The organism is Nitratireductor sp. (genome assembly GCF_017794765.1).
Taxonomy (GTDB): domain Bacteria; phylum Pseudomonadota; class Alphaproteobacteria; order Rhizobiales; family Rhizobiaceae; genus Nitratireductor.
Genome location: NZ_CP051236.1, coordinates 2,501 through 59,117 on the forward strand (window position 1 = coordinate 2,501; position 56,617 = coordinate 59,117).

Annotated in this window: 55 protein-coding genes and 1 tRNA gene (2 of these 56 cut by a window edge); 21 read left to right on the forward strand and 35 right to left on the reverse strand. The window is 59.5% G+C overall.

Features of this window, described 5'->3' with window-relative positions:
- Positions 1–1,102: the 3' portion of a M23 family metallopeptidase gene (locus HF949_RS00005; RefSeq protein WP_292897385.1), read on the forward strand. Its footprint begins 836 nt before the window's first position; the window shows 1,102 of its 1,938 coding nt (coding positions 837–1,938); its start codon lies beyond the left edge, outside the window; its stop codon occupies positions 1,100–1,102.
- A 243-nt stretch (positions 1,103–1,345) separates the two neighbouring features.
- On the opposite strand, the gene HF949_RS00010 is transcribed toward HF949_RS00005, so the two are convergent.
- The 8 genes from HF949_RS00010 to HF949_RS00045 form a co-directional block, all read right to left on the reverse strand.
- Positions 1,346–2,833, reverse strand: coding sequence for a L,D-transpeptidase (locus HF949_RS00010; protein ID WP_292897387.1), 1,488 nt, complete (start codon positions 2,831–2,833; stop codon positions 1,346–1,348).
- Between the two features lie 130 nt (positions 2,834–2,963).
- The gene (locus HF949_RS00015; RefSeq protein WP_292897389.1) at positions 2,964–3,329 is read right to left on the reverse strand and encodes an MmcQ/YjbR family DNA-binding protein; all 366 of its coding nucleotides are present in this window, start codon (positions 3,327–3,329) and stop codon (positions 2,964–2,966) included.
- 21 nt (positions 3,330–3,350) lie between these two features.
- Positions 3,351–5,972, reverse strand: a complete 2,622-nt coding sequence (gene clpB / locus HF949_RS00020) for an ATP-dependent chaperone ClpB (protein ID WP_292897391.1) — start codon at positions 5,970–5,972, stop codon at positions 3,351–3,353.
- A 213-nt stretch (positions 5,973–6,185) separates the two neighbouring features.
- Positions 6,186–6,878 carry a DUF4167 domain-containing protein gene (locus HF949_RS00025; protein WP_292897393.1) on the reverse strand — a complete coding sequence of 231 codons (693 nt, stop codon included), beginning with the start codon at positions 6,876–6,878 and terminating at the stop codon, positions 6,186–6,188.
- Between the two features lie 329 nt (positions 6,879–7,207).
- On the reverse strand, positions 7,208–8,083 hold the full coding sequence (gene prmC / locus HF949_RS00030; protein WP_292897395.1) for a peptide chain release factor N(5)-glutamine methyltransferase: 876 nt from the start codon (positions 8,081–8,083) through the stop codon (positions 7,208–7,210).
- A complete protein-coding gene (gene prfA / locus HF949_RS00035) occupies positions 8,076–9,155 on the reverse strand; it encodes a peptide chain release factor 1 (protein WP_292897397.1) in 1,080 nt (359 codons plus the stop codon). Before prfA ends, prmC begins: the two co-directional genes overlap by 8 nt.
- Before the next feature lie 21 nt (positions 9,156–9,176).
- Positions 9,177–11,447: a phosphoenolpyruvate--protein phosphotransferase gene (ptsP, locus tag HF949_RS00040; protein ID WP_292897399.1), complete on the reverse strand. Its 2,271-nt coding sequence runs from the start codon at positions 11,445–11,447 to the stop codon at positions 9,177–9,179.
- A 74-nt stretch (positions 11,448–11,521) separates the two neighbouring features.
- Positions 11,522–12,796: an aspartate kinase gene (locus tag HF949_RS00045; RefSeq protein ID WP_292897401.1), complete on the reverse strand. Its 1,275-nt coding sequence runs from the start codon at positions 12,794–12,796 to the stop codon at positions 11,522–11,524.
- Positions 12,797–13,085: 289 nt separating this feature from the next.
- On the opposite strand from HF949_RS00045, the gene ubiG reads away from it, so the two are divergent.
- Positions 13,086–13,835: a bifunctional 2-polyprenyl-6-hydroxyphenol methylase/3-demethylubiquinol 3-O-methyltransferase UbiG gene (ubiG, locus tag HF949_RS00050; RefSeq protein WP_292897403.1), complete on the forward strand. Its 750-nt coding sequence runs from the start codon at positions 13,086–13,088 to the stop codon at positions 13,833–13,835.
- A gap of 6 nt (positions 13,836–13,841) precedes the next feature.
- Here the strand turns inward: ubiG and HF949_RS00055 are convergent, their stop codons facing one another.
- Genes HF949_RS00055 through HF949_RS00070 form a run of 4 tightly spaced genes read right to left on the reverse strand, consistent with a single transcriptional unit; the run spans position 13,842 to position 16,160 of the window.
- A complete protein-coding gene (locus HF949_RS00055; RefSeq protein ID WP_292897405.1) occupies positions 13,842–14,267 on the reverse strand; it encodes a DUF1178 family protein in 426 nt (141 codons plus the stop codon).
- Positions 14,264–15,127, reverse strand: a complete 864-nt coding sequence (locus tag HF949_RS00060; RefSeq protein ID WP_292897407.1) for a carbon-nitrogen hydrolase family protein — start codon at positions 15,125–15,127, stop codon at positions 14,264–14,266. Before HF949_RS00060 ends, HF949_RS00055 begins: the two co-directional genes overlap by 4 nt.
- Positions 15,124–15,390, reverse strand: a complete 267-nt coding sequence (gene grxC, locus HF949_RS00065) for a glutaredoxin 3 (RefSeq protein WP_292897409.1) — start codon at positions 15,388–15,390, stop codon at positions 15,124–15,126. Before grxC ends, HF949_RS00060 begins: the two co-directional genes overlap by 4 nt.
- 26 nt (positions 15,391–15,416) lie before the next feature.
- Positions 15,417–16,160 carry a ComF family protein gene (locus HF949_RS00070; protein ID WP_292899951.1) on the reverse strand — a complete coding sequence of 248 codons (744 nt, stop codon included), beginning with the start codon at positions 16,158–16,160 and terminating at the stop codon, positions 15,417–15,419.
- Positions 16,161–16,287: 127 nt separating this feature from the next.
- Here HF949_RS00070 and HF949_RS00075 point away from each other — a divergent pair, with 127 nt between their 5' ends.
- Positions 16,288–17,163 (forward strand): methyltransferase domain-containing protein, encoded by an 876-nt coding sequence (locus tag HF949_RS00075; RefSeq protein ID WP_292897411.1) that lies wholly within the window; start codon positions 16,288–16,290, stop codon positions 17,161–17,163.
- Positions 17,164–17,189: 26 nt separating this feature from the next.
- Here HF949_RS00075 and HF949_RS00080 read toward each other — a convergent pair whose 3' ends face one another.
- The 6 genes from HF949_RS00080 to HF949_RS00105 all read right to left on the reverse strand — a co-directional run bounded on the left by HF949_RS00080 (position 17,190) and on the right by HF949_RS00105 (position 21,432).
- Positions 17,190–17,354 carry a Flp family type IVb pilin gene (locus HF949_RS00080; protein WP_292897413.1) on the reverse strand — a complete coding sequence of 55 codons (165 nt, stop codon included), beginning with the start codon at positions 17,352–17,354 and terminating at the stop codon, positions 17,190–17,192.
- A gap of 77 nt (positions 17,355–17,431) precedes the next feature.
- The gene (locus tag HF949_RS00085; RefSeq protein WP_292897415.1) at positions 17,432–17,752 is read right to left on the reverse strand and encodes a hypothetical protein; all 321 of its coding nucleotides are present in this window, start codon (positions 17,750–17,752) and stop codon (positions 17,432–17,434) included.
- Between the two features lie 121 nt (positions 17,753–17,873).
- On the reverse strand, positions 17,874–18,287 hold the full coding sequence (mutT, locus tag HF949_RS00090; protein WP_292897417.1) for an 8-oxo-dGTP diphosphatase MutT: 414 nt from the start codon (positions 18,285–18,287) through the stop codon (positions 17,874–17,876).
- A gap of 32 nt (positions 18,288–18,319) precedes the next feature.
- Entirely contained in the window at positions 18,320–19,099 is a 780-nt protein-coding gene (locus HF949_RS00095; RefSeq protein WP_292897420.1) for a GNAT family N-acetyltransferase, read from the reverse strand.
- 3 nt (positions 19,100–19,102) lie between these two features.
- Positions 19,103–20,344, reverse strand: coding sequence for a bifunctional glutamate N-acetyltransferase/amino-acid acetyltransferase ArgJ (gene argJ / locus HF949_RS00100; protein WP_292897422.1), 1,242 nt, complete (start codon positions 20,342–20,344; stop codon positions 19,103–19,105).
- Between the two features lie 176 nt (positions 20,345–20,520).
- On the reverse strand, positions 20,521–21,432 hold the full coding sequence (locus HF949_RS00105; protein ID WP_292897424.1) for a peptidylprolyl isomerase: 912 nt from the start codon (positions 21,430–21,432) through the stop codon (positions 20,521–20,523).
- Between the two features lie 243 nt (positions 21,433–21,675).
- Here HF949_RS00105 and secA point away from each other — a divergent pair, with 243 nt between their 5' ends.
- From secA to HF949_RS00125, 4 genes are all read left to right on the forward strand, one after another.
- Positions 21,676–24,405 (forward strand): preprotein translocase subunit SecA, encoded by a 2,730-nt coding sequence (secA, locus tag HF949_RS00110; protein ID WP_292897426.1) that lies wholly within the window; start codon positions 21,676–21,678, stop codon positions 24,403–24,405.
- A 149-nt stretch (positions 24,406–24,554) separates the two neighbouring features.
- The gene (locus HF949_RS00115; RefSeq protein WP_292897428.1) at positions 24,555–25,967 is read left to right on the forward strand and encodes a lipopolysaccharide biosynthesis protein; all 1,413 of its coding nucleotides are present in this window, start codon (positions 24,555–24,557) and stop codon (positions 25,965–25,967) included.
- Entirely contained in the window at positions 25,964–27,229 is a 1,266-nt protein-coding gene (locus tag HF949_RS00120) for a GNAT family N-acetyltransferase (protein WP_292897430.1), read from the forward strand. The genes HF949_RS00115 and HF949_RS00120 overlap by 4 nt, the downstream gene beginning before the upstream one ends.
- Positions 27,230–27,316: 87 nt before the next feature.
- The gene (locus HF949_RS00125; RefSeq protein WP_292897432.1) at positions 27,317–29,602 is read left to right on the forward strand and encodes an acyl-CoA dehydrogenase; all 2,286 of its coding nucleotides are present in this window, start codon (positions 27,317–27,319) and stop codon (positions 29,600–29,602) included.
- A gap of 17 nt (positions 29,603–29,619) precedes the next feature.
- On the opposite strand, the gene HF949_RS00130 is transcribed toward HF949_RS00125, so the two are convergent.
- The 7 genes from HF949_RS00130 to HF949_RS00160 all read right to left on the reverse strand — a co-directional run bounded on the left by HF949_RS00130 (position 29,620) and on the right by HF949_RS00160 (position 35,041).
- Positions 29,620–30,501 carry a 3-hydroxybutyryl-CoA dehydrogenase gene (locus tag HF949_RS00130; RefSeq protein ID WP_292897434.1) on the reverse strand — a complete coding sequence of 294 codons (882 nt, stop codon included), beginning with the start codon at positions 30,499–30,501 and terminating at the stop codon, positions 29,620–29,622.
- Between the two features lie 202 nt (positions 30,502–30,703).
- Positions 30,704–31,633 (reverse strand): electron transfer flavoprotein subunit alpha/FixB family protein, encoded by a 930-nt coding sequence (locus HF949_RS00135; RefSeq protein WP_292897436.1) that lies wholly within the window; start codon positions 31,631–31,633, stop codon positions 30,704–30,706.
- Positions 31,634–31,651: 18 nt separating this feature from the next.
- Positions 31,652–32,401, reverse strand: coding sequence for an electron transfer flavoprotein subunit beta/FixA family protein (locus HF949_RS00140; RefSeq protein ID WP_292897438.1), 750 nt, complete (start codon positions 32,399–32,401; stop codon positions 31,652–31,654).
- A 188-nt stretch (positions 32,402–32,589) separates the two neighbouring features.
- A complete protein-coding gene (locus tag HF949_RS00145) occupies positions 32,590–33,357 on the reverse strand; it encodes a rhomboid family intramembrane serine protease (RefSeq protein ID WP_292897440.1) in 768 nt (255 codons plus the stop codon).
- 40 nt (positions 33,358–33,397) lie between these two features.
- Positions 33,398–33,979: a cob(I)yrinic acid a,c-diamide adenosyltransferase gene (locus tag HF949_RS00150; protein ID WP_292897442.1), complete on the reverse strand. Its 582-nt coding sequence runs from the start codon at positions 33,977–33,979 to the stop codon at positions 33,398–33,400.
- A gap of 8 nt (positions 33,980–33,987) precedes the next feature.
- Complete coding sequence (locus tag HF949_RS00155; protein ID WP_292897444.1) at positions 33,988–34,188, reverse strand: twin transmembrane helix small protein; 201 nt, start codon at positions 34,186–34,188, stop codon at positions 33,988–33,990.
- 19 nt (positions 34,189–34,207) lie between these two features.
- A complete protein-coding gene (locus tag HF949_RS00160; protein WP_292897446.1) occupies positions 34,208–35,041 on the reverse strand; it encodes an SDR family oxidoreductase in 834 nt (277 codons plus the stop codon).
- A 99-nt stretch (positions 35,042–35,140) separates the two neighbouring features.
- On the opposite strand from HF949_RS00160, the gene HF949_RS00165 reads away from it, so the two are divergent.
- The gene (locus tag HF949_RS00165) at positions 35,141–35,995 is read left to right on the forward strand and encodes a YihY/virulence factor BrkB family protein (protein WP_292897448.1); all 855 of its coding nucleotides are present in this window, start codon (positions 35,141–35,143) and stop codon (positions 35,993–35,995) included.
- Here HF949_RS00165 and HF949_RS00170 read toward each other — a convergent pair.
- A complete protein-coding gene (locus tag HF949_RS00170) occupies positions 35,959–36,864 on the reverse strand; it encodes a DMT family transporter (RefSeq protein ID WP_292897450.1) in 906 nt (301 codons plus the stop codon). The two genes, HF949_RS00165 and HF949_RS00170, sit on opposite strands and share 37 nt — an antisense overlap.
- Positions 36,865–36,995: 131 nt before the next feature.
- On the opposite strand from HF949_RS00170, the gene HF949_RS00175 reads away from it, so the two are divergent.
- Positions 36,996–37,286, forward strand: coding sequence for a hypothetical protein (locus HF949_RS00175; protein ID WP_292897452.1), 291 nt, complete (start codon positions 36,996–36,998; stop codon positions 37,284–37,286).
- Here the strand turns inward: HF949_RS00175 and gluQRS are convergent.
- Entirely contained in the window at positions 37,270–38,160 is an 891-nt protein-coding gene (gene gluQRS, locus HF949_RS00180) for a tRNA glutamyl-Q(34) synthetase GluQRS (protein WP_292897454.1), read from the reverse strand. The genes HF949_RS00175 and gluQRS overlap by 17 nt on opposite strands.
- Positions 38,161–38,248: 88 nt before the next feature.
- On the opposite strand from gluQRS, the gene HF949_RS00185 reads away from it, so the two are divergent.
- Together HF949_RS00185 and HF949_RS00190 are read left to right on the forward strand one after the other, a co-directional pair.
- Positions 38,249–38,893, forward strand: coding sequence for a DNA-3-methyladenine glycosylase family protein (locus tag HF949_RS00185; protein WP_292897456.1), 645 nt, complete (start codon positions 38,249–38,251; stop codon positions 38,891–38,893).
- A gap of 132 nt (positions 38,894–39,025) precedes the next feature.
- Complete coding sequence (locus HF949_RS00190) at positions 39,026–39,583, forward strand: HNH endonuclease (protein WP_292897458.1); 558 nt, start codon at positions 39,026–39,028, stop codon at positions 39,581–39,583.
- 44 nt (positions 39,584–39,627) lie between these two features.
- Here HF949_RS00190 and HF949_RS00195 read toward each other — a convergent pair whose 3' ends face one another.
- Positions 39,628–40,134 (reverse strand): disulfide bond formation protein B, encoded by a 507-nt coding sequence (locus tag HF949_RS00195; RefSeq protein WP_292897460.1) that lies wholly within the window; start codon positions 40,132–40,134, stop codon positions 39,628–39,630.
- 9 nt (positions 40,135–40,143) lie between these two features.
- Positions 40,144–40,725 carry a YqaA family protein gene (locus HF949_RS00200; protein WP_292897462.1) on the reverse strand — a complete coding sequence of 194 codons (582 nt, stop codon included), beginning with the start codon at positions 40,723–40,725 and terminating at the stop codon, positions 40,144–40,146.
- Positions 40,726–40,882: 157 nt separating this feature from the next.
- Here HF949_RS00200 and HF949_RS00205 point away from each other — a divergent pair.
- Both HF949_RS00205 and HF949_RS00210 read left to right on the forward strand, forming a co-directional pair.
- Positions 40,883–40,967, forward strand: a tRNA-Leu gene (locus HF949_RS00205).
- Positions 40,968–41,015: 48 nt separating this feature from the next.
- Positions 41,016–42,641, forward strand: coding sequence for an AMP-binding protein (locus tag HF949_RS00210; protein ID WP_292897464.1), 1,626 nt, complete (start codon positions 41,016–41,018; stop codon positions 42,639–42,641).
- A gap of 25 nt (positions 42,642–42,666) precedes the next feature.
- Here the strand turns inward: HF949_RS00210 and HF949_RS00215 are convergent, their stop codons facing one another.
- Entirely contained in the window at positions 42,667–45,063 is a 2,397-nt protein-coding gene (locus HF949_RS00215; RefSeq protein WP_292897466.1) for a putative bifunctional diguanylate cyclase/phosphodiesterase, read from the reverse strand.
- Positions 45,064–45,107: 44 nt separating this feature from the next.
- Positions 45,108–45,635, reverse strand: a complete 528-nt coding sequence (locus HF949_RS00220) for an oxidoreductase (protein ID WP_292897468.1) — start codon at positions 45,633–45,635, stop codon at positions 45,108–45,110.
- Positions 45,636–45,908: 273 nt separating this feature from the next.
- On the opposite strand from HF949_RS00220, the gene HF949_RS00225 reads away from it, so the two are divergent.
- Complete coding sequence (locus HF949_RS00225; RefSeq protein ID WP_292897470.1) at positions 45,909–46,265, forward strand: 6-pyruvoyl trahydropterin synthase family protein; 357 nt, start codon at positions 45,909–45,911, stop codon at positions 46,263–46,265.
- A 65-nt stretch (positions 46,266–46,330) separates the two neighbouring features.
- Here the strand turns inward: HF949_RS00225 and tlpA are convergent, their stop codons facing one another.
- A complete protein-coding gene (gene tlpA / locus HF949_RS00230) occupies positions 46,331–47,011 on the reverse strand; it encodes a thiol:disulfide interchange protein TlpA (RefSeq protein WP_292897472.1) in 681 nt (226 codons plus the stop codon).
- A gap of 32 nt (positions 47,012–47,043) precedes the next feature.
- Between tlpA and argH the strand changes: the two genes are divergently transcribed.
- The 4 genes from argH to HF949_RS00250 all read left to right on the forward strand — a co-directional run bounded on the left by argH (position 47,044) and on the right by HF949_RS00250 (position 52,750).
- Complete coding sequence (gene argH / locus HF949_RS00235) at positions 47,044–48,465, forward strand: argininosuccinate lyase (RefSeq protein ID WP_292897474.1); 1,422 nt, start codon at positions 47,044–47,046, stop codon at positions 48,463–48,465.
- Between the two features lie 36 nt (positions 48,466–48,501).
- Positions 48,502–48,705 carry an LPS translocon maturation chaperone LptM gene (gene lptM, locus HF949_RS00240; RefSeq protein ID WP_292897476.1) on the forward strand — a complete coding sequence of 68 codons (204 nt, stop codon included), beginning with the start codon at positions 48,502–48,504 and terminating at the stop codon, positions 48,703–48,705.
- Positions 48,706–48,779: 74 nt separating this feature from the next.
- Entirely contained in the window at positions 48,780–50,051 is a 1,272-nt protein-coding gene (gene lysA / locus HF949_RS00245) for a diaminopimelate decarboxylase (protein ID WP_292897478.1), read from the forward strand.
- 122 nt (positions 50,052–50,173) lie between these two features.
- Positions 50,174–52,750 (forward strand): TIGR02302 family protein, encoded by a 2,577-nt coding sequence (locus HF949_RS00250; protein WP_292897480.1) that lies wholly within the window; start codon positions 50,174–50,176, stop codon positions 52,748–52,750.
- A gap of 46 nt (positions 52,751–52,796) precedes the next feature.
- Here the strand turns inward: HF949_RS00250 and HF949_RS00255 are convergent, their stop codons facing one another.
- The 3 genes from HF949_RS00255 to HF949_RS00265 form a co-directional block, all read right to left on the reverse strand.
- Positions 52,797–53,162: a response regulator gene (locus HF949_RS00255; protein ID WP_292897482.1), complete on the reverse strand. Its 366-nt coding sequence runs from the start codon at positions 53,160–53,162 to the stop codon at positions 52,797–52,799.
- Positions 53,163–53,233: 71 nt separating this feature from the next.
- The gene (gene hpt / locus HF949_RS00260) at positions 53,234–53,788 is read right to left on the reverse strand and encodes a hypoxanthine phosphoribosyltransferase (RefSeq protein ID WP_292897484.1); all 555 of its coding nucleotides are present in this window, start codon (positions 53,786–53,788) and stop codon (positions 53,234–53,236) included.
- Between the two features lie 67 nt (positions 53,789–53,855).
- Entirely contained in the window at positions 53,856–54,488 is a 633-nt protein-coding gene (locus tag HF949_RS00265) for a hypothetical protein (protein WP_292897486.1), read from the reverse strand.
- A gap of 169 nt (positions 54,489–54,657) precedes the next feature.
- On the opposite strand from HF949_RS00265, the gene ftsE reads away from it, so the two are divergent.
- The 3 genes from ftsE to HF949_RS00280 form a co-directional block, all read left to right on the forward strand.
- Positions 54,658–55,317 (forward strand): cell division ATP-binding protein FtsE, encoded by a 660-nt coding sequence (gene ftsE, locus HF949_RS00270; RefSeq protein WP_223021660.1) that lies wholly within the window; start codon positions 54,658–54,660, stop codon positions 55,315–55,317.
- Positions 55,310–56,299 (forward strand): cell division protein FtsX, encoded by a 990-nt coding sequence (locus HF949_RS00275; RefSeq protein ID WP_292897492.1) that lies wholly within the window; start codon positions 55,310–55,312, stop codon positions 56,297–56,299. Before ftsE ends, HF949_RS00275 begins: the two co-directional genes overlap by 8 nt.
- 94 nt (positions 56,300–56,393) lie before the next feature.
- Positions 56,394–56,617, forward strand: the 5' portion of a protein-coding gene (locus tag HF949_RS00280) for a YdcF family protein (RefSeq protein WP_404934418.1). 493 nt of this gene lie beyond the right edge of the window; the window shows 224 of its 717 coding nt (coding positions 1–224); the start codon lies at positions 56,394–56,396; its stop codon lies off the right edge, out of view.

The following is a 56,617-nucleotide window of genomic DNA, read 5'->3' on the forward strand; positions in this document are numbered from 1 at the left end:
CCAGTCCGGATACAAGGGCGAGGATGTGGACGGGATGGTCGAGGCGATCACCAAGCTTCTCAATGCTCCCGACCTGAAGGCGGGCACATTGCTGCGTGTGGGCGTCGAAATGCGCGGGGAAAAAAGCCGGGTGGTGCGCACAAGCGTTTATGAGGGCCGCAAGCACATCGTCACCATAGCCCTGGACGACCGCGAGCAGTATGTGCCGGCGGAAGAACCGGAGATGAACCCGGTTCTGCTCGCAGCACTTGATCATCCGACCGCGCCGCGGCGCATGCCACGAGCCGATCTTCCCAGGGTCTATGACGGGATATACCGCGCAGCCTATGCCTATGGACTGACGCCGGAAATGACCAAGCGCCTGGTGAAGCTCCTGTCGGCGGATGTGGACTTCCAGTCGCGACTTGCGCCCACCGACAAGCTGGAGGTCTTCTTCTCTGCTCCCGACACGGACAAGAATGCAACAGATCAGTCCGAACTGCTTTATGTAAAGGCTAGCTTCGGTGGGACCACGCGAACCTTCTACCGCTTTCAGTTCGAAGACGGGACCGTCGATTACTTCGACAGGGATGGCCGCAGCGCAAAGCGGTTCATGCTTAGAAATCCCGTTCCGAACGGTCGTTTCACATCGGGGTTCGGAATGCGGCGGCATCCGGTGCTTGGCTATAGCAAGATGCATACGGGTGTTGACTGGGCGGCTCCACGCGGCACCCCGATCATCGCTGCCGGCGATGGCGTGGTGGAGAAGGCGGGATGGGCCGGCGGGTACGGTCGCCAGACCATTATCCGACACAATAATGGGTTTAAAACCTCCTACAATCACCAGAGCGGCATCGCCAAGGGCGTGACGGCGGGCGCGCGCGTTCGTCAGGGCCAGGTCATTGGTTATGTCGGCGCCACTGGCCTCGTGACAGGCAACCACCTTCACTACGAGATGATCGTCAACGGCACCAAGGTCGATCCGATGCGCGTGCGCCTGCCCGACAATCGCGGGCTCAAGGGCGAAGACCTGCTGGCTTTCGAACGTGAACGCAGTCGCATCGATGAGTTGTTAAAAGAAAACGACGACGCCCCGCTATCGGTGGCAGCGAGCGGCAGTTAGAGCATTTTGCAGTCAGGTGGAGCCACCTGACGTCCGCACAAATGCGGAAAAGCTCATAGGTAGTGCCAAGCAGCGTTTCCGTGAAACGGTGAACCGCTCTCGTCACAACGCCCGGCCTCATCGAACCTGACACGTCATGCGTACGAATGATATCGGCCGGGCAAAGCAGGCATCCTGGAACATGACCAGCAGCCGCCACGCTTGCGAAATCCTGTCGACGCAGCCTTTTAATCGGATCCGTCGCTATTCAACGAATGTGACGCTCACCCCTGGCTTGACGCGCTTTGCAAGCTCTTCGGCATCCCAGTTGGTCAATCGGATACACCCATGGGAAGCTGTCTTACCGATCTTTGATGGATCCGGCGTTCCGTGAATACCGTAAGTCGGCTTTGACAAGGCGATCCAGACGGACCCCACCGGACCATTGGGCCCTGGCGGGATGGTCAACACCCTGTCGTTGTTGCCCTGCTTGAAGTTGATCTTCGGATTGTACGTGTATTCCGGATTGAGCGCGATCCGGGCTACCGTGTGCGTTCCCGTTGGTGAAGGCGTATCGGATGAACCGATTGTCGCGGGATAGGCGGCGACGAGCTGGCCATCCTCATTGTAGGCGCGCAATTGCTTCGCGCTCTTGTCCGCCACAATGCGGGTGACGTTCGCCTTCATGGGCTTCCCGACATTGACCACTTTGATGATCGTGCCTGGCCGATTGAAATTTGCATCGGGATTGAGTGCGATCAGATACTTCTCATCCATATGAAAGCGCTCGGCGAGCATTTCCACCACGGATGTGTAGGACAGGGCATCAAGCTGGGCCTTGTGCGCATAGTCTGCGGGAACGGATGCAATATAAGGCCCCGCGGCGTCCTCAGCCGTGATGGAGTATTCTTTAAAGGCCGGTCCGCCCGTGCGTTCCAGTTCTGCCTCGATCCATTCCTTGTCGTAGGTTCTGAGCGTCTGCCCCGTTATCTCACGATAGGCCCGGATCGCCTTGTTCACATTGTCGCCAGTGCGGCCGTCGATCACACCGGGCGAGGCACCGACCCGGTCGAGCAGCACCTGGAAGCGGGTCACGTCCTCGCTGACCCCGCGCGGCATGACCACCGCGCTGTCTTTTGGCAGGGCCGGCGCACCGGAAGCCTCACCCGATCCGGGACTGAGGCTGGTACGCTCGTCGGGGATTGCAGCCATGTTATCACGAGGATCCGGCGCATCGAGCGGAGTCCGCTCGATGGGCTCACGGCCGTAATTCGGGTTTTCCCGGTAGGCATCGCGGTCGTCATATCGTGGTGCATTCGCATAGGGATCCGAATAGCGGTTATCGGGTGCGTTGCGCGCTCTGCCGCGATCCCGCCGATAACGATCGACCTCACGAGGATCCGAGAAATCATAAACCTGACCATCGAACTCGCGTGGTCGCGACGGTCGGCTCTCATACTGCCTCCTGCCTGGCGCGGGCGGGCGAATCTCCACCACCTCGCCGGTAAAGGCGTCCACAATGATTTCACGGCCATACTGATCTATATAGACGTCGAAATCATAATTTTGAGCGAGCTGGACCGGGGCTTCCAACGGCTTGCCATCAAGGATTGCCGGGCTGCTTGCAAGCCCGTTGGCCAAGTGGAACGCCTGACCATCGCGCCGCATCTCGACTTCCGGCATCACGGCCCAGGCTGAGGACGGCCCGATAGCCAGGTAAAAAGCGGTCAGCAAATTCAGTTTCACGTTCATCGCCCCTCGACTCATCCCACACGGATAGGCTGTTCGCCTCGCGAGCGATTCGCCCATTTGACGAATGATTTACCATAGGAGATGAACCGGACGTGAAGATGGCGACGGTTGTGGCAATTTCGCGGCGCCGTCAAACCGGGTCCAGCCCCAACTCCCGCCTGAGCCTCCGCGTCAGGCCCGACGCCACGATCCGATGGCTTTCGGCCAGATATTCAGCGAGCGCGTCGTCGCCCATCGTTTCACCAGATTGTCGCTGGATCCACTTCATGCCACGGGAAGCCAGATAGGGCGCCGGGCGCAGGCCCGGCTGTTCCCTGAGCGCATCAAATGCGATTTCAGAACATTTGAAGGAGACGGCAAGCGTTCCATCGCCAGCCTGGCTACCGATGGCAAACACTTTTCCGCCCACCTTCCACACATGTGCTCCACCCCACTGAACAACATGGGTGGCGTGAGGAAGGGCACCGCAAACCGCGTTGTATTTTTCGATCTGCATGCGCCCTCCCCGGCTTTCTGGTTAAGCAGCCTGACCGGCCTGCTCATCAAGAGAAGCCTTGCGAGGCCGGAAAATGAGCCGGTCAGACCCTGACGTGACCTTCACTGTGGACCCGTCAAAGATCTCTCCCTGCAGGATCTTTTCTGCCAGCGGGTCCTGAAGCTCCTTCTGGATCACGCGTTTCAGGGGGCGCGCACCATAGGCTGGATCGTAACCCTTGTTGGCCAGCCACTCGATTGCCTCGCTATCGAGATCGAGAGTGATCTTGCGATCCGCAAGCAGGCTTCCCAAACGCTGCAACTGGATTTCAACGATCTGTCCCATGTCCTGACGACGCAAACGATGGAAGAGAATTACCTCATCGATCCGATTCAGGAACTCCGGTCGGAACGAAGCCTTGACCACACCCATCACATCACTGCGAACCTTGTCGACATCGTCGCCCTCACCAAGATTCACGAGATACTCGGCGCCAAGGTTGGATGTCATCACAATGAGCGTGTTTCGGAAGTCCACCGTGCGGCCTTGGCCGTCCGTCAGGCGTCCATCATCGAGCACCTGCAAAAGCACATTGAACACGTCCTGATGGGCCTTTTCGATCTCGTCGAAAAGAATGACCTGATAAGGCCGGCGTCTGACGGCCTCCGTCAGAACACCGCCTTCCTCATAGCCGACATAGCCGGGGGGAGCGCCGATAAGGCGGGCCACGGAGTGCTTCTCCATGAACTCCGACATGTCGATACGCACCATGGCCTGCTCATCGTCGAAGAGGAAACTGGCAAGCGCCTTTGTCAGCTCCGTCTTGCCGACGCCCGTCGGACCGAGGAACATGAATGAGCCGATCGGCCGGTTGGGGTCCTGAAGGCCCGCTCGGGCACGGCGGACAGCCTTGGAAACAGCCTGTACGGCCTCTCCCTGCCCCACGACGCGCCTGGCCAGCTCATCTTCCATACGGAGAAGTTTTTCGCGCTGAGCTTCAAGCATCTTGTCGACCGGGATCCCGGTCCACCGCGAGACAATATGCGCGACGTGATCCGGCTTGACCGTCTCTTCGACCATGCCGCCGGAACCTTCTTCCTCGCCTTGAGCTTCAGCTTCGGCCAGTTTTTTCTCGAGCTCCGGGATCAGTCCGTAAGCCAGTTCACCGGCGCGCTGGAATTCACCCTTGCGCTGGGCAATAGCCAGTTCATTGCGCGCTTCATCGAGTTGCTTCTTGAGATCTGCAGCAAGGCCGAGCTTGTCCTTTTCGGCAGCCCACCTGCTGGTCAGGCGTGCCGATTCTTCCTCGAGGTCGGCGAGCTCGGTCTCGAGCTTCGCCAGGCGATCCTGCGATGCCTCGTCTTTCTCCGCTTTCAGCGCTTCACGTTCGATCTTGAGCTGCATGATGCGCCGGTCGATCTCATCGAGCTCCTCCGGTTTGGAATCCACCTGCATGCGCAGTCGCGATGCCGCCTCGTCCACGAGGTCGATGGCCTTGTCGGGCAGAAACCGGTCGGTGATATAGCGGTTGGAAAGCGTGGCGGCTGCAACCAGGGCCGAGTCGGAGACCCGCACCTTGTGGTGCTGCTCATACTTCTCCTTCAGGCCGCGCAGGATCGAAACCGTGTCCTCAACGGTCGGTTCTTTTACGAAAACCGGCTGGAAACGGCGTGCGAGCGCGGCGTCCTTTTCCACATGCCTGCGATACTCGTCGAGCGTCGTTGCACCGACGCAATGCAGTTCTCCCCGCGCCAGCGCAGGCTTGAGAAGGTTCGAGGCGTCCATAGCGCCGTCAGCCTTGCCGGCCCCGACGAGCGTGTGCATTTCGTCGATAAAGAGAATGATATTGCCGTCGGCAGCCGTGACCTCCGATAGAACGGCCTTCAGCCGTTCCTCGAATTCGCCGCGATACTTCGCGCCGGCAATGAGAGCGCCCATATCAAGCGCCATCAACTGTTTGTCCTTGAGGGATTCAGGCACGTCTCCGTTCACAATGCGCAGGGCGAGCCCTTCGGCGATAGCCGTCTTGCCAACCCCTGGCTCGCCAATCAGCACCGGGTTGTTCTTGGTGCGGCGGGAGAGAACCTGAATGGTGCGCCGAATCTCGTCATCGCGACCGATCACCGGGTCGAGCCGGCCAGCGCGGGCGTCCGCGGTCAGATCGCGCGCATACTTCTTGAGCGCATCATATGCCTGTTCGGCACTGGCAGAATCGGCAGTGCGTCCCTTGCGAATGTCGTTGATGGCCTGATTGAGCGCTGTCGGGGTAACCCCTGCCCTGGCCAGAATATCAGCGGTCTTCGCTGACTTTTCCACCGACAAGGCGGTCAGCAGACGCTCGACGGTGACAAAGCTGTCTCCGGCCTTCTTGGCCAACTCCTCGGCCGTCGAAAACACCTTCGCAAGCGGCTGAGCCATATAGAGCTGACCGTTGCCACCCTCAACCTGAGGCATGGCTTTCAGCGCCGCTTCGACGCCAAGGCGCACATCTTCAGCCCGCCCGCCTGCCCGCTCAATCAGGGAGGCTGCAAGGCCTTCTTCATCATCGACAAGCACCTTCAGCAGATGCTCCGGCGTGAATTGCTGATGGTTGCTGGTGAGCGCAAAGGTCTGTGCAGCCTGAATAAAACCGCGCACGCGCTCCGAATATTTTTCAAAGTTCATAAGTGTCTCCATTTCCCTGCCGACCTGCTTTGCAGCACCGGCAACGATTAATGCGACGGGCTCCCATAAACCGTGATGAGATCAGAATATCACGGTCCGGTGTGGCAAGCCCAACTGATTGGGATATGGGAACATATCCCTATCGGCACAAGATGGGGACCAAATGAAAACGGCGGGGAAGCCCCGCCGTCAATGACACAAAAGCCGCTTTGCTCAGCCCTGAGCAGCAATCTCTTCAGGCACAGCGGCGGAAGGCCCGGCCTCATTGCCATCACCGCCCTCTGCGTCGTCGTTCTTGCGCGCACGGGTACGACGCGGGCGCTTGGCCGGCTTTTCGGCTTCCTGCGCCTCTTCGCCGTCCTCTGCTTTGGCAGCGGCGGGTTTGCGGCTGCGGCGTGCAGGCTTCGGCTTTTCATCATCTGCACTGCCGTTCATGCCGCCGGCCGCATGACCATTGCCTGCGTTGCCCTGCTCGCCGTGCAAAGCTACTTCAGCCGGCGTGTCCTGAATTTCAGGCTGTGGGCCGGAGCCATCGTCGACGCGTTTCTGGCGCTGAGCCTTCTGGCCACCATTGTTGGCTTCTGCAGTATCCTGCTCATCGCCGTCACCATCCGCATCGTCACGATTTTCACGCGACTGCTGCTGCTGCTGAAGCTGCGCCTGGGCAGCGGCAATGATACGATTGTAATGTTCCGCATGCTGCAGATAATTCTCGGCCATCACACGATCACCGGAACTTTGCGCATCGCGCGCCAGAGTGGCGTATTTATCTGCTACCTGTTGTGCCGTTCCGCGGATTTTTACGTCCGGGCCATTGCTCTCATAGCTACGCGCTAAAGGATTTGGGCCCTTGCGGTTGTTGTTGCCGCGACCGCGCATGCGCCTGTTCTGCTGTTGTGGCCTCATTCGACTCTCTTGGTTTTTTGAGACTGCTTGTTCGAGACAGATTTTTGAAACGATACTCTTTCAGATGGCGGACGATGGCGGGAAGCCAGCAGTCTCACATCTCCCCTTGGCTCTGTGCCGCACCGCATTCAGCGGGCGCCAACGCCATTGCTGTTCCGCTTCAAATCAGTTGCCGGACAATCCCCGCAAAGAAGCAGAGGCGATAAACGCCCTTCACGACAGCTGGTCCTCGGGAACCGAATCGATAACGGTGCTGTCTGCTTCGTCCCATCCGGTAGGCGGAACCTAGCGGCATTCTTTTGCAATGCCAAGCTTTTTTTCAACCTTGTTCACGAGCTGTTTCCTGGACCAAAAACCAGCGCCCGGTCATGTCCGGCGAGGTCTCGGCCATGCGCCCTCAAACGGAAACCCTGTTCCGTGAAAAGACCGGTCACGCTCTCCTTCTGATCATGTCCGATTTCTACCGCAAGGATCCCGCCAACCGCCAGAAAAGCAGAACCCTCGGCAGCAAGCCGCCTGTATGCATCAAGACCGTCCTGCCCGGCAACCAGCGCCCGTCGCGGGTCGTGTTCCCGGACCTCTATGGCCAGGTCGCTCCAATCATCTTCACGAATATAGGGCGGATTTGAGACGATGATATCGAACCGACCGTGAACACTTTCGAACCAGTCGGACAGACACGCTTCAAACCGATGCCCGCAACCATTCATATCGGCATTGGCGCGCGCCGTTGCAAGCGCGTCGGCTGAAATATCCGCACCTGTCGCGCGCGCCTCGGGCAAAACGCTGAGCAGGGCAAGTGCGATTGCCCCCGTTCCGGTGCCCAGGTCGAGAACACGCCAGGGACGATCCTCGCCACCAAGACGGCGAACTTCGTCCAGCACCAGTTCAACCAGCGTTTCCGTATCCGGACGAGGCTCCAGGGTTTCTTCGGAGAGCTTCAAATTAAGGCCGTAAAACTCCCTGAAACCGAGGATCCGGTGCACGGGTTTGCCGGCGATGCGCTGATTGATGAGTTGTTGCGCGAAATCGCGCTCGTCGTCGCTGACGGGTCTGTCGGGTCGCGACACGGCATCGAGACGCGTGGTTTGAGTCACATGCTCGACCAGAAGGCGCGCATCGAGCGACGCCTCAGAGATACCGGCACTTGCCAGTTCATTCCGCGCCCATGTCAAAAGCGCGCCGAGCGTCTCCGCCTCAGCCATCCGTCCCGGTTTCCGCGAGCAGCTTTGCCTGGTGATCGGAGATCAGAGCATCGATCACCTCGTCGAGATCGCCTTCGATCACTCGGTCCAGCTTGTACAGGGTGAGGTTGATACGATGATCCGTAAGGCGCCCCTGCGGGAAATTATAGGTGCGAATGCGCTCGGAACGATCGCCGGTCCCAACCTGCAAGCGGCGCGCCTCGGAGCGCTCGTCCGCCGCTTTCATACGCTGCATGTCGAACAGGCGTGCGCGCAGGATCTGCATGGCGCGGGCCCTGTTCTGATGCTGAGATTTCTCTGCCTGCAACACGACGATGCCGGTCGGAATGTGCGTGATACGCACCGCCGAATCGGTGGTATTGACGTGCTGGCCGCCGGCTCCCGATGCGCGCATCGTGTCGATGCGAATGTCGTCCGGCTTGATGTCGACGTCGATCTCTTCGGCCTCCGGAAGCACGGCCACGGTCGCTGCGGAGGTGTGAATTCGCCCCTGTGCTTCCGTGGCCGGAACGCGTTGGACCCGGTGAACACCGGATTCGAATTTCAGGCGTGAGAACACTCCGCGACCCGAGACGGTGGCAATGATTTCCTTGTAACCGCCAGCCTCGCCCTCGCTGGCGGAAACCACCTCAACCCGCCATCCTTTTTCCGAGGCGTAACGTTCATACATGCGGAACAGGTCGCCAGCGAAAAGCGCCGCCTCATCGCCTCCGGTACCCGCCCGAATTTCCAGAATGGCGTTCTTGTCGTCGGCTTCATCCTTCGGCAGGAGAAGGATTTGCATCTCCTCTCGCAGCGTCTCTATGCGCTGGTCCACATCCTCAAAATCGGCTTCAGCGAGTTCGCGCATCTCCTTGTCGGTGGTTGGATCGGCAAGCATCGATTTGAGATCGTCGAGTTCCGATTCTGCCTGACGCAACTCCCGGATCTTGCCCGCCACCTCCTGCAGTTCCGAATATTCGGAAGCGAGCTTCACATAAACATCAGGCTCCGGACCGGCCGCCATCTGCGTTTCGATAAGTTCGAAACGTTTGAGAACCTGGTCCATGCGGTCGCGCGGCAAGTCGGTCATCGACGGGAAAGCCTGTCAGTTCTAGAGAGCAATTGAGTGCTTGTTGGCGAAATCGCGCAGCAGCGCGCGAATATCGGTTGACGCGCTGTGGTTGGCAAGCGCTTCGTCCATCATGACCGAAAGGTCCGACAACGGTAGTTCGCAAAGCATGGCCTTTACCGGCCCAATGGCGGCTGGAGCCATGGAGATGGACCGAAAACCGACCCCAAGCAGCGCCATCGCCGAAATTGGCCGTCCTGCCAGTTCGCCGCACAGTGTCACCGGCGTTCCCGATTGATCGCCAGCGCGCACAATCTGGCGCAAAATGCGCAGGAAAGGCACACTCAAAGGATCGAAGCGATCGGCAATGCGTGTATTGCCGCGATCTGTGGCCGTGACGAACTGAAATAGATCGTTCGAACCCACGGAAACGAAATCCACAGCCTGCATCAGCTCATCAAGCTGCCACAGGAGGGAAGGCACTTCGATCATGGCGCCGATCTTGAGCCGCGTCGGCAGGAGATAGCCGAACCGGGAGAGATGCCGCACCTCCCGGTCAATAATATCACGGGCCTGGCGCACTTCATTCACTTCCGTGACCATCGGCAGCATCATGCGCAGCTCGCGCCCGCCTGCTGCTTTGAGAAGCGCGCGTATCTGCGTGCGCAGCAATCCGGGACGATCCAGCGTCAATCGAATGGCGCGCCAGCCCAGCGCAGGGTTTTCCTCATGCTGCGCGCCCTTGAAATAAGGGAGCACCTTGTCGCCGCCAATGTCGATGGTGCGGAACGTAACCGGCTTGCCGTCTGCTGCTTCCAGCACTTCGCGATAAAGCCGCTCCTGCGCCTCGACTCTTGGAAAAGCCGCCGCAACCATGAATTGAAGTTCAGTGCGAAAAAGCCCGATACCGGCCGCGCCCGACTGCGCCAGCTGCGGCAGATCGACGGCGAGCCCCGCATTCATCATCAGGTCGACAGGAACTCCGTCCTTCGTTTCCGTGGGGCGGTCTCGGAGTTCCTGATAAAGCTTTTGGCGCCGAGCACGGAAACGCACCTTTTCGGCATAAGCACCCTCGACATCCGCCTGCGGACGCAAATGCACCTGCCCATCCTCGCCATCGACGATGATCGCATCGCCATTCTCCGACATGGAGACGGCACCCTTCACCTGGCCAACAGTGGGCAGTCCGATGGCACGGGCCACGATAACGATATGACTTGTCGGGGCCCCCTCCTCCAGAACGAGCCCGCGCAGCTTCTGACGGGGATAATCCAGCAGTTCGGCTGCCCCCATGGAACGGGCGACGATAATGGCGTCCTTCGGTACGATTTCCGCCAGCGCATCCGGGCCCCGCCCCATGAGCTGGCGCAAAAGGCGGTTGGCGAGGTCATCGAAATCGCTCATCCTCTCACGCAGATAGGGGTCGGTCATGTGCATCATGCGCGCGCGCATGTCGCTCTGCACCTTTTCGACCGCGGCTTCGGCAGTCAGACCATTGTTGATGGCCTCCTGTAGCCGCCGCACCCAACCGCGGTCATTGGCAAACATGCGGTAGGCCTCGAGAACAGCGCGGTGCTCTCCCTCGAATGCCACATCCCGGCGGGACAACATGTCATCGATGGAAAGCCTGAGCGAATCGAGTGCGGTCTCAAGCCTGTCAAGCTCGACATCACTATCTTCGTTGAACAGCGCGGTAACGACAATGCGCGGCTCGTGCAACACCACATGCCCCAGTCCGACCCCTTCATTGAAGGGCAGGCCTGTCATGCTCACGGGACGGCTCAGATCCAACTCGATACCGGGGCGCGTCAGTCTTGCCAGATCGCCGGTCGCGATCATTTCGGCAATGACCATTGCGACCGTTTCCAGTGCCTCGATCTCGTCCTCACGGTAATGCCTCATGGTGCGGTTCTGCACCACAAGAACGCCAAGCGTGCGGCCAGCCCTTAGCACAGGCACCCCGAGGAACGAGTGATAAACCTCTTCACCCGTTTCCGGCAGATAGGTAAAGGCCGGGTGCTTCTGCGCGTCGGAGAGATTGAGCGGGCGCGCGCTGGCGGCGATGGTGCCGACCAGGCCCTGGCCAAGACGAAGCTGCGCCAGATGAACCGCGCCGGGGTTCAGGCCCTCGGTCGCATAGAGCTCCAGCATCGAATCGGCACGCAGCACATAGAGCGAGCAGACCTCGGCAACCATGTTCTGGGCGATTTCACGAACGATATGGTCGAGTCGCTCCTGTGGATCGAGCGCCTCGGCCATCAATTCCCGCAATCGCCTTAACAGCACCCTTGGGCCGCCGGCAGAATCTCGCATCGAACCCCTCTCCCTTGGCCAATGCCAGCCACTTGCAGGAGCCAGGCAGAAGCCGGTTTTCGGGTTATTGTTTTCTACTGCTTATCGAGACCGTAGACAGAATGCAAAGTGCGGACGGCCAATTCTGCATAAGGACCGTCGATCAGGATCGAAATCTTGATCTCTGACGTGGTGATCGCACGAATGTTGATGCCCTTCTCTGCAAGGGCCTTGAACGCGATCGCGGCAACGCCAGCATGGCTGCGCATACCAATGCCGATGACAGAGACCTTGACCAGACCCGCTTCCGACTGAATAGCGTCGAAGCCGATCGTTTCGCGTACTTTGTCAAGGACGGCAACAGCCTTCTCCAGATCTCCAGAGGGTACGGTGAAGGTCATGTCGGTGCGCGATCCATCCTCGGAGATGTTCTGCACGATCATGTCGACATTGATGTTGGCCTCGGCCAGCGGACCAAAAATTCCGGCAGACACGCCTGGACGATCCGCGACGCGACGAAGCGATATCTGCGCCTCGTCCTTGGCGTAGGCGATGCCGGTGACGACTTGCTGTTCCACGATTTCATCCTCATCGCAAATGAGCGTACCGGGCGGATTTACAAAATCCCCCATACCCGGCGCATCCGGATCTTCGAAAGACGATCTGACGAAGGTTCTGACCTTGTGCACCATCGCCAGCTCCACTGACCGCACCTGCAGCACCTTGGCTCCAAGCGACGCCATTTCGAGCATTTCTTCAAACGAAATTTTCGGCAGGCGGCGTGCCTTTGGTTCGATGCGCGGATCGGTGGTGTAGACGCCATCGACATCAGTGTAGATGTCGCAGCGGTCGGCTTTTACCGCAGCAGCGACCGCGACGGCGCTGGTGTCGGAACCGCCGCGCCCAAGCGTGGCGATACGATTGTCAGGACCGATGCCCTGGAAACCGGCAACCACTGCAACCTGGCCCATGCCCATACGACGAACGATCTCGCTGCCGTCAATATCCTCGATGCGAGCCGCACCGTGAGCGTTGTCGGTGCGGATCGGAATCTGCCAGCCCTGCCAGGAGCGCGCATCGACCCCCATGGATTGGAGAGCGATTGCCAGCAAGCCGCTGGTGACCTGCTCGCCTGAGGCAACGATAGCGTCATACTCGCGCGCGTCGAAGAAAGGAGATTCGGCGCCTGTCGCCCTGGGCATGGCCTGCGCCCAGCCCACCAGCTCATTGGTCTTGCCGGACATTGCCGAAACGACAACGGCGACTTCGTGCCCGGCATCCGTTTCGCGTTTGACATGGCGTGCCACATTGTGGATGCGGTCGATATCGGCGACGGAGGTTCCGCCGAACTTCATCACGATGCGCGCCATGGGAACGGAGTGCCTTTGCTCGGAAATTCCAACCACCCGGGAGAGGTGGACACAACACGACACAGCGACGGAACCCCGCCCTGCGCCGCGCACTCCATACCCAAAAGATCGGTTATCTGCAAGCAATGTGACACGGCGTCGGGAAGCCTTGGAAAAGCGCGATCGCGAACGGCACTGTTCCTGTAAACAGCCCCACCAGAACACTTGAGACAATTCCCGCCTTGACAATCCGATGCCGCGCCCCGACTTCATGGTCCAGGCTAGAGCAACACCCAGCGAGGGGCTTTCAATGTCCGAAGCGCAGCATACTACGATTGACAAACGAGAGATCGAGCATTTTTCAGCGCTTGCGGCGGAATGGTGGAATCCTGCCGGCAAGATGGGTGTCCTGCACAAGTTCAATCCTGTCCGCCTTGCTTACATACGCGACCATGTAGCGGCCCATTTCGGCCGCGATCCCCATGCGGCAAAGCCCTTTGCGGGCCTGCGCATGCTCGACATCGGGTGCGGCGGCGGGCTCTTGTGCGAACCCATGGCACGCCTCGGCGCAGATGTGGTCGGTGCAGACGCCTCCGAGACCAACATCGAAGTCGCAAAGATCCATGCCGAGCAGAGCAAGCTCTCCATAGATTATCGCGCCACCACGGCAGAAGCCCTGGCCGACGCAGGTGAGAGCTTCGACATCATCCTCAACATGGAAGTGGTGGAGCATGTTGCCGACGTGGACCTGTTCCTGGGCAAATGCGGCGCCATGCTGAAACCCGGCGGCTTGATGTTCGTTGCCACTATCAATCGCACCCTGAAAGCCTGGGGACTGGCGATTATCGGCGCGGAATACGTGCTCGGGTGGCTGCCACGTGGCACGCACCAATACGACAAGCTCGTGCGCCCGAAGGAACTGGAGCGGAGCCTTGTCGGCGCCGGCGTCACGATCATCGACCGCACCGGGGTGGTTTACAATCCGCTCGGCGACCGCTGGCAGCGGTCGCGCGATATGGATGTCAATTACATGGTCGCCGCGACAAAGCCCATCGCTTGAACGGCATCAGTTTTGATCATCGGGCAAAAGCGGCAGCGGCATGAACTCGACGCCGTCTTCCAGTAAAGAAGCAGCTTCTTCAGACGTCGCTTCGCCATAAATGCCACGCGCCTCGGATTCGCCGAAATGAATTTTGCGCGCCTCTTCGGCGAACCGGTCACCCACATAGTCCGCGTTTTCGCGGACCTTCTTCGACAGTTCCTTGAGCTGGGCAAGCGCTTTCTTCTGCTGCTCGCCCATGGCGAGCGCGATCTGTTCGCGCCGCTTGCCAGTGGAAACCGCCGGGGCCATCAGGGCTTTCTGCACACTGGAGGTACCGCAATGCGGGCATGAAACGAGACCGCGCTCATTCTGCGCATCGAAGTCGGCATTGTTGCGGAACCATGCTTCGAATGCGTGGTCGTGCTCGCAGATCAGATTGAAACTGATCATGAAGCCTTCCTTTCATTCGAAGCGCTGTCTGAAACACGCGCCACCGAGAAGTCCCGTGCATTCCTCAAATTCGGAATATTCGAGCGCGCCGCCGTCACCTGGTCGAGGTCCAGTTCGGCAATCGCAACGCCCGGCCCGTCTCCATCCACCTCGGCCAGAATCCGTCCCCAGGGGTCGACGATCAAAGAATGGCCGTAGGTCTCGCGGCCGTCCTCGTGCAACCCGCCCTGAGCGGCGCTGATCATGAAGGCACCGTTCTCAATGGCACGGGATCGCACCAGAACATGCCAGTGCGCTTCGCCGGTCTGGCGAGTGAACGCCGCCGGCGCGGTCAGCACCTGGGCTTCGGCCCGTGCCAGCGCGCGAAAAAGCTGCGGAAAACGCAGATCGTAACAGATGGCAAAACCGAGCCGTCCAAAGGGCAGATCGGCAACAACGGCCCGTTCCCCAGGGGCATAAGTGGCAGATTCGCGCCAGCTCTCGCCATTGTCGAGATCCACATCGAACATGTGGAGCTTGTCATAGGTGGTGATCAACCGTCCTTCCGGACCAAACAAAAAGGCCCGGTTGGCCACACGACCGTTGTCCAGCGCCACGGCTGTGGAGCCGAGATGCACATAGATCGACAATTCCCGCGCTAGAAACTGCGCCCGGTCGATCACCAGCGCTCCACGCGGGCCAGCGATCCGCGACATCAGGTCTTCTCGGCTGCGCACGAGAACGCCCGTCATTTCAGGACTTTGTACATACTGAGCGCCCTGCCCTGCCGCCTCGCGCACCAGAGCCTCGAAAGCGTCGGCATTAGCCTCCGGCTCGGTGCCGGAACGCATTTGAAGAGCCGCAGCGATCAGCTTGTTCATGCGTGTCCCTCCGCCAGCATGACATCCAGTTTTCCATCGCGCTCAAGCGCATGGAGTTCATCGCAGCCACCCACATGGGTATCGCCGATAAAAATCTGCGGGAAGGTCGAGCGACCGTTCGCACGCTGAATCATCTCCTGCCGCAGTTCATCGGAGAAACTCGCATCGTGCTCCGTATAGGCAACCCCCTTGCTATCGAGCAATCGCTTGGCCGCACTACAGAAGCCACACATCATCCGGGTATAGATCGTCACATTAGCCATAGTCGGTTCCATACTCTTCACGGGGCTTATATAGGGCCTTGATCCTCGGCTCGGAAGTCCCCAGGCAGAACACGTGCAAAGGTCAGCACGTCGACCTGCCGGGCGCCTGCCCTTTTCAGAACGCGCGCGGCGGCTTCTACCGTGGCACCCGTCGTGTAGACATCATCAACCAGAATGATGCGCCGTGACTTGACGTGCGGCAAAGCCGTATCAGGAACATGAAAGGCCCCACGCACATTCGCCTCGCGCTCACGCGCGCCCAAACCGACCTGCTGCCGCGTCCGGCGTTTTCGAACAAGCGCATCGGGCGCGTAGCTGAGCCCTGCACCATGCGCAACCGCGCGTGCCAGTTCCGCCGATTGATTGAAGCGTCGGGATAGAAAACGGGCGCGATGCAAGGGCACGGGAACCACCAGATCACACTCTGGCGTGAGTTCAGCGCCGGCACGGAGCATCCAGCGCGCCATCCAGGGTGCGAGATCCGTTCGGTCCCGGAACTTCAGTGACTGCGCCATCCCCCGTGCGACCCCTTCATACACCACCGCCGATCGTGCTCGCGCAAAGGATGGCGGATTCGCAATCGCTTCAGCGGAAAGCATCGTGTCGCCGAGATCCAGAGAGAAAGGAGTCCCCATGACCGGGCACCACGGTCTCTCCAGGAACCGCAACCGTCCCCAGCAGGATGGACAAAGCGTCCCTGGTTCCGTGACCAGATTCGCACAGCCAAGACACACGGGCGGAAAAAGCGCACGCTGCAACCACCCCGTCATCAAACCCGAGAATCGCGAAATGCCCGCAGCCACCACGATCACCCCCAGCCAGCGCTCCTCCGAGGCTTTGCTCTTTGCGAGCATAGCGATTTTGTGCGATGGCGCATCCTCAAACAGAGGATGCCCCATGGAACTGCTCTTCGATAGCGAACTGTCCCTTCTCCGCAAGAAGCGCGCCTTGAAGTATGGCGATCCGGACGCGCACTTCCTGATGCACCGGGTCGCAGATGATCTGGGAGAGCGGCTGGCCACGGTGGAACGGCACTTTGATCATGCCGCCGCTGCATTCTGCCTGACAGATGATGCGGTGCGCACGATGCTTTCGGGCGGCAAGACAAAGGTCGTCACTCGCATCGAAACGGACCCAGCATTCCTTGATGGCGACGGGCGGATCGCGGATGCTGAAACATTTCCAGCGGAGCCGGCCAGTTTTGACCTCATCGTCTCGCTGCTCAATCTCCACGAGATCAACGACATCCCGGGAATGCTTGCTCAAATTCGCCGCGCGCTCAAACCGGACGGGCTGTTTCTGGGAGCCATGGCGGGCGCCGGCACACTTCAGGAGTTGCGTGAGGTTCTGCTTGCTGCGGAAACCGAGCTTTCTGCGGGCGCGGCCCCGCGCGTCAGCCCCTTCGCCGATGTTCGTGACGTGGGCGGCCTTCTTCAACGGGCGGGCTTTGCACTCCCAGTGGCCGACCTTGAAACCATTACGGTGCGCTATGCGACCATGTTCGACCTGATGCGCGATCTGCGTTCGATGGGCGCAACCAGCGTCCTCACTGCCCGATCCCGCAAGCCAGCAACCCGTGCACTCTTCATGCGCGCAGCCCAGCTTTATGCGGAACGTTTCTCCGATCCGGATGGCCGCATCCGGGCAAGCTTCAACATAGTGTGGATGTCCGGCTGGGCCCCTCACGAATCCCAACAGAAGCCCCTGGCTCCCGGCAGCGCCAGGATGTCATTGAAAGAGGCACTGGAAAGCAGTCGAAAGGAAGAGAAATAGTGCCAATTAACAGGGCGACAGCCATGTTAATTGGCTGGTTTCACCTGGTCGGCGACGTTTTGATAGGTGGCCGAGAGCTGCTTGCCCGTCTGGGTGGCACCGACGATGATTGCGAGCGAAATCAAGCCAGCGATCAACGCATATTCGATCGCGGTCGCACCTGACTTGTCTTTGAGAAAGTGACGTCCCATTTCCGGGCCTCCCCCTGAATAAAGGACGATCCTAATCTGAAAGGCTTAAGAAACCCTGAGACCCGGAAGGTGTCTCGTCAGCAGTCCCCGCTGTGCAAGCCATCCTGATGAATGACGCAGACGGAATTGCGGGACGGCTGCAGCACGCTTCTGCGGATCGTGTAATTTCGGCTGTCCCGTTTGGTGGAAGCAGTGGTGATGGGGTCTATGCCGAACGGCGCCCCGATCTGCGCCACGTGCGAACGGGTGCGCTTTTCGGCGATCGGAGTCAGGAAGAGCGCGAACGCTACACCTGCGGTCCCAAACAGCAATGCGACCCGAAGAGCTCCCATCCCCATATGACCAGCCCGCGCGGTCCAGTCCGCCCGTTCCACATCACTTGCCTCGCTGAATGCCATGACAACCCCTCACCGGAAGGTTAAACCCAGCCGCGAATGCGGCGCACGCCCACAATCAACTTGTCACTGTTGCGTAAACGAAGGCTTAACCCTGACCTTGCAGCCAGACAGACCAGGCCATTCAGAGCAGGTCGATCAGGAAGGGTATCAACGGCGCATCCGCCGGTGGCATCGGATAGTCGCGCATGTCGCGCGGCCGCACCCATTTCAGTTCCTGCCCCTCCTGGGCCCGTGGCGTGCCCCAGAAACGGCGGCAGACATAAAGAGGCATCAGCAGATGAAAATCTTCATAGGTGTGGCTGGCAAAGGTGAGCGGCGCCAGGCAGGCCACCTTGGTCTCAATCCCGAGTTCCTCCTGGAGCTCCCGAACGAGCGTGTTCTCCGGCGTCTCCCCCGCTTCAACCTTTCCACCCGGAAACTCCCACAGCCCCGCCAGAGCCTTTCCTTCCGGACGTTTGGCGAGAAGGACCCGTCCATCGGGGTCGACCAAAGCGCAGGCCGCCACGAGAAGGATACGTTTCGACTGGTCGGTCATGCAGCGCGCTTTCTCTCAGCCAACGGCAATCGTCAGGACCCCGGTTGGCGGTAATGATACGAATAGATGTCCCGGAAACCGAGCGCGCGATAGAGATGCAATGCCACGTCATTTGCGGCTTCCACCTGCAGCCAGGCGCGTTCAGCCCCATGCGATTGGGCCCATTTGAGTGCTGAAAGCAGGACACGGCGTCCGTAACCCTTCCCGCGCCAGGAAGGTCTGGTCGCGATCTCGAATAGACCGGCCAAATCGCTGTCATGCACGCAAATCGCGGTGGCCACGGGCTCTTCACCTTTCTCCAGAACGAAAAGCCCCGTTTCAGGCCGAATCGCACCGATGACCCGGGAAAGGCCGGCACGATGAAGCTCCTCATAACCGTGAACCTTGAGTGTGGCGTTGACGAAACGCCGCCGGTCCTTGAGCGGAATCTGATCCATTGCTTCTGACAGATCGGCCTCTCGCAGGTCGAGCGCCATCACCAGCGAATGCCCCAGGATCTTCCAGCCCTGTTGATCGAGATAGCTGGAAATCTCCGGTGCTGCGAGTGGAGATAGCCGAAAGGTCACCGGCCGCCCGTAGGCACCGAACTGTTCCCTTGCCCGTTCGATCCGTGTTTCGATATTCCGGTAATCCCCCGGATCGAGCGGGTTGATGGAGTTCAGACGCTTCGCCGGATGGCCTGCCGTCAACCGCAGAACCCAGGTCCCGTCATAGGCTACGGTCTCTGCGGGCCATGCACGCAAACCTGCCGCTTCAAAGCGGCGAATGATCGCGAAATCCTTTTTGACGTCCTGCCTCACCTGGCCTGGCACACCCTAGCTCCGATAGTCGCCATTGATGGCGACGTATTCCTTGGTCAGGTCGCAAGTCCATACTGTGGCCCTGCCCCGCCCGATGCCGAGATCCACGCGCAGCGCGATCTCATCCTTTTTCATATAGGCAGAGGTGGCCTCTTCGGAATAGTCAGGGTCGCGTTCGCCCTCATGAGCCACACGAATATCACCGAACCAGATCGACAAAAGGTCGCGCTCGGCCGGTTCCCCCGCCTTTCCGACCGCCATGACAACCCGTCCCCAATTCGCATCCTCACCAGCCACAGCCGTTTTCACCAGAGGAGAATTGGCGATGGACAGAGCGATCTTCTTTGCCGAACGAGACGATTTCGCCCCGCTAACCGTGATCTCAAGTTGCTTGCGCGCGCCCTCGCCGTCTCGCACCACCTGGAGGGCAAGGTTCTTCAGGATGCGGTTCAGTCCCCGACGAAACCCGGCAAGCCTCGGATCCTTTGCATCGGTGATCACCGGTGCACCACGCCTGGCCGCAGCCCCGGTTGCAAACATCATCAACGTATCGCTGGTGGAGGTGTCGCTGTCGACCGTAACGGCATTGAAGGTCTTGCCTGTGCCCTTTGAGAGAAGGGCCTGCAGCACCGGCGCTGCAATCGGAGCATCGGTGGCCACGAAAGAAAGCATGGTCGCCATATCCGGCGCGATCATACCAGCACCCTTGGCGATACCGTTGATGACCACATCCACCTCGCCCATCCGAACAGTAGCGGTGGCGACTTTTGGATAGGTGTCCGTGGTCATGATGGCCTTGGCCGCCGTCAGCCAGCCCTCGGGCTTCGCATCGGCCACCATCCCGTTCAGGAATCCGGTAATGCGCTCCGCAGGAAGCGGCTCTCCGATTACGCCGGTGGACGCCATGAACACTGTGTCTTTTCCCGCACCCACCGCGTTGGCAGCAGCCTCGCCGACGGAAGCCGTCGTGGCACGACCCTTTTTCCCGGTAAAAGCATTGGCGTTGCCCGAATTTACCACAAGGATGCGCGCGGCTCCGCCGGCCAGGTTCTCACGGCAGAACTCAACGGGAGCAGACGGGCATTTGGAGCGGGTGAAAACACCGGCAACCGTTGTACCCTCGTCGAAGAGCATCGTCAGGAGGTCCGTTCGCCCCTTGTATTTCACACCCGCTTCAGCGGTCGCGATACGCACGCCTTCCACGATCGGCATGGACGGATAGTTCTTCGGAGCAAGGGGGGAAACTGCAGCGGACATGGGCCAGACTTACCGAAATTAAGATTTATGGTGCATGCCGGTCTGCCCGAGTTTTTTTTCCGACGCAAGCCGAATCCGGAGCCCGGGTCAGTGCGGCAGAGCCCCCAGAACCGGAGAAACAAAAAAGCGGCAGACGTCAGGCGCCCACCGCTTTCAGATTGCACCACTGGCAGCCCTTATTCGGATTTCGCCGGCTCGGCGGCGTCGCCGTTCCCGGAAGCAGCACCCTCGCGCTGCTTCTCGATACCGTCGATGAATTCCTTGAGCGCCGGATCCTTGACATCGATCTCGGCGGAATCACGAACGGCCGAAACTGCCTCGACATATTTCTCACGCACCAGCAGGGACCGCACCCGATCCTTCACGGCATCGAATGCCGGCGGTTGCTTGGCCCGCTTGTCTTCGACCTTGATGACATGGAAGCCAAATTGCGTCTCGACCGGTTCCTTGGAATGTTCACCCGGATTGAGCGCAAAGGCGGCCTTCTCGAACTCGGGCACCATCTGGCCGGAGGTGAAATAGCCCAGATCCCCGCCATTCGCAGCGGCACCATCGGTAGACTTTTCCTTCGCGATCTCTTCGAAATTGCCGCCCTCTTCGAGCTGCTTGATGATTGCCTCGGCTTCTTCCTTGGTCTTCACGAGAATGTGACGGGCCCGCACCTCGTTGACCGCAGGCGCCTCGGCGATCTGCTTGTCATAGCTGGCGCGCACCTGTTCCTCGGTGACTGAGCCATCCACCATGTTTTCGATAAACGCCGCATGGAGCGCCTGCTGACGGAGAAACTCGAGACGCTTGGCGAAATCCTCACCCTCAGCGAGACCTTTTTCTTCAGCCTGTGAGGCAAGAAGCCTGATCTCGATCAATGCCGAAAGCAGTGCTGCACGACGTTGCGGTTCAGGCAGATTTCCGAACTGCGCGCCATACTCTTCACCAGCGACGGCCAAATCGCCCTCCGTGATCTCCATGCCGTTGACTGTGGCGACGACATCGGCTTCGGCAGCATGGACGGGCATGAAGCCCACAGCGGCCAGCGTCAGACCGGCCCCAACCTGAACGGCCAGGAAACGGCGAAACGATTTCAGCATGAAACTCTCCGTTCGTGATTCAGAATTTGCCCAAACCGCCTAGGAATATGGCGGAATTTTGCGCAAGAGCGCATGTTTAACACGGCGTTGACATCACTCTTGGCCCCTCTTATCTGTCCTGATGTCCTGCGTCCAGAACCGTTTTCCGGGCGCTGATCGTAATATAATTGCTCTCGCTCGGCACGATCGGGGTTGATCCCCGCTTCACCTGTGCCGTCTGTCAGGAAGTGAAAGGACCACTGGATGGTCAGTCTCGGCGGTCTCGCCCGCAAGGTTTTCGGCTCCTCCAACGATCGTCGTGTCAAGGGTTTCCGCCCACGCGTCGCCGCGATCAACGCGCTCGAAGACGAAATGAAGGCGCTGTCCGACGAGGCATTGCGCGGGAAAACGGAGGAGTTCCGCGAGGAACTTGCCGCAGGCAAATCGCTGGACGATATTCTTGTTCCCGCGTTTGCCGTGGCGCGAGAAGCCTCGCGCCGCGCGCTGGGGATGCGACCCTTCGACGTTCAGCTCATTGGTGGCATGGTGCTTCATGACGGCTGTATCGCCGAGATGAAAACGGGTGAAGGCAAGACACTCGTCGCCACACTTCCGGTCTATCTCAACGCCCTTTCGGGCAAAGGCGTGCACGTCGTCACGGTAAACGATTATCTGGCCAAACGTGACTCCGAATGGATGGCGCGGCTCTATGGTTTTCTTGGCCTGACGACGGGCGTCATCGTGCACGGCATGTCGGATGAGGAGCGCCGCGCAGCCTATGCCTGCGATGTTACCTACGGCACCAACAACGAGCTTGGCTTCGACTATCTGCGCGACAACATGAAGTATGAACGCGACCAGATGGTACAGCGCGGGCATTCCTTCGCAATCGTCGACGAGGTCGATTCAATCCTTATCGACGAGGCCCGAACCCCGCTCATCATTTCCGGCCCACTGGATGACCGCTCGGAACTCTACAACAGGATCGACACCTTCATTCCGCACCTGGTGGAAGAGGATTTTGAAGTCGACGAGAAGCAGCGCACCGCGACCTTCACGGAAGAAGGCACGGAAAAAATGGAGAACATGCTGCGCGAAGCTGGCTTGTTCAAAGGTGATTCACTCTACGACATTGAGAATGTCGCCATTGTTCATCATCTCAACAATGCCTTGAAAGCGCACAAGCTTTTCCAACGCGACAAGGACTATATCGTCCGCGATGGCGAAATCGTCATCATCGACGAATTTACCGGGCGCATGATGCCAGGACGCCGCTTCTCTGAAGGACTCCATCAATCTCTCGAAGCCAAAGAGAAAGTGGCGATCCAGCCGGAAAACCAGACGCTCGCTTCCATCACCTTCCAGAACTACTTCCGCATGTACGACAAGCTGGCCGGCATGACCGGCACTGCATCGACCGAAGCGGAAGAATTCGGCAACATCTATGGTCTCGAGGTAATCGAGATTCCCACCAACCTGCCGATCCAGCGCCTTGATGAAGATGACGAGGTTTACCGGACCGTCGAAGAAAAATTCAAGGCGATTGTCCGGGAAATCAAGGAAGCCAGCGCCAAAGGACAGCCGATCCTCGTCGGCACGACCTCGATTGAAAAATCCGAATTCCTTGCAGAACGTCTTCGTCAGGAAGGCATCAAGGATTTCGAGGTTCTGAACGCCCGCCACCATGAGCGCGAGGCCTTCATTGTTGCACAGGCAGGCAAGCCCGGCGCCATCACCATCGCCACGAACATGGCCGGTCGCGGCACCGACATTCAGCTCGGCGGCAATCCGGAAATGCGGATTGCAGAAGAGCTGGGCGACATGGAACCCGGCCCCGAACGCGACGCAAAAGAAAAGGCCATCCGTGAGGATGTGAAAAGGCTTAAAGAGCAGGCGCTGGCCGCAGGCGGCCTCTATGTTCTGGCGACCGAACGCCACGAAAGCCGGCGAATCGACAACCAGCTGCGCGGGCGTTCAGGACGCCAGGGCGATCCCGGCCGCTCGAAATTCTTCCTGTCGCTTCAGGACGATCTGATGCGCATCTTCGGCTCCGACCGGATGGACGGAATGCTGCAGAAGCTCGGCCTCAAGGAAGACGAGGCCATCGTCCACCCCTGGATCAACAAGGCGCTTGAAAAAGCGCAGAAGAAGGTCGAGGCGCGCAACTTCGACATCCGCAAGAATCTGCTCAAATTCGACGATGTGATGAACGACCAGCGCAAGGTTGTGTTCGAGCAGCGTCTTGAACTCATGGACGGCGAAAATCTCTCCGAGACAGTTGCCGAAATGCGCCAGGACACGATCGACGATCTGGTCGCACGGCACATACCCGAGAAGGCCTATGCCGAGCAGTGGGAAACGAAGGAACTGCGTGAAGCGGTGAAAGCTTCGCTCAATCTTGATCTCCCCATCGATGAGTGGGCGCAAGAGGAAGGCATTGCCGAAGACGATATCCGCGAGCGGATCAGCGAAGCGACAGAGGCTGCGGCCAGGGACCGAGCCGAGCGTTTCGGCCCCGACATCATGACCTATGTGGAGAAATCGATTCTTCTGCAGACGCTCGACAGCCTGTGGCGCGAGCATCTCGTCAATCTCGATCATCTGCGTTCAGTCATCGGCTTCCGCGGCTATGCTCAGCGCGATCCACTCAACGAGTATAAGTCCGAGGCGTTCGAGCTCTTCCAGGCTATGCTCAGCAATCTGCGTCAGGTAGTCACCTCGCAACTCATGCGTGTAGAGTTGGTTCGGGAAGCTGCCGAGGCACCGCCACCGGAAACACCGGATATGCAGGCTCACCACATCGACGGCTCGACCGGAGAGGACGAGTTTGCCGATGGCGAGACGATGGCGCTGGCGCGTAGCGAAAGCAGCGTCGTTCCTGCAGAGGAACGCGATCCGAACGATCCCACGACCTGGGGCAAGGTGGGACGCAACGAACCGTGCCCGTGCGGCTCCGGCAAGAAATACAAGCATTGCCACGGCGCCTTCGCCTGAGGCACTCACTCAGACATACAGATAAGCCGGGTTAGCCCGGCTTTTTTGTTGTCCCATCGCCACCGGGGCCACCCCTGCCCCCCGCCTTTCATTATTCTTAAGCAGTTTGCGTTAAAGCGGGCAGAAGGTCTCTTGAGAGGAGTGGGGTGGTGCGCTTTTCAGCCACGGGAACGGGTGATCGCTTGCTGCCGGCGCAGCTTGCAGAGCGCGTGCGCCCCTGGCTTTCAAAGGTCGATAGCCTGATCAGCGCCCGCGATGCACGTGGCGAAGCCGGCCGCAATGCTCTGATCGCCTTTGCCATCCGCATCATCAACGCCGTGATCGCCTTCTTCAGTCAGGTGCTCCTCGCACGCTGGATGGGGAGTTTTGAATACGGAATCTATGTGCTCGTCTGGGTGACAATGATCATCCTCGGCAACATTTCCTGCCTCGGATTCCACACGGCGATCATCCGCTTCATTCCTGAATACCGCACGAAGAGCGCGTTCGCGGAATTGCGTGGCGTCAACATTGCCGGCCGGCTTTTCGTGCTGGCTACATCCACGGTCTTCATGCTCGCGGGCCTCTTGGGGCTGTATTTTCTCACTCCGGTCATCGAGTCCTACTACATCGTGCCATTCTACCTCGGCCTGATCTGCCTGCCGATGCTGGCGCTCAGTGACCTGCTGCAGGGTGTTTCTCGAGCCAATGCATGGGTGATCTGGGCTCTGCTTCCGGCCTATTTCATCCGCCCGGTGCTCATCCTGCTCTTCATGGCCGTGGCCGTGCTGAGCGGCTATGCACCCGACGCGAAAACCGCGATCGTCACAGCCATCATAGCCACTTACGTGACGACGCTTCTACAGTTTGCGAGCATCACCACCCGCGTGGACCGGAACATGCCTTCCGGCAGGCCCCGCTTCGAAATGAAACACTGGGTCAGCGTATCGCTGCCCATCTTTCTTGTCGAAAGCTTCTACTTTCTGCTCACCAATGCGGACGTTCTGATGGTGGGACGCTATATGGCCCCCACGGACGTGGCCGTCTATTTTGCCACCGTCAAGACGCTGGCACTGGTGCACTTCGTCTATTTTGCGGTTAAGGCAAGCGTTGCTCAGCGCTACTCCGCCTACATGCATGGCGGAGACCGGTCCGGACTGGCGAGCTTTGCTGCGGAAACCGTGACCTGGACCTTCTGGCCGTCCCTCGCCATGGGCGTCATCGTACTGATTATCGGCAAGCCGATGCTGATGCTGTTCGGCAGTGGTTTCACCGCCGGATATCCTCTGCTGTTCCTGCTCGTCTCGTGTGTCGTCGCCCGGGCCGCCGTCGGCCCCGCGGAAAGCCTGCTTACAATGAGCGGGTTCCAGAAAATCTGCGCCGGGATTTATGCCATCACACTCGGCATCAACATCGGTCTCAACATGATCCTGATACCACTCTACGGGCTTTGGGGAGCAGCGATCGCGACAGGTATTGCCATTCTGTTCGAAGCAGCCTCGCTATCATTCACCGCATGGCAGAAGCTTGGCATCCGCATGCTGGTCTTTCTTCCCCGCTTTCGAAAGGAGGCCAATCCGTGAGCATCCCCCCTCTCCTTGAAGAGACGAGCGGCGGCGCGGGAGGGTCCGACAGCGATCAGGCCCGTGATGCCACGTTCGAACCCGATACCGAGCGCCTCGCTTCGGTGGCGACGGACGACCAGAAGCGCAAGCTCGCGGTTTATCCGGCTTCAGCCGGTTTCGAGCTGGTTGATGAGCTGGATTACCTGGCAGCCCGCTCCATCGAAACGAACATATTCTTCAACCCACGCTTTCTGGCACCGGCCATGCCCCGGCTGGAAGATCGGGAAGTTCGGCTGGCGGTGATCCGCGACGGAACGGAGGACCGAAGCCGCCTGCGCCTTCTTGTTCCTTTTACCGTTGAGCGCCCGCTGCTGCCCTTCAGCGTTCCGGTGCTGCGCACCTGGGCAAATCCGTTCGGCCCGCTCGGCACCCCTCTGGTCGACTATGACGACCCTGCCGGAGTGATCGAGGATTTCTTCGCCATGTTGGCCCGGCCACATCTCGATCTGCCCAAGGTTTTTGTCCTGCCGGATGTCGGCCTGGACGGTGCATTTGCTGCCATCCTGCGTACGGTGGTGGACGCGCGCAACCTGCCGTTCCAGATCACCAATCGGGTTGAGCGACCGACTCTCGAGAGCGCTCTGGATGGGGATACATATCTGCGAGATTCCCTGCGCTCACATCACTACCGTGAGTTCCGGCGCCTAAGAAGACGCCTGGGAGAACTGGGCAACCTCGAATATCGCATCGCCCGCCACCCCGATGAGGTAAGGCACGGCATCGAAGCCTTCCTCACCCTGGAAGCTTCCGGCTGGAAGGGCCGGGAGCGCACCGCCATGGCGATCGACCGTTACCGTGCGGCCTTTGCGCGGGAGGCGGTTCATCGGCTTTGCGAACGCGACATGTGCCGCATCCATATGCTCACACTCGACGATGTGGTCATCGCCTGTCTGATCGTCTTCATAGAAAACGGCACGGCCTACACGTGGAAAACGGCCTATGATGAAAGCTTCGCCACCTACTCGCCAGGCACACTTCTCATGATTGAGGTTACAAAAACGCACCTTGACGATCCCAACATCGTGATGACGGACTCCTGCGCGGTGCCCGATCACCCGGTCATGAGCCGCCTGTGGAGCGAGCGTCGTCCCCTGGGAACGATGGTCGTCGGGCTTACACCGGATGCAGACCGCCATGTGCGCAAGGCAGCCGCCCAGCTTGGTCTCGCACGCCGTGTACGCAATCGCCTGCGGATCGTGCGCAATCGTCTGCGCGGCTGAACAGACAGGCGGGAACCATCCTTCCGCGACGCCCGTTCGCCTCCCAGAGGTAAGCCTGTTATATTGCCGCAACACTGGAGGCCGGTCATGCGTTTCAAAACATTTCGCCGAGATCGCATTTCGAAGCCCATCTACAACTGGGCCCGCAAGATCATGCCACCGATTTCCGAGACGGAACGGGAAGCGATCGATGCAGGGACGGTCTGGTGGGACGGCGAACTTTTCACCGGGAACCCTGACTGGGAACAGTTCCTGGCCATGCCGCCGGCGCGCCTTTCCAAAGAAGAGCAGGCCTTTATGGACGGTCCCGTGCGCGAGCTGTGCGCCATGGTCGATGATTGGACGCTCAACTGGCGCGATCGCGACCTTTCCCCCGCCGTATGGAATTTCATGCGTAGGAACAAATTCTTCGGAATGATCATCCCGAAGGAGTTTGGTGGGCTCGGCTTCTCAAACACCGCCCATTCGGAGGTGGTGCGCACGCTCTCCTCTGCAAGCGTCGTCGCCGGCGTCACCGTAATGGTGCCCAACTCGCTTGGTCCGGGCGAATTGCTCATGCATTTCGGCACCGACGATCAGCGCAAATACTGGCTGCCGCGCTTGGCCGACGGGCGCGAAATACCGTGTTTCGGCCTTACCTCCCCGCACGCAGGCTCCGACGCCGCAGCGATGACGGACACGGGTGTGGTTGAATATGGGACCTGGAAGGGCAAGAAGGTCCTCGGCCTGCGCCTCAATTTTCACAAGCGCTACATCACGCTCGGGCCTGTGGCCACCGTAATGGGCCTCGCCTTCAAGATGCGGGATCCTGAAAACCATCTCGGCCGTGGCGAGGATCTGGGGATCACCGTCGCGCTTTTGCCAACAGACACCAAAGGCGTACGCCACGGCGACCGGCATATTCCGCAGTTCACCTTCTTCCAGAATGGCCCGCTCTATGGCGAGGATGTCTTCGTTCCACTTGACCACATTCTCGGTGGCGAGAAGCAGATCGGTCAGGGCTGGACCATGCTGATGACGGCGCTCGCTGCCGGGCGCAGCATCTCACTGCCCTCGCAATCGGCGGCATCGGCCGCCATGTGTGCCCGTGCGACCGGCGCCTACGCGCGGGTACGCACACAGTTCAACGTGCCTATTGGTTATTTCGAGGGCATTCAGGAGCCGCTGGCTGAATTGTGTGGCAACGCCTATCTTATCGATGCGGCACGGCGCACGACGCTTGCGGCGCTGGATCAAGGACACAAGCCTTCGGTCATTTCCGCCATCATGAAGTACCACGCCACAGAGCGCATGCGCCGCTCGGTGGAACATGCGATGGATATTCACGGCGGCAAGGCGATCATCGACGGACCCAGCAATTACATGGGCGCAGCCTATCGCGCCGTACCGGTGGGCATCACGGTCGAAGGGGCCAACATCCTGACCCGCAATCTGATGATTTTCGGTCAGGGGGCCATTCGCTCCCACCCCTATATGCTGGAAGAGTTGCTGGCACTTTCCAATGAGGATCGGGAAGAGGGTCTCGATCGCTTCGACGAGACATTCTGGAAACATGCAGGCCACGCTTTCAAGACCGCCGGCCGCGCCTTCCTGCGCGGCTGGACCGGTGGCCTTCTGGCCCCCGCTCCGAAAGGCGCGGCAATGGGCCATCACTGGAAAACGCTCTCGCGCCATTCCGCAGCCTTCGCGCTTCTGTCCGATTTCGCATTGCTCACGCTTGGCGGATCCCTCAAACGACGGGAAATGATCTCGGCACGGCTTGGCGACATTCTTGCAGAACTTTATCTGCTGGGCGCTGTGCTGAAACGCTATGAAAGCGAAGGGCGTTTCGCCGAAGACAAGCCAATCGTCGATTATCTCATGCAGGCTGGTGAGGCGCGCATCGGCATCGCCTTCCGGGGTGTTCTCGACAATTTGCCAGCGCGGCCGGCTGCATGGCTGATGCGTCTGATCGCCTTCCCGTTCGGCGTGCCCAACCCCGTGCCTTCTGACCAGCTCATCACGAAGCTGGCCGAAATCCTGCTGAAACCCTCCGAACAGCGGGACAGGCTCTCGCCCGACCTCTATCTCGGCCAGGGACACGATGCGCATCCGCTCAAGGATCTGGAACGCGCGTTCAGGCTTGTCGTCGACGCCGCCCCCATCGAGAAGAAGATGCGCGCTAGGCATATTAGCAACGCTCAGGAGGCTCACGATATGGATCTCATCAGCGATGCCGAACTCACGCAACTGCGCGAAGCGCGGGAAGCTGTCGAGAAGGTTATCGCTGTCGACGCCTTTCCCATGGAAGAGATTTCGGCAACGGCCTCACAGCACAAGATAAAAAAGCCCGCCGCACGGCGCAAGTCGCCGCAGCGGCAGGCCGCTGAATAGAGAGCTGCGAACCGGAATTATCGTGTCGGGACCGGTGTCTCGCCGCGATAGTCATAAAAACCGCGACCGGTCTTCCGGCCAAGCCAGCCGGCTTCGACGTATTTAACCAGCAGCGGGCACGGACGATATTTGGAATCGGCCAGTCCCTCGTAAAGGACCTGCATGATCGAAAGGCAGGTGTCGAGGCCGATGAAATCGGCCAGCTGTAACGGCCCCATCGGATGGTTGGCGCCAAGCTTCATGGCCGTGTCGATGGCTTCAACAGTCCCCACGCCTTCGTAGAGCGTATAAATTGCTTCATTGATCATCGGCAACAGGATGCGGTTGACGATGAAAGCGGGGAAGTCCTCGGCCACGGTAATCGTCTTCTCAAGGCTTTCGACAAAGCCGCGCGCCCTCTCGAACGTGTCATCTTCCGTGGCAATGCCGCGCACCAGTTCCACCAGCTTCATCACCGGGACGGGGTTCATGAAGTGGATACCGATGAACCGCTCGGCCCGGTCGGTCTGTGCGGCAAGACGCGTGATGGAGATTGATGAGGTGTTGGTGGCGACGATGGCCTCGGGATTAAGCACCGGACAGAGCTGCGCAAAAATCTTGCGCTTGACCGTTTCGTCCTCCGTAGCCGCCTCGATCACCAGGTCCATGTCGGCGAGTGCTTCCATGGTGGTGGCCGGAGCAATGCGCGCCAATGCATCCTGACGAACCTTGTCCTCGAGTTTTCCGGACGAAACCTGCCGTGCCATGTTGCCGGAGATGGTCGCGATACCCGCCTCGATCCGCTCGGCGGAAAGATCGTAGAGCTTCACATTATAGCCTGCCAGCGCGGCGACATGGGCAATTCCGCTGCCCATCTGCCCCGCGCCAATCACACCCACTTTTTCAATCTTTCCAGTCATTTCGAAAACCCCGTGAGATGCGGCTTGCACTCTTCGTCAGTGTTGTTGCGCTGCAAACTAAATGGGAGGCGCAATGGCGTCTACCCCCGCGAACAAAATCCTTCACGCTCCCCCTCCCAGCGCCACATTATTTGAATGAAAACAAAAAAAGCCCCGCTCGAGAGCGGGGCTTGTTGCCTGAGATTCCGGTGTTCTTTTTGGCTTAAAGCGCCTTCTCGAGCTCCGGCAGCACGTCGAAAAGGTCTGCAACCAGGCCGTAATCGGCGACCTGGAAGATCGGGGCTTCTTCGTCCTTGTTGATCGCAACGATCACCTTGGAGTCTTTCATGCCGGCGAGATGCTGGATCGCGCCGGAAATGCCGCAGGCAATGTAGAGATCTGGAGCGACGACCTTGCCCGTCTGCCCCACCTGCCAGTCGTTCGGAGCATAGCCCGCATCGACGGCCGCACGCGAGGCACCGACAGCCGCTCCAAGCTTGTCAGCAACAGGAAGGATCACCTCGTTGAACTTCTCCTCAGAGCCCAGCGCACGACCGCCCGAGATGATGATCTTTGCAGAGGTCAGCTCCGGCCGGTCGCTCTCTGCGATACGGTTTTCGACGAATGTCGAGAGACCGGAATCGGTAGGCGCGTCAACGCTCTCCACCGCGGCAGAGCCCCCTTCGCCTGCCGCCTGGAAGGACGATGTGCGAACCGTAAGCACCCGCTTTGCATCGGTTGCTTCAACGGTCTGGATCGCGTTGCCGGCATAGATCGGGCGTTTGAAGGTCTTGGCATCGAGCACTTCGATCACGTCGGAGACCTGCATGACATCCAGCAGGGCCGCCACGCGCGGCATCACGTTTTTGCCAGTGGTCGTGGCGGGGGCAACGAACGTGTCATATCCGTCGGCCAAAGACACTACGAGGTCGGCGAGCGGCTCGGCAAGCCGTTCGGCAAGCGCATCGCTTTCCGCGAGCAGAACCTTGTGCACGCCGCCAAGTTTCGCCGCAGCGTCGGCCGCTGCCTTCGCGCCTTTACCGGCAACCAGCACATCTACATCCGAGCCGATCTGGCTCGCGGCGGCGAGCGCCTTGGCGGTCTGGTCGGACAGGGTTTCGTTATCGTGTTCGGCAATCAGAAGAATAGCCATCTTGTTTCTCCCTCTCCGTTAAAGCACGCCGGCTTCGTTTTTCAGCTTGTCGACCAGTTCGGCCACCGAGCCCACCTTGATGCCCGCCTTGCGGCCAGCCGGTTCCTCGGTCTTGAGCACCTTCAGGCGCGCCTTCACCTCAACGCCGAAATCGCCGGGCTCCTTGGTGTCGAGCGGCTTCTTCTTGGCTTTCATGATGTTCGGCAGAGAAGCGTAGCGCGGCTCGTTCAGACGCAGGTCCGTGGTCACGATGGCCGGCAGTTTGAGCTCGACCACCTGGAGACCACCATCCACCTCACGCGTCACCTTGGCCTTGCCGTCTGCAAGCTCCACATCCGACGCAAATGTTCCCTGGCTCCAGCCAAGCAGTGCAGCCAGCATCTGTCCGGTCTGGTTGGAATCGTCATCAATGGCCTGTTTGCCGAGGATCACGATTTCCGGCTTCTCCTCGTCGACAACGCCCTTGAGGATCTTCGCCACGTCAAGTGGCTCGACCGCATCGTCGGTCTTGACGAGGATCGCGCGGTCAGCACCCATGGCAAGAGCGGTGCGCAAGGTTTCCTGGGCCTTGTCGGGGCCAATCGAAACGGCGACGATTTCTTCGACCTTGCCGGCTTCCTTCATGCGGATCGCTTCTTCAACCGCGATTTCACAGAACGGGTTCATCGCCATTTTGACGTTTGTCAGCTCGACACCGGAGCCATCCGCCTTCACGCGGGGCTTCACATTGGCGTCAATGACCCGCTTGACCGGAACAAGGACTTTCATGCGCAATCACCTTCCATGGTGGACTTCGGTTCTGATGCTGGATACCAGCAGATGGACGCGCCGGATGGCTGAATGCCGACATGTTTCAGGGAAATTCAGAACACTCCTCCTCCCCCTCATGCGGCACGCCGCCGGAGTTGGCGGGACCGTAGAGAGGCCTGACGTTCACGTCAATATGCAGAAATGTCCTATTGCCGCCCCCAGCGCGGCTGCTCGGTTTCCAGCGTGCGCGCAGCATCCGGCTTTTCAAGCTCTACCGCGCGTGGTTTCTCCAGACGCTTGTCGAGCAGAGGCACATCCCTGCGCCTTAGAATGACCACCAGGAACGCCCCGGCGAGAATGCCTCCCGCATGAGCCGCCCAGGAAATCTGGTTTTCGGTATCAACCATCAACATCAGGAACTGGAAACCAATCCACAGCGCGAGAAGGATGAAAGCCGGGATGCGAATGGGAATGCGCGCAAATGCCAGCACCCAGACCTTCACCCGTGGATGCAGGATCAGGTAGGCGGCGACGATGCCTGCAATGGAACCGGAAGCGCCAATGAGCGGCGCATTGGAATCCGGCGCGATGAAGCCGTGCATATAGGCCCCCGCAACAGCGCAGGCGAGATAGAACACCAGATACCGGAAATGCCCGAGCGCATCTTCCACATTGTCTCCGAACACCCACAGAAACAGCATGTTTCCGCCCAAATGCATCAGGTCGCCATGCAGGAACGAGTAGGTGATGTAGGTGAGCGGCTCGGGAACCAGATCGAGCTCTGGCGGCAGCACCGCGAGGTCATTGGAAACGGACGGTATATAGCCAAGCCCAAGCGCAGCGGCGAACGCGAAATCCGTGCCTCCCACCGCCGTCACCAGATAGGCGATCACGTTGACCGCTATGATTGCCAGCGTGACATATTGCCGTTTGATATGCCGCAGGCTGTTGGCATCGTGCAGCGGTATGAACATCGGAGCCCTCTTTGCGGGCCCCGATCCCGGCCCGAATATCTCAGCGGTTTTGCCCAGGCACCCATAGCACGTCAAGCGCACCATTGTCATTGACGGCACGTGAAGCGACGAACAGGAAATCGGAGAGGCGGTTGATGTAGCGCATGGCCGCATCACTGACGATCTCACCTTCGACTGTGCGCAACTCCACCATCAGTCTCTCGGCACGTCGCGAGACAGTGCGCGCGAGATGGAGTGCAGCAGCAGCGGGCTTGCCACCGGGTAGCACGAAGGAGCGCAACGCAGCCAGCTGGGCATTCAAGGCATCGATATCGGCTTCCAGCCGGTCCACCTGGCTCTGCACGATCCGCAAGGGTTCATATTCGGGCGCCTCGCCGGTATCCGGCGTCGAAAGGTCAGCCCCCAGATCGAAGAGATCATTCTGTATACGCGCCAGCATCGCGTCGATACGCGGCTCCGTTTCTGCCAGATGAACACGTGCCATGCCGATGCAGGCATTTGCCTCATCGACAGTGCCATAGGACGCGACCCTGAGATCGGATTTCAGGCGGCGCTCACGCGAACCGAGACCCGTTGTCCCGTCGTCGCCCGTGCGCGTGTAAATCTTGTTCAGCTTGACCACGGTATGCCTCAGCCACCCTTTGAACGCGCGTAGTAAAGCGCGAGTACGACAAAGACGACGGCGACAGCCTGCAGGATCACGCGAGCCTGCATAAGCTTGTTCGACGTGTTGGCCGAGCCACCGCGCATCATGTTCATCAGACCGCGAATGAGGACGATAACGACCGCCATCATCACAAGGATGGAAAGGATATTGAAAACTGTGGACATGGCGGCTTTCTTCTCGGTTTCAGCCCTGGTTCGACAGGAAGCGGTACAACATGCGCGCCGGAAGCAGCCGTTTCAATGCGACACCGATGCGCGCCGGTGTGGTTACCACATAGTGCGGCCTTGGACGCGGGGAAAGGAGCGCGTGAGAAAGTCGCGCATAGACCGCGTCCGGCCCAAGCTTGAACCGCGACTTCACACCGCCCTGCCTCAAACGCGCAAGCTGCGCCTTGTAGGCTTCCCGATGGGGGGAGTTTTCGTGATCGATATAGCGCTCGAACCACGGGAGCCCGTTGCTGGCAATTTTGGACTCGATGGGCCCCGGCTCGATGAGGGAAACATAGATGCCAGAACCTTCAAGTTCCGCTCGCTGACACAACATCAAGCCTTCAAGCGCATGCTTCGAGGCAGCGTAGGCACCACGGTACTTTATAGGGATGAGTCCCAGGATCGAGGAGCAATGAACAATGCGGCCGTGTCCCTGTCGCCGCATCACCGGGACGAGGCGCTGCGTGAGATCGTGCCAGCCGAAGACATTGACCTCGAACTGGTGGCGCAGCGCTTCCACGGGGAGATCTTCCACCGCTCCGGCTTGAGCATAGGCTCCATTGTTGAAAAGAGCATCGAGAGAACCGCCGGTCCTGTCGAGCACCTCATCCACAAGCGCGACGATCGAGCCGGGCTCGGCATAATCGAGATAGAACGATTCTATCCCTTTCCTTTCAAGGGCTCGGCGATCTTCCGGCTTCCGCGCCGTTGCAAAAACGCGCCAGCCATCCTTGAGCAGCGCCTCGGCACACCATGCACCTATGCCGGAAGAGGTTCCGGTGATCAGGATCGTCCGGTCACTAGCCATGAAATTCCCGTCAGCACTTGTCTATAAGTGTCACGGTTTCACATATTGGCCTGAGCGAAACAACAAAAAGCAGTGACGACAGCAACGAAGGGAAGAACCGTGCGCGGATTGAAAGCCACCAGACGTATCATCGGCGATGCGCTCGGCCACTTCAACACGGATGACGGCTGGGCCATGTCCAGTCACGTCGCCATCTCGGCGCTTATGGCCCTGTTCCCGTTTCTGATATTTGCCACGGCCCTGGCGAGTTTTCTTGGCGCGGACTCGTTCTCGCAACAGGCTGTCGATCTGATTTTCGATACCTGGCCAAAGGAAGTGGCCGAGCCCATTGCAAGAGAGGTTCACAATGTGCTCGGTGTACGCCGCAGCGATGTGCTGACCTTCGGTGTCGTACTGGCTGGTGTTTTTGCCTCCAATGGGGTGGAAGCACTGCGCCTTTCTCTCAACCGCGCCTACCGGGTCAGTGAAAAACGCTCGATCTTCCGCCTGCGCGCGCAAAGCCTGTTTTTCGTACTCGTTGCAACGGTCGGCTTTCTTGCCATCAGCGTCCTGCTCGTCATCGCACCGATCGCACTGCGCATCGCCGCCAACAATCTCGAATGGATCGCTCCTTATGTCGGCACGATCACGTTCTGGCGCTATGTCATCGCGCTGACCGTACTCGTTCTCGCGCTGATTTCGGTCCATCTTTGGCTGCCGGCCGGCCGACGCAGCCTTTGGGACGTGCTGCCCGGTGTCGCGTTTACACTTCTGGGATCCTTTGTCGGATCGAGCCTTTTCGCAGCCTATCTCGGGCGCTTCGGCAGCTACGCCAGCACCTATGCCGGGCTTGCTTCCATCATGATCGCAGTGGTGTTTCTCTACATCATTTCCGCCGTGTTCATTCTCGGCGGAGAACTGAACGCTTCGATCAAGCGCTACCGGGAAGCACGAGCGGTCGCCGGAACCGTATGACGCGATGAACGCCGTGTCGCGAGCGCCACGCCGAACGTCGTGATTGCCATGCCTGCAAGCTGCACGGGCGTCAGGGTCTCATCAAACAGGAACCATGCCATAAGTGCTGTCACCGCCGGCACGAGATAAAACAGAGATGCGACCCGCGCCACCTCCCCTTCTCGAATGAGGATCATCAACAGGAAGATCGCGCCCAGTGACAGCACGAAAACCAGCCACGCCATGGCAAAGACCAGTTCGCCGTTGAGCACGAAGTGCTGGGTTTCGAACAACAGCGAGACGAGAAACGTGACCAACCAACCGCCGACATACTGATAAAGCGTGACTGTTACCAGATCAGCGTTTGCGACGAAGCGCTTCTGCCAGACCGTGCCCACGCTCATGGCGATCACCGCCACAACGGCCGCACCAATGGTCGCTACCGTCACACCGCCGCTGATCGAGCCGAATTTTGGGGAAAGGACTGTCACCACACCGACAAGCCCGACCACAAGGCCAAGCCAGTGCTTTCCTGTCACCTTCTCGCCGAGAAACACACCGGCAATGACCGCAGTCAGCATCGGCTGAAGCCCAACGATGAGGCCCGCCAAACCAGCAGGGAGCCCGTTGCGCACTGCCCAGAATACGCCGCCTAGATAGACGCCGTGCATGAGAATACCCGCTATCGCAGCGTGAAACGCATTGCGCGGACCGATTGCCTTTGCCTTCACAAGCGGAATGATCAACAGAAGAACGCCAAAGGTCAGCGCAAAACGAACCCATAAGAATGTAAAGGGCTCCGCCCAAGGCATTGCATAACGCGCCCCGATGAAACCGGTCGCCCAGAGGAGGACGAACAGGGCCGGGATCGCCCTTGTAATATCTTTCATCGGATATGTCCCTGAATGCGAAACCTTGAGTTCAACCGCGGCTTTAACAGCCCCGGCCCCGGCAAGGAAAGCGAAACATTTCCATCGTAGGATCAATAGAAGTGATCCATGGCGCAGCCGGGAGTACACAAATGCTGATGAAACTGGATACGAGCTGGCTGATCTTCGCGGTCGTGGCGGTCACGATGATCGCCTATCTCCTGTCGCTCGGTCTCAACGCGGCTCTGAAGGAAGACGGCTTCGGTGCTATGGGCACCGCCATGATCATAGCAATTGCGTTCTTCGGCACCGTCCATCTGGCCAACCGGAACGGGATTCGTTTCTCAAGCCTTACCGAAGGCGCCCTCGCCGGTTTGGGTGGTGCCTTTGCGGTGCTGCTGATTCTGGTCATGGCCAAGGCGCTTCTTAGACGGCTGAGCTAGGCGCCCCGATCATTCGCGCGATATCGTCCGGCGTTGCACCGCTGTCGCGCAATGCCGCAAGGCTGGTATCGCCACGGCTCTTGGAGAGCTTGCGCCCATCATCGTCCAGAATGAGGTCATGATGATGGTAGTGCGGCACCGGCAAACCCAACAGTTCCTGAAGTACACGATGCACGGCGGTCGAATGGAACAGGTCACGCCCGCGCACCACATCGGTGACGCCCTGCAGCGCGTCGTCGACCACAACCGATAGATGATAACTTGCCGGGATTTCCTTCCGCCCGATCACCACGTCGCCCCAGTTCTCGGGCTTTGCCTGGACCTGTCCCGTTTCTCCTTCCGGGCCCTGACCTGTCTCGTCCCAACATAGCGTGCCCCCGACATGCGCGATGGCCGAGGACATGTCGAGCCGCCATGCGTACGGCGCCCCCTCATCGATCAGAGCCTGGCGCTCCCGTGAGCTCATATGGCGGTCTTCTCCAGGATAGATCGGCGCTCCGTCCGGGTCGCGCGGCCAACGTTCGCCACCGGCTTCATGCTCGGCTATGCGCGCCCGCACCTCTCCCCGGGTCATGAACGCCGGATAGACCAGATCCGCATCGATGAGCCGATCGAGCGCGGCACGGTAATCGTCAAAATGCTCCGACTGTCGACGCACCGGCTCCTCCCAACCAAGACCGAGCCATGCAAGATCGCGCAACACACCGCGTTCCAGCTCCGGCGTACAGCGTGTGACGTCGATGTCTTCCATCCTCACGAGGAAACGCCCGCCAGCCTCCCGTGCCATTTCCTGATTAAGGAGCGCGGAATAGGCATGACCAAGATGGAGCTGGCCGTTCGGGCTCGGCGCGAACCGAAAGACGGGACACGTCATGAGTGATGCTTGAATCGGGTTGCGGTAAGCATGAGACGATTGCTACGGCTTTCTTCCGCGCCCGACAAGAACAGGCTACACTGATACAATGAAACGCATAGACACGGATGCGGACATTCTGCGAGCCCTCGGGGACCTTGTCGCGCTCGATTCCCGCCTTCAGTCTGTGCGCGACCGTGCCGGCAGTGTTCCTTTGCGACGCACCGCACCCGGCTTTGCGAGCCTTGTTTCCATCGTCATAGGCCAGCAGGTTTCTCGTGCCAGCGCCAATGCCATTGAAGCCCGGCTGACGGGACTGATCGACCCGCTTACGCCGGCCTCCATTCTCGCAGCGGGTGAAGACCCTCTGGTCGCCGCCGGCCTTTCACGCGCCAAGCAGCGTACCATTGTCGCGCTCGCGCGGGCTATCATCGAGGATGATCTCGACCTTGAGACACTCTGCGCGTTCGAGGCCGAGGAAGCCGTTGCCCGCCTGACGTCGATCCATGGCATCGGCCCCTGGACAGCACAGGTCTATCTTCTCGTCTGTGCGGGTCATCCTGATGTGTTTCCCGCCGGCGATGTGGCTCTGCAAGCCGCCGTGGCCGATGCCCTGGCGCTGCCGGCCCGGCCCGATGCGAAGCGCCTGACAGAGCTGGCCGAATCATGGACGCCGCTTCGGGCCGTCGCCGCCCGCCTGTTTTGGGCCTATTATCGGCAGATGAAGGGCGGAGAAGCGGCTCCATTGCCCTGACAGGAGCAAAAAACTGCGAAAATCCAGTTGTTTGAGGTGTCATAAAGCAAAATATGCGCTTCACATTCCTGTCACGGCGGGCTTACAGTATCCGCATCGATCGACTTGGTCAGTTGAAGGAGCTTCAAGGACGTGACGATCGCGGCTTCGCCAGACAGCATGCCTGCTCTGGTGCTGAATGCGGACTACAGACCGCTCAGTTACTATCCCTTGTCACTGTGGTCGTGGCAGGACGCCATCAAGGCGGTCTTCCTCGACCGGGTCAACATTGTTGCCGAATACGACCAGCAGGTTTCATCACCCTCCTTCACGATGAGACTGCCGAGCGTTATCAGTCTCAAAACCTACATTAAACCGTCGCGTTACCCCGCCTTTACGCGTTTCAACGTGTTTCTGCGCGACCGTTTCCAGTGTCAATATTGTGGCACTCGCGAAGACCTGACCTTCGACCATGTCATCCCGCGCCGTCTGGGTGGAGTCACGTCCTGGGACAATGTCGTAGCGGCCTGCTCCCCCTGCAATCTCAAAAAGGGCGGCGTCATGCCTTCCCGTGCAAAGATGTGGCCACAGCAAAAGCCCTTCCGGCCGACCGTGCAGGATCTGCACAATAATGGCCGGCTCTTCCCACCCAACTATCTGCACGAAAGCTGGATGGATTATCTCTACTGGGATGTCGAGCTCGAGCCGTAACAGGGAGCGGGCCCCCTAAAACATTCCACGAAGAATGAAACGTTCTAGCGCTTGAATGCCGCCCGCAGTGCCACGAAGGCCCAAAAAGCGCTCACAAGCACGTTCCAGCCAGCAAATGAAAGCCCCAGAAAACGCCCCGCTGCTTCGCTGCAGGATGGGGGAATCACCGCATTCAACTGGTCGAGCAGATTGCCGCCGAGGTTCTGGCTGGCAGCACCGGCGCCGCAGTCGGCCGGGCCTTCCCACCATTTCCACTCCACCCCGGAATGGTAGATACCCAGCGCCATTCCATAGAGCATCAGTGCACCACCGATCAGCAACAGCCCGCGCGTGATGAGCGGAGGCGCCTTCAGCCATGACGCCAGAAGCGCAAGCAGCATCAGCGGCACGCCAATATAGTAAGGCGTACGTTGCTCAAGGCACAGCATGCAGGGAAGGTAGCCACCGATATGCTCGAAGCCGAGCGCTATGCCCACGGTTGCGGCCAGACCGAAAACAAGCAGTCCGGCGCTCAGGGTTTGTGTAGCACCGGTGGGAGCAGTAAGGGACATCAGGGGCCTCTAGAAAACGTATCGAATGGCAACGAAGCCGCCGATCAGCAAAACCATGAAAAGGGTGAAAAGAAGGCCAAGGTTCTTCTCGATAAATGTCCGAATCGGCGCTCCGAACTTGTAGAGCAGCCATGAAACCAGGAAAAAGCGAAGCCCGCGACCGAGCACCGAGACGACGACGAACACCAGAAGATTGAGACCAGTGGCGCCGGAGAAAATCGTCAGCACCTTGTAGGGGAACGGCGTGACGGCAGCAAAAAGCACCCCCCAGCCGCCCCACTCATTATACCAGCCGGCCACCTGCTCAAAAGCATTTTCCTTGCCGTAGAAGGCCAGGATCGGCTGCCCGACCGTCTCGTAAAGAAAGGCGCCAATTGCATATCCGAGAAGCGCACCAAGGACGGAACTCACCGTACAGATCAACGCATAGCGAAGCCATTTCGCGCGCTCCGACAGCACCATTGGGATCAACAGCACATCCGGCGGAATGGGGAAGACCGAACTTTCAATGAAAGACACGGATCCAAGTGCCTTCTCCGCATGCCGTGTGGCAGCGAGCGACATGGTCCAGTCATAGAGTTTGCGAAGCATGGGAGGCCCTCAATGAGGTGTTTTGTCTAACCGCTGCCGGAGCCTGGCGCAACGGCGATGGTGAAAGACGCGACAAGCGTGAGGATTTGCGACCTGAAGTGTTGACGGAAGCCCGCTTCCCCGTATAGTCCGCAACCTGTCCGGCCGTTCGCGGCGGGCCCCTGTGGCGGAATTGGTAGACGCGCTCGACTCAAAATCGAGTTCCGCAAGGAGTGCTGGTTCGAGTCCGGCCAGGGGCACCACTTCCCCGAAGCATTGCGGTGCAGGACAGGGGGAGGAACAGCACGGCCATGCTTGAACGGCGCGAAAGCTATCGACAGCTTTACGATGAGTTCCGCTGGAGCATTCCCGAGACTTTCAACATCGGTGTCGCAATCTCGAATGCATGGGCTCTGCGTGCGCCTGAGCGTATTGCGCTCTTCGAACATCGCAGCAGCGCCAGCCCAGCAACACTGACCTATGGAGACCTTGCGGCCCGATCGGATGGCCTGGCGGCCGGTCTTGCAACAGCCGGAATAAGGCGGGGGGACCGGGTAGCGCTCCTGTTGCCACAATCCTTCGAGACTGCGATTGCCCACGCTGCCATCTACAAGCTCGGTGCTATTGCCGTACCGCTCGCCCTCCTTTTTGGCCCGGAAGCTCTCGAATACCGGCTTTTCAGTGCAGGAGCGGCGGCCGTCATCACCACCGGCGACGGCCTCGCGAAAGTCGCGCGCATACGCGATCGACTGCCTGCGCTGCAGTTGGCCATCTGCGTGGATGGCGCTGGGGGTGGAGCTGAGGATTTTCACAAGCTGATTGCAGACAATCCCGGTCCCTTTGCCCCTGCCAGCACCGGCCCTGACGACCCGGCGATGATGATCTTCACATCCGGCACCACCGGCCCACCGAAAGGTGCTCTGCACGGGCATCGCGTTCTGCTCGGACACCTGCCCGGCGTCCAGTTTCACCACGAGTTCCTGCCCCGGAACCACGATCTTCTGTGGACACCCGCCGACTGGGCCTGGGCAGGCGGTCTTCTCAACGTCCTCTTACCCGGGCTCTATCTCGGTACTCCGGTGGTAGCGGCGCGGTTCGAAAAATTCGACCCACAAACAGCCCTCGGCCTCATGGAGAAGATGAAAGTGCGCAACGCCTTCATCCCTCCGACCGCGCTGCGCATGCTCAAGGCGGTCTCAGGCATTCGGAAACGTTTCGAACTCCCGTTGCGCACCATCGGCTCCGGCGGAGAAGCTCTGGGTCGAGAGACCTTCGAGTGGGCCCGCGGCGAACTGGGGCTTCACATCAACGAGTTTTACGGTCAGACCGAATGCAATCTGGTCCTTTCGTCCTGTCATGCGCTGGGGGCTGGCAAACCCGGTGCCATCGGCCTTCCCGTTCCCGGCCATCGCGTTGCAATCATCGATGATCAGGGCAGACCTGTTCGCGATGGTGAGGCCGGCGATATTGCCGTTCTGCGGCCCGACCCGGTGATGTTTCTCGGATACTGGGAAAATGAAGCGGCAACCCGTCAGAAATTCGTCGGAGACTGGATGACCACAGGCGATCAGGGTGTTCGCGACGAGGACGGGTACTTCCATTTCGTGGGGCGCGACGACGACGTCATCACATCGGCTGGATACCGCATCGGGCCGACCGAGATCGAGGACTGCCTGACCGCTCACCCCAAGGTCGCGCTTGCCGCCGCCGTGGGCAAGCCGGATTCCGTGCGAACCGAGATCGTCAAGGCCTACATCGTTCTGCACGACGGCATAGAGCCCAGCGACGCGCTGGCGGATGAAATCCGGCTGTGGGTCAGAGAGCGTCTTTCAGCCCATGAATACCCCCGAGAAATTGCCTTCGTGGAATCAATGCCTTTGACAACGACCGGCAAGGTCATCCGTCGCCTGTTCCGGGAACGTGCGAGAAACGAATAGCGGCATTTTGCGCGCCAGCGACGCTTCAGGCTGCGTAGCGTCTGCGTTTGTGTTCGTCGAGGAATGCGGGAATGTCCTTGGCGAGGATCGGCTTGCTGAAGAGGTTGCCCTGCGCCTCATCGCATCCCATTGCACGGATAATGCGCAATTGCTCTTCCATTTCGACACCTTCAACGACTGTTGTCATGCCAAGCGTGAAAGCCAGATTGACGATGGTCTGCACGATGGCGGCCTGATCCGCGCTTTTGGTGATTTCCTTGATGAAAAGCCTGTCGATCTTCACTTTGTCGAAAGCAAACTTCTGCAGGTAGCTGAGCGATGAATACCCGGTGCCGAAATCGTCGAGTGATATCCGCGTGCCGAGCTGGCGAAGGCGCCGGAGATCCGTATGCAGTTTCCGATTGTCTTCAAGCAGCAGAGTTTCTGTGATCTCGAGTTCGAGTCGGTTCGCCGGCGTGTCGGTGTCAACAAGCACACGCGCTACGGTTTCGACGATATCATCCCGTTTGAACTGCATGGGAGATAGATTGGCAGCAATGCTGATGTCATCGGGCAACGACTTCATTTCCAGACAAACCTGCCGCAAAACCCATTCGCCCAACTGGACAATTGCACCGGTATCTTCCGCAATTCCGATGAATTCGTCCGGCGGAACGGAGCCATGAACCGGATGTGTCCATCGCAACAGCGCCTCAAACGTCGTCACCTTGTTTGTGCCCAGACCGATGATCGGCTGAAAAACCAGATGAAACTGCTCGTCCAGATTGGCTGATCGAAGTTCTGCCTCGAGCGCTCGGCGTCGCTGAAGACGCTTGTTCATCCCCTCCTCATAGAAGCGGAACACACCGCGACCGTCACCCTTGGCCTGATAAAGCGCCACATCGGCCTGCATCAGCAGGTCGTCCGCCGCCTCACGTCCCGGTGCGGCGACGGCGATGCCGACGCTCGCGCCGGTCAGCACCTGGTGTCCTTCAATGATGTAGGGTTCGTCGAGTGCATCGATGAGGCGCTTGGCAAGACTGCTCGCCTGCTCTGGCTTTTCAATGTTGCCCTGCACCACGACGAATTCGTCACCACCAAGGCGCGCAACCGCATCCGCTTCACGCACCGTATTGCGGATCCGTCCCGCCACCGCTCGGAGCAATGCATCACCGACGGGATGCCCGAGCGTGTCGTTGATGCTTTTGAAATTGTCGAGATCGACGCACATGACCGCCGTGGACAGGCCACGTTCGTTGCTGCTGACGAGTATCTCCTCCAGTTGCTCGCGCATCATCAGGCGGTTTGGCAGGTCAGTAAGCGTATCGTGTCGGGCCATATAGGCCACCTGGGCCTGCGCCTTGTGGCGTTCGGTAATGTCTTCGTAGGTGGCCACCCAGCCGCCGCCCCGCATCGGCTGATGCGAAATCAGGATCGTGCGGCCGTCTCGCAGTTCCTGGGTGAGTGTGTCTGAACGGTTCTGCTCAATGAGCCGCGATTGCAAATGCGCAAGCTGCTCCGCCTCGTCCTCTGCACTTGCGCCAGCCTCGACCATATGCCCGATCAGAGCGTTCAGTGAGGTCCCGAGTTTGAGCTGTTCCTGCGTCAGTCCGTAGATCCGCTCCATTTTCTGATTGCTGACAATGAGCCGACCCTCGGCATCGAACATGCAAAGGCCGTGGGACATGTTGTTCAGCGCGGTGTTGAACAACAGGTTCTGGGTGATCAGTTCCTCATTGGCACGTCGAGCCGCCTGAGCACTGTCGCTCAGTTCCGCACTTGTCCGCAAAAGGTCTTCGTTGGTTGCCTTGAGCCGTTGCTGAACGCTGATTTGCAGCCGGTGTTGCCACCTCAGCATCGCTATAAAAATAAAACCGGTGATGACAAGCGAAAGCGCCAACGCAGAGAACAACCAGTGGAGCCTGAGAAGCTCTCCCTGGTCCTTGGCCTGTGCGGTGGCGCCATACTCGTTGGCTTTGGACGCCAGAGCCACCATCTTGCTCTCAAGCGGAGCCGTGAGGTCAAGCGCCAGCTGCGCGTTCTCATGTTGATCGATGTCGTCAATGAAGCCACCGATCTGCCGCAACGCTGAAGCGAGCTCGTCGACTGTCTCCTTGTTTTCAGGCATGACGGAGACAAAGTTCACAAACTCGCCCTGCTCAAAGAGGCTGAGCCTGCTCATCATGATCTGGTAGCGCAGTTCCACATCCTGCTTGCTGGCCTGCGGCGGCTCGACCAACATGGCCGTCAACCTCTGCCGGAAACGCAGAAGTTCGTTCATGCCCTGGCTTGCGCTATAGGCAATGTTGTAGCGAAAGATCTGCGTAAGAGCTTCCTGGCGCTGAAAAACCAGGACTGAAATGTAGAGCGCCGCAACGGCCAGCGCGACCATCCCGATGGACAGCACTGTCTGCACCACGCGCGATGCTGTGCGGCGCCTCATTTTTCTTGTCTCCGGGTCCGACATGGGCAAAGCCTGTCAGACGCCTACCGGACGGTAAAGCGTCGAACCTGCCAAACGGAACGCGAATAGAATTTCTGCGTGTTGATTTCCGGGTCGGAATCATACGGATAAATGATGAAGAGCGGGCCCTTGTCACTGATCGGCATGTAATTCCCATCCCTCTTGTAGGCGAGAATCGTGCCATGCGCCGCAAAGTCTGCGATCGGTACCGGCGCCTGGTAATCGTTCAGCGCGGTAACAACCACCTCTTCACCACTCGCCTCGACGAGGGTCATCAGCTCGGAGAGCAAAGCACCTTCGAACTCGACGACACCGTCGAACCATGGGGTACTGGTCCGGATCTTCGCGGACTTGAGTGCCTCGAGCATTGCCAGATCGAAATCGGCGACACCATCACCATTGGTTGCACCGATATTGCCATCAATCGTCAGGATGACATCGCCCTGCGGTTTTGGCAGAGCGGCATCCTGGGCGAAAGCGGGAGTGACAAACGAGAAGAGCAGAATTGCTGCTACCGCAAACCAGCCTCCCGCGAGCTTTTTATTGTACATTTTTGTGCCTCTTTACTGGCGTAAACCCCAACGCGGCCAATGATAGTGTCGGCTAACCAAACAACAGGTTAACGGCGGGCTCATTTGCAACACATGCCGCCTGCGATTGACACACCACTCAACCGATGACAAAGCTCTAGGCTTAAAGGACTATACATCAGGCGTGCCGGCTCGCATAACGGTCGCAGGTCCAAACGTTTCCCGATGCGGTAGACTACGGGAAATTCAGACGCCCAAAAGCAAGAAATATTTTCGAGATCAGGGGTTTAGGAAGTGGAAACGTACAAAGAGTTCACCTTCGAGGCAGCACACAAACTGGAGCCCTATTCAGGCCTTCACGGTCATTCCTTCAAGGTCTCGGTCCATCTCGTCGGCGAGCCGGATCCTGTCTATGGCTGGGCCGCCAACCTCTACGAAGTAGAGAAGCAGATCGACGAGATACACAAGATCCTCGACCACACCTACCTCAACGACATCGAAGGCCTCTCCGTGCCCTCGCTCGAGAACCTGGCTAAGTGGATCTACGACAAACTCGCGGAAAAATCCCCGGCTCTCCACCGTGTTGAACTGAAACGGGGTGCCGACGGGCAGGCAGAAGGCTGCATTTATCAGCCAGCCAAAGCGGCCTAGGAACCCCTGACAGCCGTTCAGCTTCTTCATCGCAATGTCGGGGAGCAGTGCTCCCCGAGTGCGCGTTAGTCTGAATCCGATAGAGCCGCTTCCACCAGCCGCTCGGCATCCGGGCTCCCCCATTCCGCGGGGCCGTTCATATGCGCCAGCAGACAACCGTCTTCGCCAATCAGCAATGTTACCGGCAGCCCCAGCGCCAGCCCCTGGCTCTTCAGGTCATTGAAGATCTTCATTGAAGCATCCCGGTAATAGGAGAGGGATCTGATACCCGTCTCCTGAAGGAAGGTCGTGGGCTTTTCATCATTGCCACGATCCACATTTACCGCGACAACCTCAAACCTGTCGGAACCCTTTGCGGCCTGCAGCGCGTCGAGTGCCGGCATTTCCTCCCGGCATGGGGTACACCATGTCGCCCAGAGGTTCATCAACACTACCCGACCCGAAAAATCCGCCACCGTCATCCGGTTGCCATCGGGTCCGTTAAACCCGAGGTTTTTGAGAGACCGGGGCGGATCGGCTGCAAGCATCGCCGCGACGTGACCCGTTGCCGCATCGCCCACTGTTTTGGCTTTGGCCTGCTTGGCAGAACAGGCTGCATTGCCGGCCTCGGCAACAATCGGCGTCACCGCCGTGTTGCCATCCAGCCCGCCCTTCACGTATACCGCAATCGCACCCGCGATGGCGCCCGCAGCAACAGCCAGGACGACCAGACGGAGTGCCGGGAATTTTTGTTTCTGCTTCGACATTCTTTTTTCCACACTAGCGCCCGGTTATCATGATGAGCGAAGACCAAGCCAGCAACCGCATGTGGGGTGGACGTTTTGCCTCAGGACCCGATGCCGTCATGGAGGCGATCAACGCATCCATCGGCTTCGACAGGAAGCTTTATACCCAGGACATCCGTGGCAGTCTGGCCCATGCCGCAATGCTGGCGAAGACTGGCATAATTTCGGCGGAAGACGAAAAAAAGATTGTTCACGGGCTGAACACGATCCTGTCAGAGATCGAGGCCGGAAAATTCACCTTCTCCGCGCAGCTTGAGGACATTCACATGAATGTCGAGGCACGGCTGGCGGAGCTGATTGGTCCTGCTGCCGGGCGCCTTCACACCGCGCGCTCGCGCAACGATCAGGTGGCGCTCGATTTCCGGCTCTGGGTCAAGGAAGAGCTGCAGCGCATCGATGCCGCTCTTGGCGGTCTCATCGAAGCGTTTCTCACCCGCGCCGAAGAGCACGCCGCCAGCGTGATGCCGGGCTTCACGCATCTCCAGTCGGCGCAACCGGTCACCTTCGGCCATCACATGATGGCCTATGTCGAAATGTTCGGCCGCGACCGTTCCCGTGTTCGTGACGCCATCGAACGCCTCGACGAGAGCCCGATCGGCGTCGCTGCACTTGCCGGCACAGGCTTCCCCGTCGACCGGCAAATGACGGCCGAAGCGCTCGATTTCCGCGAGCCGACGCGCAATTCCATCGACACTGTCTCGGACCGCGATTTCGCTCTTGAATTCCTGTCGGTCTCGGCCATCTGCGCCACACATCTTTCGCGCCTGGCCGAGGAAATCGTCATCTGGTCAACCCCGCAGTTCGGGTTCGTGCGCCTGTCCGACTCCTTCTCCACCGGCTCTTCCATCATGCCGCAGAAGAAGAACCCGGACGCGGCCGAGCTGATCCGCGCCAAGACCGGCCGTATCAACGGCGATCTCATTGCGCTGCTGACGGTGATGAAGGGACTTCCCCTCGCCTATTCGAAGGATATGCAGGAAGACAAGGAAGCCGTCTTTGACGCTGCCGAGACGCTCGACCTGATGCTCGCAGCAATGACCGGCATGGTCGGCGACATGGAGATCAACACGCAGGCCATGAGAAAAGCCGCTGGTGCCGGTTTCTCAACCGCCACGGACCTTGCCGATTGGCTGGTGCGCGAGGCGGGGCTGCCGTTCCGTGAAGCCCATCACGTGACGGGCCGCGCCGTGGCGCTTGCCGAGGAAAAGAAGTGCGGGCTGGAAAAACTTGCGCTGGAAGACCTGCAGGCGATTAATCCGGCGATAAACGAAGGCGTATTCTCGGTTCTCTCGGTTGGAAACTCCGTCAAGAGCCGGACCTCCTACGGAGGAACGGCACCTGCCGAGGTGCGACGCCAGATACGTTACTGGAAGAAACGTTTGAAACGGGATGCAACCCCCGGCAAAAAGCGCTAAAACGCAGCGCACGCACTTTCGAGGAATGGAACGCTCATGACGGCCCGTCGCACGCTCACCCTTGTCATGCTCGGTCTCGCGCTGGGCCTTGCCGCCTGTGGGCGCAAGGCACCGCTTGATTCGCCCTATGAGGCGGCGGTGGATGCGCGCAAGGAAGCTGAGCGCAACGACCAGCCTGTGCCGCCAGCGCCGGAGAAACCGGTTAAAGACCGCCCCTTCATTCTCGATGGCCTCCTCTAGAGCAGTTCAGAAAGAGCTTGCGCCGCATAGCGGTGTCAGCCCGCGTCCCATTGCGCAGCCGAAAGTATGATGTCGTGAATCATTTCGAATACCGTGACGGCGTGCTTTATGCCGAAGACGTGCCGGTGCCCGCCATCGCGGAAGCCGTTGGCACACCGTTCTATTGCTATTCAACGGCAACGCTGACACGCCATTACCGTGTCTTTTCGGAAGCTTTCGAAGGCCTTGAAGCGCTTGTCTGCTACGCCATGAAGGCGAATTCCAACCAGGCTGTTCTCACCACGCTTGCCCGTCTTGGCGCGGGTATGGATGTCGTTTCGGAAGGTGAGCTGCGCCGTGCGCTGGCCGCCGGCGTTCCCGCTGGCAGGATCCTGTTTTCCGGTGTCGGCAAGACATCGCGTGAAATGGACTTCGCGCTCAAGGCCGGCATTCTCTGCTTCAACGTCGAATCGATGCCCGAGCTTGAGCAGCTTTCTGCCCGCGCCACCGCCCTGGGGCTCATGGCCAACATATCGCTGCGCATCAACCCGGACGTCGACGCCAAAACCCACAAGAAGATCTCCACCGGCAAGGCGGAGAACAAGTTCGGCATCGGCTGGAAGGATGCGCGAGCCGCCTATGCACGCGCCGCCGGGCTTCCAGGCGTGAAGGTGACCGGCATCGACATGCATATCGGCAGCCAGATCACCGAATTGCAGCCCTTCGACGACGCGTTTGCCCTTCTGACGGAATTGACCGAAACCCTGCGCACCGACGGCCACGCCATTGAACATGTGGACCTCGGCGGCGGACTCGGCGTCCCCTATGCGGAAGATGGCGACCAGCCTCCCCTCCCCACCGCCTATGCCGAAGTGGTGCGCAAGCACATGAAGAAGCTCGGCCTCAAGGTCATGCTCGAACCGGGCCGTTTGATTGCCGCCAATGCCGGCGTTCTCGTCTCCGAAGTGATCTATGTGAAGGAAGGCGAAGCAAAGAACTTTGTCATCGTCGACGCGGCAATGAACGACCTCATCCGCCCGACTCTCTATGAAGCCTTCCATTCCATCCGACCGGTCGCCGAGACGCGGAAGGAGGCCGGAAGCATGATCGCCGACGTGGTGGGCCCGGTCTGCGAAACCGGTGACTATCTCGCACTCGACCGCAAGCTTCCACAGCTCAAAGCAGGCGATCTCATCGCCATTGGCTCCGCGGGCGCCTATGGCGCTGTTCAGGCCAGCACCTACAATTCGCGCCCACTGGTGCCAGAAGTGCTCGTGAATGGGGACCGGTTCCATGTGATTCGGGCCCGCCCCAGCCATGAAGAGCTGATCGGTCTTGATTCGATACCGGATTGGCTCACGGATTGAAATGGCACGATACGCGGATCACAATTTCGCGTATCGCCTCGCCTTCGCCCGGTTTGCTGCTATCCTTGTAAAGGACAGGGCGCGCGATTCACGTGCGCTACGGCACCATGCTGAGAGCGTCTATGGCTGAAACAACCCCTGGGCATGAACGCACACGCAGCCGCTTCATCCGGCTTGCCCGCACCCGTTTTGCCACGCGCCTCACCATGACCATGGAGCGCTTCTGGCCGCGCATCCTGCCTCTTCTGGTCGTTATCAGCCTGTTCCTGAGCATTTCCTGGCTTGGCCTCTTTCGGCTTATGCCCGACACTGCGCGCTACGGCGTTGTCGCAAGTCTCGGACTGCTTGGTGTTGCCTCACTCTGGCCGTTGCGAAACTTCCGACGCCCGACGCCCGCAGAGATCGACAAACGCATCGAGCGCGCCAACCAGCTCGCCCATGAACCTGTCGCGGCCCAGTCCGATCACCCTGCAGGAAATCGTGACGGTTTTGCCGAAGCGCTTTGGCGAGAGCACCAAAAACGAATGGCCGGCAAGCTCGTCAATCTCCGTGGCGACCTGCCCAAAACCGGCGTTCCGGAGAGAGATCCCTGGGGTCTGCGCGCCGCTGCCGCCCTGCTTCTGGTGATCGCGGCAGCCTTCTCCAGCGGCCCCTATGGTGGCAGCCTCCTGGACGCCTTCCGGGCGCATGGCGGCGCCGAAGTCGTGCCGCCGCGCGTTGACGCCTGGGTGACCCCTCCCACCTATACGCGCCGCGCGCCGATCTACCTGACGGCCGAAGCCAATCGGGAGACAGAGCACTTCACCGCTCCGCACGGCAGCATACTCGCCCTCCGAGTCACCGGTGGTTCGGGCACAGAAACGCTCTCCTACCTTTCTGCCGACGACACAGAAAGCCCGATCGCCCCGGAGGGCGCTTCCCAGAGCGAAGCTCTGTCGGTGGACACATCCGCCCGGCGATTTACTGCAACATTGACGGAGGACGGAAAACTACGCCTGAAACGCGACGGTCAGGAGATAGAAGGCTGGCTTTTCTCGGTCACGCCCGACAATCCGCCGGAAATCCGCTTTGCAGAAGACCCCAGGCGAGCCGTAAACGGCGCTTTGGAACTCGCCTATGAAATCGAGGATGACTATGGACCGGCGGAAGCACAAGCCCTGTTCGAACAGGCATACAATGCTCCCGATGCACGCCCCCTTTACAGCGCTCCCGATCTGCCTCTGACGCTGCCGCGCCGCGATGGCCGCACCGTTGCCGCAAAAACCTCGCGCGACCTCACTGAGCACCCATGGGCCGGCAGTTCCGTGAAGATGAGCCTGCGCGCCGTGGACGATGCCGGACAGGAGGCGCGAAGCGAGGCAAAGCTCTTCACCCTGCCTGAGCGTACATTCACCAACCCGCTCGCCAAAGCTCTGATCGAACAGCGTCGCACCCTGGCACTCGATGCCAACAAGAAGCCCCGCGTGCTGGCCATGATGGATGCAGTCGTGACCTGGCCCGAAGAAACCCTGAAAGACCTCTCTCAGTTTCTTGGCATCTCCGCAGCACGGTCAAGGCTGGAAACGGCCCAAACAGACGACCAGCTCCGAGATGTGGTGGACTACCTCTGGGAGATTGCTCTCATCATCGAAGATGGCGACCTGACGGCCGCTGAAAAACGTTTGCGGCAGGCGCAAGAGGCACTGAAGAACGCATTGGAGGAAGGCGCAAGCGATGAGGAGATCGCCCGCCTCATGGACGAGTTGCGAAGCGCCATGCAGGAGTTCCTCCGTGAATTCGCCGAACGCGCGCAGCAGAACCCGAACATGGCGCAGCAATTGCCGGAAAACAGCCAGATGCTGAACCAGAACGACCTGGATCGGATGCTCGACCAAATCGAAGAACTGGCCAGGTCCGGGGCCCGCGATCAGGCTCAGGAGCTGCTTTCGCAACTCGAAAACATGATGAACAATCTGCAGGCAGGCCGGTCCCAGCAGGGGCAGTCCGGCAATCAGCAATCGGAAATGCGTCAGCAGATGGACGAGCTCGGGAATCTGATGCGGCGTCAGCAGGAACTGATGAACGAAACCTTCCGCATGGACCAGATGCAGCGCGGGCAGCGAAACGGGGAGGGGCAAGAGGGCCAGGGTCAGCAGGGGCAACAGGGGCAGCAGGACCGGGGTAACGGCCAGCAGCCCGGTGAAGGTCAGGGCATGTCACCGCAGGAGTTCGCCGATGCCATGCGCGGCCTGCAACAGGGTCAGGGCACGCTACGGCAGGATCTGGAAAGCCTCATGAAGGGCCTCGAGGGACTGGGCATCAGGCCGGGTGAAGGGTTTGGTGAAGCCGGCGAAGCCATGGGTGAAGCCGAAGGTGCGCTTGGGGAAGGCGAAGGCGAGCAGGCCGTCGGCGAGCAGGGACGCGCGCTGGAAGCGCTGCGCCGCGGCGCGCAGGATATGATGAACCAGTTGCAGCAGGCCATGCGCGGCGAGCAGGGCGGCGGCGAACAGGGTTTTCGACAAAGCAACAATGGGCGCGACCCGCTCGGTCGCCCTCAGGCGACCACCGGCCCGGATTTCGGCGATTCCGTCGAGGTCCCAGATGAGATCGACACCCAGCGCGCGCGCCGTATCCTCGAAGCAATCCGCAAACGCCTCGGTGATGCCTTGAGCCCCGCGCTCGAAAAGGAATATCTCGAGCGGCTGCTCGACATGCAGTGATCCGCGGCTGGCGCAGATGATGAAGCGCCTTGCCTAACCTGGACGGTCAGGCAGCAAGTGCTTCGCCAACGCGCTGGCGCAGCTCACTCAGCGTGAAAGGCTTGTTCACCACACCCGAGACTGTGCCTTCGAGCTCGACCGCCCGTTCGCGCTGGTCCGCGTAGCCGGTCATGAGAAGCAGCCGAAGTCCAGGAAACGCGTCTGCGACGGCGCGTGCCATCTCAATGCCGTCCATTGCCGGCATACGGATATCCGAAAGGACGAGGTCGTAGTTTCCCGCCGTGGCATTGATCCTCTCAAGTCCCTCAAGACCGTCACCCGCGGTTTCCACGGTGTGACCGGCAGCACTCAACGCGCGGGCGGTAAAATTACGGACGGACTCATCGTCCTCGACGATCAAAAGCTTAGCCATGGCCTGTTTTCACCTGATCCGATTACGCTTCGGTAAACGAGCCAGCCATCACTTGTCTAAAATATTGCCGCTCAGCTATCACTATTGGCATCGCCTTTGACGACACCGACAAAAGGCAACTCACGAAAAGCGTGGGCCACGTCCATTCCGTAACCGACCACAAAGTAGTCCGGGCATTCAAAGCCGACGAAGTCGGCATCGACTTCCGTTTGCCGCCGCGAATGCTTGTCCAAAAGCACAGCGATTGAAACCGACTTGGCTCCCCGCGAAAGCATCAATTCGCGCGTATGCTTGAGCGTCTTTCCCGATTCCAGAATATCGTCGATGAGCAGCACGTCGCGGCCGCTCACATCATTATCGATATCGCGCAGCACCTTGATCTCGCCGCTTTCCGTTCCGGCGCCGTAGCTGGAGATCATGATGAACTCCACTTCCGGCGAAATGCCGACATCGTGCATGGCGCGGATCAAATCCGCCGCAAAGATGAATGACCCCTTGAGAACGGAGATGACGAGCAGATCGTCATAATCGCGCGAAGCGATGTCCTTGGCGAGTTCCAGATTGCGCCTGGCGATCGTCGAGGCTGAAAACAAAACCTCGATCTCCTTGCCGCGAACAACAGGCATGGGCGGCGAACTCCTGTCAGGGCACTTCCGGTGATTCTCATTACCCGGAACCGCGAAACCAGATGATCTATGACGTATGAAACGTCACAGAGACGGACTTGATCCCTTCCCTAGGCGCGACAAGCCGACTGGAGAAGGGAAAGCGCGCGCCCGGACCGAGATGCTGGGTGTTTGTCCCCAAAAAATAGCGCGTTGTCGAGCCGTTTTCCGTGAGAACGTTGATCGAGATCGGCGGAAGCAGCACGAGACCATCGCCACCGTTGAGTGCGGCCCCGTCAACGATGAGCATGGCATTGTCTCCCTGCCGCTCCACCCGTGATGTCACATCGACAAGCTGAAGAACCTGTTGAGGCTGATGGGATGCAAGAACATTCAGTTCCCGAACAAGGCTGTGCCCTCCGGATATCCAGAAGGCTCCGACCGTGATCAGGGCCCCGAACAACCAGAAGGCCGGCCCGGCACGTGAGTTCTTCTGTCGCGCGCTCTGACCGCCTGTTCTGAGCATATCGAGCCCTGCCACAACCTGTTCGGTCGAAGGCCTGGACACAGACGCAGGGGTGGTGGGGGCGGCAGCAATAACTGTTTCGAAGTCTGCATCAACCGCCTCACACGCTGCCGCGCCCAGGGGCTGCGCGTGCCGCACCGGGTCGGGCATCATGATTTCACCCGAAACGGGGCGTGTGCTGTCAGAGTGCCTCATGCAGGCAGACTGTCCTTTCGTGATCCACCTTTCCGGGGTAAATGGAAATGGTTAATGCTTCGCCATCACGCATATCAAGCAAGAGTTAACTTGCTATTAACCATGCGGGTTGATGGTCTGGCAGCATGCGTCCAGGCAGCGTCCGCCACTCACAGAACGCAGGTTCCACGTGATTCGATTTGAAAATGTCGGCCATAGATATGGGATGGGTCCGGAAATTCTCCGTGACGTCTCCTTCCACCTGCCCGAACGTTCCTTCCAGTTTCTCAGCGGCCCTTCCGGTGCCGGCAAAACAACGCTGCTTCGCCTGCTCTTCATGTCTCTTAAGCCGACACGCGGGCTAATCACCATTTTCGGGAAGGATCGCTCCGCGATCACGCGAACCGAACTACCGCTCCTCCGGCGCAATATCGGCGTCGTGTTCCAGGACTTTCGTCTGCTTGACCATCTTACCACCTACGAGAACGTAGCGCTCCCTCTGCGTGTACGCGGGCGGGAGGAATCCACTTATCGCAGCGATGTAATCGAGCTGTTGAAATGGGTGGGACTGGGTGAACGCATGCATGTGCTGCCTCCCATTCTCTCAGGCGGAGAGAAGCAGCGCGCAGCCATAGCCCGTGCGCTTATTGAGCAGCCACGGATCCTTCTGGCCGATGAGCCGACCGGCAATGTGGATCCGCAATTGGCTCGCCGCCTGCTTCGGCTTCTTATCGAGTTGAATCGTCTCGGCACCGCCGTTCTCATCGCCACCCACGATCTCGGCCTGATGGATCAGGTGGACGCACGCCGCATGGTTTTGTCCGGCGGAAGGCTCGAAATCTATGACTGAGACCAAGCGCCTCCTGAAAAATCTCGGCGCGCGCCTCAGTTCCGGCGCGCGCGGGGCGGTCTCTCGCAAGCAGATGCCTATCGTGCCTCCGGACAATGTGGCCGGCCGCGCCATGGTTCTTGTCATAGCGATCATGACATTTCTGTCCTGTCTCACGCTGGGCGCGGTAACCCTCGTGCGGGATACGGCGGCAACCTGGCAGACGCAGATCGCCCGCGAGGCGACGATCCAGATCAAGCCCGAGGAAGGGCTCGACATGGCATCCGCACTGGCCCAGGCGCGCGATATTGCCGCAGGCTATCCCGGGGTCATCGATGCGACTGTCGTCGATGCTCAAGCCACCGCCCGTCTTCTGGAGCCATGGCTTGGCACCGGTCTCGACATCGAGAGCCTCCCCGTGCCGCGACTGGTGATTGTTACCATCGATCCTCTGTCGCGTCCCGATTTTGCCGCCATGCGCTCGCAGTTGCAGGAGACCGTGGCAAACGCCACCCTGGACGACCATCGTACATGGGTCGATCGATTGGTCGCTATGGCCCGAACCACGGTAACGATCGGCATGTCGGCCCTCGCACTCATGCTTTCGGCCACTGCCCTTACTGTGATCTTCGCCACCCGTGGTGCCATGGCAGGAAACGGCCACATTATCGAGGTGCTGCATTTCGTCGGCGCAGAAGCGCCGTTCATCGCCTCCCAGTTCCGGCGCCACTTCCTGCTCGCCGGCATGAAGGGTGCAGCGGCTGGCGGAATCGGCGCAATTCTCGTTTTCATCGGCTTTTATTGGTGGTCTTCCCGGAACATGGCCACCCCGGAAGCCGATCAGGCGAATGCGCTTTTCGGAAATTTCGCGATCGGCCCCTCGGGTTATATCGGGGTTGGTGCCATCGTCGTCGTTATTGCTGTTCTGACGGCAGCGACCACCCATGTCACCGTGCTATCCTATCTGAAAAACGTGGACAGCACTCATCCCGACAGCATGTAGGGCTCGGCAGCATGTAGAGAGAATGCGGCTATCGCTTGTTGACCAGTATCTCGTCGACTATCCATTGCCGCAATTTATGGCTAACCATCACACCATGAGACAAGAGCGCCAGAGCGGCCTCGACGGCCCGGGAATGCCTCCGCCACGCGGCAGCCGGTTTGGCATGCGCCGTGTGGTCCGGGTGGCTCTTTTGGTTTGCCTTGTTGCAACCTCTGCATTCATTGCCGGCTTTGGGTTATTCGCCGATCATATTGGACACCTCTCGGCCCCGCGCAATATCGACGATGCCGATGGCATTATCGTTCTGACCGGCGGACA

What these genes read in the sequence shown, in the direction of transcription:
- HF949_RS00255 (WP_292897482.1), bottom strand. Translation starts at nt 53,162, where the DNA reads ATGGCTAAGCTTTTGATCGTCGAGGACGATGAGTCCGTCCGTAATTTT.
- HF949_RS00265 (WP_292897486.1), bottom strand. Translation starts at nt 54,488, where the DNA reads ATGAGGCACTCTGACAGCACACGCCCCGTTTCGGGTGAAATCATGATG.
- grxC (WP_292897409.1), bottom strand. Translation starts at nt 15,390, where the DNA reads ATGGCTAATGTGACGATCTATACCCGGATGATGTGTGGCTTCTGTAGT.
- HF949_RS00185 (WP_292897456.1), top strand. Translation starts at nt 38,249, where the DNA reads ATGAAACGCATAGACACGGATGCGGACATTCTGCGAGCCCTCGGGGAC.
- HF949_RS00060 (WP_292897407.1), bottom strand. Translation starts at nt 15,127, where the DNA reads ATGAACAAGCTGATCGCTGCGGCTCTTCAAATGCGTTCCGGCACCGAG.
- secA (WP_292897426.1), top strand. Translation starts at nt 21,676, where the DNA reads ATGGTCAGTCTCGGCGGTCTCGCCCGCAAGGTTTTCGGCTCCTCCAAC.
- HF949_RS00275 (WP_292897492.1), top strand. Translation starts at nt 55,310, where the DNA reads ATGACTGAGACCAAGCGCCTCCTGAAAAATCTCGGCGCGCGCCTCAGT.
- HF949_RS00160 (WP_292897446.1), bottom strand. Translation starts at nt 35,041, where the DNA reads ATGGCTAGTGACCGGACGATCCTGATCACCGGAACCTCTTCCGGCATA.
- HF949_RS00175 (WP_292897452.1), top strand. Translation starts at nt 36,996, where the DNA reads ATGCTGATGAAACTGGATACGAGCTGGCTGATCTTCGCGGTCGTGGCG.
- argH (WP_292897474.1), top strand. Translation starts at nt 47,044, where the DNA reads ATGAGCGAAGACCAAGCCAGCAACCGCATGTGGGGTGGACGTTTTGCC.
- HF949_RS00085 (WP_292897415.1), bottom strand. Translation starts at nt 17,752, where the DNA reads ATGGCATTCAGCGAGGCAAGTGATGTGGAACGGGCGGACTGGACCGCG.
- HF949_RS00170 (WP_292897450.1), bottom strand. Translation starts at nt 36,864, where the DNA reads ATGAAAGATATTACAAGGGCGATCCCGGCCCTGTTCGTCCTCCTCTGG.
- HF949_RS00155 (WP_292897444.1), bottom strand. Translation starts at nt 34,188, where the DNA reads ATGTCCACAGTTTTCAATATCCTTTCCATCCTTGTGATGATGGCGGTC.
- HF949_RS00075 (WP_292897411.1), top strand. Translation starts at nt 16,288, where the DNA reads ATGGAACTGCTCTTCGATAGCGAACTGTCCCTTCTCCGCAAGAAGCGC.
- lptM (WP_292897476.1), top strand. Translation starts at nt 48,502, where the DNA reads ATGACGGCCCGTCGCACGCTCACCCTTGTCATGCTCGGTCTCGCGCTG.
- HF949_RS00215 (WP_292897466.1), bottom strand. Translation starts at nt 45,063, where the DNA reads ATGAGGCGCCGCACAGCATCGCGCGTGGTGCAGACAGTGCTGTCCATC.
- ptsP (WP_292897399.1), bottom strand. Translation starts at nt 11,447, where the DNA reads ATGCGAGATTCTGCCGGCGGCCCAAGGGTGCTGTTAAGGCGATTGCGG.
- gluQRS (WP_292897454.1), bottom strand. Translation starts at nt 38,160, where the DNA reads ATGACGTGTCCCGTCTTTCGGTTCGCGCCGAGCCCGAACGGCCAGCTC.
- HF949_RS00140 (WP_292897438.1), bottom strand. Translation starts at nt 32,401, where the DNA reads ATGAAAGTCCTTGTTCCGGTCAAGCGGGTCATTGACGCCAATGTGAAG.
- HF949_RS00055 (WP_292897405.1), bottom strand. Translation starts at nt 14,267, where the DNA reads ATGATCAGTTTCAATCTGATCTGCGAGCACGACCACGCATTCGAAGCA.
- HF949_RS00010 (WP_292897387.1), bottom strand. Translation starts at nt 2,833, where the DNA reads ATGAACGTGAAACTGAATTTGCTGACCGCTTTTTACCTGGCTATCGGG.
- HF949_RS00145 (WP_292897440.1), bottom strand. Translation starts at nt 33,357, where the DNA reads ATGTTCATACCGCTGCACGATGCCAACAGCCTGCGGCATATCAAACGG.
- HF949_RS00130 (WP_292897434.1), bottom strand. Translation starts at nt 30,501, where the DNA reads ATGACTGGAAAGATTGAAAAAGTGGGTGTGATTGGCGCGGGGCAGATG.
- tlpA (WP_292897472.1), bottom strand. Translation starts at nt 47,011, where the DNA reads ATGTCGAAGCAGAAACAAAAATTCCCGGCACTCCGTCTGGTCGTCCTG.
- HF949_RS00080 (WP_292897413.1), bottom strand. Translation starts at nt 17,354, where the DNA reads ATGGGACGTCACTTTCTCAAAGACAAGTCAGGTGCGACCGCGATCGAA.
- prmC (WP_292897395.1), bottom strand. Translation starts at nt 8,083, where the DNA reads ATGGCTGAGGCGGAGACGCTCGGCGCGCTTTTGACATGGGCGCGGAAT.
- prfA (WP_292897397.1), bottom strand. Translation starts at nt 9,155, where the DNA reads ATGACCGACTTGCCGCGCGACCGCATGGACCAGGTTCTCAAACGTTTC.
- HF949_RS00025 (WP_292897393.1), bottom strand. Translation starts at nt 6,878, where the DNA reads ATGAGGCCACAACAGCAGAACAGGCGCATGCGCGGTCGCGGCAACAAC.
- HF949_RS00125 (WP_292897432.1), top strand. Translation starts at nt 27,317, where the DNA reads ATGCGTTTCAAAACATTTCGCCGAGATCGCATTTCGAAGCCCATCTAC.
- ubiG (WP_292897403.1), top strand. Translation starts at nt 13,086, where the DNA reads ATGTCCGAAGCGCAGCATACTACGATTGACAAACGAGAGATCGAGCAT.
- HF949_RS00200 (WP_292897462.1), bottom strand. Translation starts at nt 40,725, where the DNA reads ATGCTTCGCAAACTCTATGACTGGACCATGTCGCTCGCTGCCACACGG.
- argJ (WP_292897422.1), bottom strand. Translation starts at nt 20,344, where the DNA reads ATGTCCGCTGCAGTTTCCCCCCTTGCTCCGAAGAACTATCCGTCCATG.
- HF949_RS00070 (WP_292899951.1), bottom strand. Translation starts at nt 16,160, where the DNA reads ATGACGGGGTGGTTGCAGCGTGCGCTTTTTCCGCCCGTGTGTCTTGGC.
- HF949_RS00045 (WP_292897401.1), bottom strand. Translation starts at nt 12,796, where the DNA reads ATGGCGCGCATCGTGATGAAGTTCGGCGGAACCTCCGTCGCCGATATC.
- HF949_RS00250 (WP_292897480.1), top strand. Translation starts at nt 50,174, where the DNA reads ATGGCTGAAACAACCCCTGGGCATGAACGCACACGCAGCCGCTTCATC.
- HF949_RS00220 (WP_292897468.1), bottom strand. Translation starts at nt 45,635, where the DNA reads ATGTACAATAAAAAGCTCGCGGGAGGCTGGTTTGCGGTAGCAGCAATT.
- mutT (WP_292897417.1), bottom strand. Translation starts at nt 18,287, where the DNA reads ATGACCGACCAGTCGAAACGTATCCTTCTCGTGGCGGCCTGCGCTTTG.
- HF949_RS00105 (WP_292897424.1), bottom strand. Translation starts at nt 21,432, where the DNA reads ATGCTGAAATCGTTTCGCCGTTTCCTGGCCGTTCAGGTTGGGGCCGGT.
- hpt (WP_292897484.1), bottom strand. Translation starts at nt 53,788, where the DNA reads ATGCCTGTTGTTCGCGGCAAGGAGATCGAGGTTTTGTTTTCAGCCTCG.
- HF949_RS00015 (WP_292897389.1), bottom strand. Translation starts at nt 3,329, where the DNA reads ATGCAGATCGAAAAATACAACGCGGTTTGCGGTGCCCTTCCTCACGCC.
- HF949_RS00210 (WP_292897464.1), top strand. Translation starts at nt 41,016, where the DNA reads ATGCTTGAACGGCGCGAAAGCTATCGACAGCTTTACGATGAGTTCCGC.
- clpB (WP_292897391.1), bottom strand. Translation starts at nt 5,972, where the DNA reads ATGAACTTTGAAAAATATTCGGAGCGCGTGCGCGGTTTTATTCAGGCT.
- HF949_RS00135 (WP_292897436.1), bottom strand. Translation starts at nt 31,633, where the DNA reads ATGGCTATTCTTCTGATTGCCGAACACGATAACGAAACCCTGTCCGAC.
- HF949_RS00195 (WP_292897460.1), bottom strand. Translation starts at nt 40,134, where the DNA reads ATGTCCCTTACTGCTCCCACCGGTGCTACACAAACCCTGAGCGCCGGA.